Source organism: Acinetobacter sp. TTH0-4 (genome assembly GCF_015602665.1).
GTDB lineage: Bacteria > Pseudomonadota > Gammaproteobacteria > Pseudomonadales > Moraxellaceae > Acinetobacter > Acinetobacter albensis.
Window position 1 is genome coordinate 1901586 of sequence record NZ_CP059079.1, and the last position, 57671, is coordinate 1959256.

General features: G+C 38.8%; 42 protein-coding genes, 8 tRNA genes and 4 pseudogenes (2 of these 54 cut by a window edge). 28 read left to right on the forward strand and 26 right to left on the reverse strand.

Annotated features, from left to right (window positions below; translation table 11 throughout):
- The 7 genes and pseudogenes from H0S58_RS08910 to H0S58_RS08935 form a co-directional block, all read left to right on the forward strand.
- Positions 1–292, forward strand: the 3' portion of a protein-coding gene (locus H0S58_RS08910; protein WP_195726320.1) for a superoxide dismutase. It extends 335 nt beyond the left edge of the window; the window shows 292 of its 627 coding nt (coding positions 336–627); its start codon lies beyond the left edge, outside the window; it ends in the stop codon at positions 290–292.
- 158 nt (positions 293–450) lie between these two features.
- Positions 451–526: transfer RNA gene (locus tag H0S58_RS08915), tRNA-Asn, on the forward strand.
- A gap of 5 nt (positions 527–531) precedes the next feature.
- Positions 532–607: transfer RNA gene (locus tag H0S58_RS08920), tRNA-Asn, on the forward strand.
- Between the two features lie 216 nt (positions 608–823).
- Positions 824–899 (forward strand) — tRNA-Asn (locus tag H0S58_RS08925).
- A 372-nt stretch (positions 900–1271) separates the two neighbouring features.
- Positions 1272–1389: pseudogene (locus H0S58_RS14020) on the forward strand (hypothetical protein); the annotation flags it as partial.
- Position 1390: 1 nt separating this feature from the next.
- A pseudogene (locus H0S58_RS08930) lies at positions 1391–1822 on the forward strand (amino acid permease); the annotation flags it as partial.
- Between the two features lie 127 nt (positions 1823–1949).
- On the forward strand, positions 1950–3281 hold the full coding sequence (locus H0S58_RS08935; protein WP_195726321.1) for a PepSY-associated TM helix domain-containing protein: 1332 nt from the start codon (positions 1950–1952) through the stop codon (positions 3279–3281).
- Positions 3282–3647: 366 nt separating this feature from the next.
- Here the strand turns inward: H0S58_RS08935 and H0S58_RS08940 are convergent, their stop codons facing one another.
- The 5 genes from H0S58_RS08940 to glnA form a co-directional block, all read right to left on the reverse strand.
- Complete coding sequence (locus tag H0S58_RS08940) at positions 3648–4838, reverse strand: alpha/beta hydrolase (protein WP_195726322.1); 1191 nt, start codon at positions 4836–4838, stop codon at positions 3648–3650.
- 116 nt (positions 4839–4954) lie between these two features.
- On the reverse strand, positions 4955–5833 hold the full coding sequence (ubiA, locus tag H0S58_RS08945; protein WP_053579931.1) for a 4-hydroxybenzoate octaprenyltransferase: 879 nt from the start codon (positions 5831–5833) through the stop codon (positions 4955–4957).
- A gap of 23 nt (positions 5834–5856) precedes the next feature.
- Positions 5857–6357, reverse strand: a complete 501-nt coding sequence (locus H0S58_RS08950) for a chorismate--pyruvate lyase family protein (RefSeq protein WP_195726323.1) — start codon at positions 6355–6357, stop codon at positions 5857–5859.
- 315 nt (positions 6358–6672) lie between these two features.
- Positions 6673–8124 (reverse strand): NAD-dependent succinate-semialdehyde dehydrogenase, encoded by a 1452-nt coding sequence (locus H0S58_RS08955; protein ID WP_195726324.1) that lies wholly within the window; start codon positions 8122–8124, stop codon positions 6673–6675.
- A 314-nt stretch (positions 8125–8438) separates the two neighbouring features.
- Positions 8439–9854 carry a type I glutamate--ammonia ligase gene (glnA, locus tag H0S58_RS08960; RefSeq protein WP_171250328.1) on the reverse strand — a complete coding sequence of 472 codons (1416 nt, stop codon included), beginning with the start codon at positions 9852–9854 and terminating at the stop codon, positions 8439–8441.
- 931 nt (positions 9855–10785) lie between these two features.
- Here glnA and H0S58_RS08965 point away from each other — a divergent pair.
- The 6 genes from H0S58_RS08965 to H0S58_RS08990 all read left to right on the forward strand — a co-directional run bounded on the left by H0S58_RS08965 (position 10786) and on the right by H0S58_RS08990 (position 15401).
- Positions 10786–11373 (forward strand): anthranilate synthase component II, encoded by a 588-nt coding sequence (locus tag H0S58_RS08965; RefSeq protein WP_195726325.1) that lies wholly within the window; start codon positions 10786–10788, stop codon positions 11371–11373.
- A gap of 14 nt (positions 11374–11387) precedes the next feature.
- Complete coding sequence (gene trpD / locus H0S58_RS08970; protein WP_193892834.1) at positions 11388–12434, forward strand: anthranilate phosphoribosyltransferase; 1047 nt, start codon at positions 11388–11390, stop codon at positions 12432–12434.
- Between the two features lie 21 nt (positions 12435–12455).
- Positions 12456–13262, forward strand: coding sequence for an indole-3-glycerol phosphate synthase TrpC (gene trpC / locus H0S58_RS08975; protein WP_193892837.1), 807 nt, complete (start codon positions 12456–12458; stop codon positions 13260–13262).
- Between the two features lie 12 nt (positions 13263–13274).
- Positions 13275–13958 (forward strand): Smr/MutS family protein, encoded by a 684-nt coding sequence (locus H0S58_RS08980; RefSeq protein ID WP_053579923.1) that lies wholly within the window; start codon positions 13275–13277, stop codon positions 13956–13958.
- A 97-nt stretch (positions 13959–14055) separates the two neighbouring features.
- Positions 14056–14604, forward strand: a complete 549-nt coding sequence (gene folE, locus H0S58_RS08985; RefSeq protein WP_171250387.1) for a GTP cyclohydrolase I FolE — start codon at positions 14056–14058, stop codon at positions 14602–14604.
- 359 nt (positions 14605–14963) lie between these two features.
- A complete protein-coding gene (locus H0S58_RS08990) occupies positions 14964–15401 on the forward strand; it encodes a hypothetical protein (protein ID WP_195726326.1) in 438 nt (145 codons plus the stop codon).
- Between the two features lie 180 nt (positions 15402–15581).
- Here the strand turns inward: H0S58_RS08990 and H0S58_RS08995 are convergent, their stop codons facing one another.
- The 4 genes from H0S58_RS08995 to hemE form a co-directional block, all read right to left on the reverse strand.
- Positions 15582–17468 (reverse strand): DUF4105 domain-containing protein, encoded by a 1887-nt coding sequence (locus tag H0S58_RS08995; RefSeq protein ID WP_195726327.1) that lies wholly within the window; start codon positions 17466–17468, stop codon positions 15582–15584.
- Positions 17469–17540: 72 nt separating this feature from the next.
- Positions 17541–18011, reverse strand: coding sequence for a DUF3015 family protein (locus H0S58_RS09000; RefSeq protein ID WP_195726328.1), 471 nt, complete (start codon positions 18009–18011; stop codon positions 17541–17543).
- Between the two features lie 136 nt (positions 18012–18147).
- Positions 18148–18960, reverse strand: coding sequence for a DUF817 domain-containing protein (locus tag H0S58_RS09005; protein ID WP_227592275.1), 813 nt, complete (start codon positions 18958–18960; stop codon positions 18148–18150).
- Between the two features lie 38 nt (positions 18961–18998).
- Entirely contained in the window at positions 18999–20069 is a 1071-nt protein-coding gene (gene hemE, locus H0S58_RS09010; RefSeq protein WP_053579917.1) for a uroporphyrinogen decarboxylase, read from the reverse strand.
- Between the two features lie 202 nt (positions 20070–20271).
- Between hemE and H0S58_RS09015 the strand changes: the two genes are divergently transcribed.
- The 3 genes and pseudogenes from H0S58_RS09015 to antA all read left to right on the forward strand — a co-directional run.
- Entirely contained in the window at positions 20272–21516 is a 1245-nt protein-coding gene (locus H0S58_RS09015) for a L,D-transpeptidase family protein (protein WP_195726330.1), read from the forward strand.
- Positions 21517–21701: 185 nt separating this feature from the next.
- Positions 21702–22394: a pirin family protein gene (locus H0S58_RS09020; protein WP_195726331.1), complete on the forward strand. Its 693-nt coding sequence runs from the start codon at positions 21702–21704 to the stop codon at positions 22392–22394.
- 253 nt (positions 22395–22647) lie between these two features.
- Positions 22648–24051 (forward strand): annotated as a pseudogene (gene antA / locus H0S58_RS09025) (anthranilate 1,2-dioxygenase large subunit); the annotation flags it as partial.
- A 45-nt stretch (positions 24052–24096) separates the two neighbouring features.
- Here the strand turns inward: antA and H0S58_RS09030 are convergent.
- The 8 genes and pseudogenes from H0S58_RS09030 to lldP all read right to left on the reverse strand — a co-directional run bounded on the left by H0S58_RS09030 (position 24097) and on the right by lldP (position 33608).
- Positions 24097–25037 (reverse strand): annotated as a pseudogene (locus H0S58_RS09030) (IS5 family transposase).
- Complete coding sequence (locus tag H0S58_RS09035) at positions 25034–25528, reverse strand: hypothetical protein (RefSeq protein ID WP_193894353.1); 495 nt, start codon at positions 25526–25528, stop codon at positions 25034–25036. Before H0S58_RS09035 ends, H0S58_RS09030 begins: the two are co-directional and overlap by 4 nt.
- A gap of 104 nt (positions 25529–25632) precedes the next feature.
- Positions 25633–25722 (reverse strand) — tRNA-Ser (locus H0S58_RS09040).
- 87 nt (positions 25723–25809) lie between these two features.
- Positions 25810–27843, reverse strand: a complete 2034-nt coding sequence (locus H0S58_RS09045) for an NADPH-dependent 2,4-dienoyl-CoA reductase (protein ID WP_195726332.1) — start codon at positions 27841–27843, stop codon at positions 25810–25812.
- Between the two features lie 179 nt (positions 27844–28022).
- Positions 28023–29726: a D-lactate dehydrogenase gene (gene dld, locus H0S58_RS09050; protein WP_195726333.1), complete on the reverse strand. Its 1704-nt coding sequence runs from the start codon at positions 29724–29726 to the stop codon at positions 28023–28025.
- Positions 29727–30012: 286 nt separating this feature from the next.
- Complete coding sequence (gene lldD / locus H0S58_RS09055; protein ID WP_195726334.1) at positions 30013–31167, reverse strand: FMN-dependent L-lactate dehydrogenase LldD; 1155 nt, start codon at positions 31165–31167, stop codon at positions 30013–30015.
- Between the two features lie 5 nt (positions 31168–31172).
- Entirely contained in the window at positions 31173–31916 is a 744-nt protein-coding gene (gene lldR, locus H0S58_RS09060; protein ID WP_193890051.1) for a transcriptional regulator LldR, read from the reverse strand.
- Between the two features lie 21 nt (positions 31917–31937).
- Positions 31938–33608 (reverse strand): L-lactate permease, encoded by a 1671-nt coding sequence (gene lldP, locus H0S58_RS09065; RefSeq protein ID WP_171256845.1) that lies wholly within the window; start codon positions 33606–33608, stop codon positions 31938–31940.
- 720 nt (positions 33609–34328) lie between these two features.
- Between lldP and argG the strand changes: the two genes are divergently transcribed.
- Positions 34329–35672 (forward strand): argininosuccinate synthase, encoded by a 1344-nt coding sequence (gene argG, locus H0S58_RS09070; protein ID WP_195726335.1) that lies wholly within the window; start codon positions 34329–34331, stop codon positions 35670–35672.
- Positions 35673–35727: 55 nt separating this feature from the next.
- Here the strand turns inward: argG and H0S58_RS09075 are convergent, their stop codons facing one another.
- Entirely contained in the window at positions 35728–36987 is a 1260-nt protein-coding gene (locus tag H0S58_RS09075) for a GGDEF domain-containing protein (protein ID WP_195726336.1), read from the reverse strand.
- A gap of 151 nt (positions 36988–37138) precedes the next feature.
- Between H0S58_RS09075 and pyrC the strand changes: the two genes are divergently transcribed.
- The 8 genes from pyrC to H0S58_RS09115 all read left to right on the forward strand — a co-directional run bounded on the left by pyrC (position 37139) and on the right by H0S58_RS09115 (position 42165).
- Positions 37139–38173: a dihydroorotase gene (pyrC, locus tag H0S58_RS09080; RefSeq protein ID WP_195726337.1), complete on the forward strand. Its 1035-nt coding sequence runs from the start codon at positions 37139–37141 to the stop codon at positions 38171–38173.
- Complete coding sequence (gene rnt, locus H0S58_RS09085; protein ID WP_053579905.1) at positions 38158–38817, forward strand: ribonuclease T; 660 nt, start codon at positions 38158–38160, stop codon at positions 38815–38817. Before pyrC ends, rnt begins: the two co-directional genes overlap by 16 nt.
- Before the next feature lie 19 nt (positions 38818–38836).
- Positions 38837–38912, forward strand: a tRNA-Glu gene (locus tag H0S58_RS09090).
- Between the two features lie 384 nt (positions 38913–39296).
- Positions 39297–39372, forward strand: a tRNA-Glu gene (locus H0S58_RS09095).
- A gap of 109 nt (positions 39373–39481) precedes the next feature.
- Positions 39482–40900 (forward strand): amino acid permease, encoded by a 1419-nt coding sequence (locus tag H0S58_RS09100; protein ID WP_193890054.1) that lies wholly within the window; start codon positions 39482–39484, stop codon positions 40898–40900.
- A gap of 81 nt (positions 40901–40981) precedes the next feature.
- Positions 40982–41875 carry a hypothetical protein gene (locus H0S58_RS09105; protein WP_195726338.1) on the forward strand — a complete coding sequence of 298 codons (894 nt, stop codon included), beginning with the start codon at positions 40982–40984 and terminating at the stop codon, positions 41873–41875.
- Between the two features lie 127 nt (positions 41876–42002).
- Positions 42003–42078, forward strand: a tRNA-Glu gene (locus H0S58_RS09110).
- Between the two features lie 11 nt (positions 42079–42089).
- Positions 42090–42165, forward strand: a tRNA-Glu gene (locus H0S58_RS09115).
- A gap of 222 nt (positions 42166–42387) precedes the next feature.
- Here the strand turns inward: H0S58_RS09115 and H0S58_RS09120 are convergent.
- The 6 genes from H0S58_RS09120 to H0S58_RS09145 all read right to left on the reverse strand — a co-directional run bounded on the left by H0S58_RS09120 (position 42388) and on the right by H0S58_RS09145 (position 52515).
- Positions 42388–43632 carry an NADH:flavin oxidoreductase/NADH oxidase family protein gene (locus H0S58_RS09120; RefSeq protein WP_195726339.1) on the reverse strand — a complete coding sequence of 415 codons (1245 nt, stop codon included), beginning with the start codon at positions 43630–43632 and terminating at the stop codon, positions 42388–42390.
- A 94-nt stretch (positions 43633–43726) separates the two neighbouring features.
- Positions 43727–45316: an ABC transporter ATP-binding protein gene (locus tag H0S58_RS09125; protein WP_195726340.1), complete on the reverse strand. Its 1590-nt coding sequence runs from the start codon at positions 45314–45316 to the stop codon at positions 43727–43729.
- Positions 45291–46304, reverse strand: coding sequence for an ABC transporter permease (locus H0S58_RS09130; protein ID WP_195726341.1), 1014 nt, complete (start codon positions 46302–46304; stop codon positions 45291–45293). The genes H0S58_RS09125 and H0S58_RS09130 overlap by 26 nt, the downstream gene beginning before the upstream one ends.
- The gene (locus H0S58_RS09135) at positions 46304–47368 is read right to left on the reverse strand and encodes a microcin C ABC transporter permease YejB (protein WP_193890064.1); all 1065 of its coding nucleotides are present in this window, start codon (positions 47366–47368) and stop codon (positions 46304–46306) included. Before H0S58_RS09135 ends, H0S58_RS09130 begins: the two co-directional genes overlap by 1 nt.
- A gap of 32 nt (positions 47369–47400) precedes the next feature.
- On the reverse strand, positions 47401–49239 hold the full coding sequence (locus H0S58_RS09140; RefSeq protein ID WP_195726342.1) for an extracellular solute-binding protein: 1839 nt from the start codon (positions 49237–49239) through the stop codon (positions 47401–47403).
- Positions 49240–49266: 27 nt separating this feature from the next.
- A complete protein-coding gene (locus H0S58_RS09145; RefSeq protein WP_195726343.1) occupies positions 49267–52515 on the reverse strand; it encodes a LysM peptidoglycan-binding domain-containing protein in 3249 nt (1082 codons plus the stop codon).
- A 223-nt stretch (positions 52516–52738) separates the two neighbouring features.
- Between H0S58_RS09145 and dnaQ the strand changes: the two genes are divergently transcribed.
- From dnaQ to nudC, 3 genes are all read left to right on the forward strand, one after another.
- On the forward strand, positions 52739–54139 hold the full coding sequence (gene dnaQ, locus H0S58_RS09150; RefSeq protein WP_195726344.1) for a DNA polymerase III subunit epsilon: 1401 nt from the start codon (positions 52739–52741) through the stop codon (positions 54137–54139).
- A gap of 126 nt (positions 54140–54265) precedes the next feature.
- Complete coding sequence (locus H0S58_RS09155) at positions 54266–55912, forward strand: chemotaxis protein (RefSeq protein WP_195726345.1); 1647 nt, start codon at positions 54266–54268, stop codon at positions 55910–55912.
- Positions 55912–56685, forward strand: coding sequence for an NAD(+) diphosphatase (gene nudC / locus H0S58_RS09160; protein WP_092717685.1), 774 nt, complete (start codon positions 55912–55914; stop codon positions 56683–56685). Before H0S58_RS09155 ends, nudC begins: the two co-directional genes overlap by 1 nt.
- A 1-nt stretch (position 56686) precedes the next feature.
- Here the strand turns inward: nudC and H0S58_RS09165 are convergent, their stop codons facing one another.
- Both H0S58_RS09165 and H0S58_RS09170 read right to left on the reverse strand, forming a co-directional pair.
- Entirely contained in the window at positions 56687–57574 is an 888-nt protein-coding gene (locus tag H0S58_RS09165) for an alpha/beta hydrolase (RefSeq protein WP_193890076.1), read from the reverse strand.
- Positions 57564–57671, reverse strand: partial view of a BON domain-containing protein gene (locus H0S58_RS09170; protein ID WP_053579892.1) — the final stretch only. It continues 576 nt past the right edge of the window; the window shows 108 of its 684 coding nt (coding positions 577–684); its start codon lies beyond the right edge, outside the window — the gene reads right to left on this strand; it ends in the stop codon at positions 57564–57566. Before H0S58_RS09170 ends, H0S58_RS09165 begins: the two co-directional genes overlap by 11 nt.

A 57671-nucleotide genomic window follows, 5' to 3' on the forward strand; every position in this document is an offset into this window, starting at 1 on the left:
ATTTGCTGAAGAATTTGCTGCTGCTGCCACCACTCAATTCGGTTCAGGTTGGGCTTGGTTAGTCGCTGATGAAGTAAACGGTAACTTGTCTATTCTTAAAACTGCAAATGCTGATACTCCAATGGCACATGGTAAAGTTGCAGTATTGACAATTGACGTTTGGGAACATGCTTATTACATCGACTTCCGTAATGCACGTCCTAAATACATCTCTACTTTCCTAGAAAGCTTAGTGAACTGGGATTATGCGAATGCAAAATATGCTGGCCAAGAAGCTGGCGTTGAAAAATAAGATTTAAAATAAATTTTATTTTTGTGTAAAAAAGCCACCTTTTTGGGGTGGTTTTTTCATTTTTCAGCCTGATCTGCATAATTATAAGGCAAATGATTCATTTCTTTAGCTTTACATGTTGACGAGCTAGGTTTTCATCCCTAGAATGCGCTTCAGATTCTCCAATAGCTCAGTCGGTAGAGCGACGGACTGTTAATCCGCAGGTCCCTGGTTCGAGCCCAGGTTGGAGAGCCATCTATTCTTCCATAGCTCAGTTGGTAGAGCGACGGACTGTTAATCCGCAGGTCCCTGGTTCGAGCCCAGGTGGAAGAGCCAAGATTCTAAAAAGCCTACTTCATTCAATGAGTAGGCTTTTTTTCATTCTTTTTTTAAAAACAGCCTACTAGTTTTTAAATCAAACATTGAAACTAAAATATCGCGCCTCATCTGATTCAAAATGCCGATTTTAGAAACAGTTAAACTCAGTTTTAGCAATTTTTATAGAAAGAGACTTGACCAAAACCTTTTAGGTCAATAGAATCCGTTTCAGATTCTCCAATAGCTCAGTCGGTAGAGCGACGGACTGTTAATCCGCAGGTCCCTGGTTCGAGCCCAGGTTGGAGAGCCAAATTTTAAAAACCCACTTTATTTAAGTGGGTTTTTTCTTATCTGTGGTTTTATTCTAGTTTTTCTCTTTTCCACGATCTCAATATTATTAACAACTCAGTACTACTGATTATCGATGTATCGCAGATCTCAAAAATCATCTTTTTTATCTAAACACATCCTAAGTATGTGCAGTGCACATCTAAATAACTATACGCTTAAAAGCTATATTAGATTAATTTAAAGCACTCACCTCAATCACTTTTAGAACATCAATTCATTTTCATTCTTTTAAAAATTAAATTGATCTGAATGCACAAATATATGCAAATACTAAAAAAACATCCAAATTAATGTTACGATATATCATAACAATTAATTTTTAGTTCTTTTTATGTCTATACCTTCACAACGCTTACAAGCAATTGATGCCTTAAGAGGACTCGTCATTTTAATTATGATGGTCGATCATGTCAGAGAAACATTTTATCTGCATCATCAGGTTCCTGATCGAGCTGGACACTTTTTGCCACAGAAATCCCATTTCTCGCTGCAAAAAATAAAGCATTTCCTCAGATTTTTTTGAAAACCAATCAAAATAATGTCCCCATTGCATCATTGTGGTTAACATCAATTGTGGTTCAAATTTCATTGATTGCAGTATGCTTTTTCGACAAAAATTATACTCAATTATTGTTAATTTCTTCTGTTATGATTTTATTGCCTTATTTTCTAGTTTCAGCTTTTTATTTAAAAGAATCATGGAAAAATAAACGCGCTAAACATATCTCGATTGCTCTGGTTGCTGTGATTTATGCCTCTTGGTTACTCTATGCTGCTGGCCTTTCACTCTTAGTACTCTCAGGCTGTTTATATGTAATAGGCTTAGTGATTTTTTTCTATAGTCGATATAGCAATAAAATAAAGGTTCATCATCCTCTATAAAGTATGTAAAGAGTCTGAGTAGTGCCCTTTCACTTTGAAATTTATTCAACTTTATTCAACTGAGATGGCTGTATTTCTCTTTACATTCACTGAGTTTATTTAACTAAACATGGCGTTGCATTAAAAAATGAACTTTAAATTCTGGCAAACATTCTTCCGTTTATTACATGTATATGCGGGAATTTTTATTGCTCCTTTTATTTTTATTGCTGCCCTCACCGGGCTTTTTTATGCAGCCACGCCTCAAATAGAACAATTCATTTATCGTGATGTCTTATACACTCAGGAAAGCCATTCAAACATACGACCTCTCAGCCAACAAATTGAAACAGCTAAACACGCCCTATCATCAAGTGCACGAATTACTGAAATTCGTCCAGCACCCGCACCTAATCAGACCACACGCGTTATTTTCTCCGATCCATATCTAGAGCAACAAAATGAAGCTCTCTTTATTGATCCATATACACTTGAGATTAAGGGTCAATTAGCTGTCTATGGAACCAGTGGCTTATTACCATTTCGAACAACACTCGATCATCTACATCGTGATTTATTGCTAGGCAGTTGGGGACGTTTTTATAGTGAATTAGCAGCAAGTTGGTTGGCTGTTTTAATTTTTACGGGTGTTTATCAATGGTATAAACGTCGTAAAATAGCCAAAAACATTTATAACAAACCCATTCAAAAACATAGCAGCATTGGCTTAGTGCTGTTTCCACTCTTACTTTTTATTTCAATTACGGGTTTAACCTGGTCAGAATGGGCAGGCAAAAATATCGGTATACTTCGACAAACGCTGAGTTGGCAAACGCCCGTTTTAGAGACATCTCTTAAAGAAAGAATAGCATCAGCTGAGATAATGCATCATGAAGATCATACAGTAATTCAGCACCAGCATGTCACGCCAACCTCTTCTCACGATTTTGATATTGCTTTAGGTCTCGCTCGAGAACATGGTCTAGATGCAGCTCAAATACAAATCAAACCACCGTCAGAAAAGTATCAAGCTTGGAGTGTTTCTGAAATTCAACGTCATTGGCCAACACAAGCTGACAGCATTGCAATAGATGTTCAAAATCACCAAGTCATTGATCAAATTTACTTTAAAGATTACCCACTCATTGCAAAATTGACCCGATGGGGAGTCGATGCACATATCGGTATTTTATTTGGCTGGATCAATCAACTGATTCTCATCATCTACTCAATTGCACTCTGTATCATGATTTTTTATGCATATTTTTCCATGTACAAAAGGACAAATTTAAAACAAACAATTCTACAATTTGCGGATCAAACAATCATAATTTGGACTCAAAATGGTATTTCACAGCGAATTACGCTCGTGACGGTTATGATTGTGATAGGAATATTGCTTCCTGTATTCGGATTCAGCCTATTAATTGCTTTAATTGCGATTCTTTTTCGCAATATTACTGCGAAATATAAACGTTAATCGAATTAGGTAATATTCAGTTTTCTATACAAAAGATCGGCGACTCTCCCTTTAACTTATTGCTCACATTCAAAATCTAAAACAGTGTCAAACAGATAGCCTTTCAATACTAATTCCTACCCTTAGATGAGATGAACACGTGTATAAATAAATTTAGAATATAAATTTATATAGCCTTTTTTGAATTTTTAACCATATCCACTCTGCAAGGGATATTTTTTTAAATAAAGTGATATCAGGTATATTTAGAAACTCCATGCTGCATGAAGTAGATCATTGCATACTGAATTACCCTGTAATTTCTTCCATTCTAAAATTGCACAAAGATATTTATTCAAAAAGGGAGCCTTGATGGCTCCCTCTATTTTATTCTTTCATTAACATATCGACAGTATTGGCCAATTCAGAAATATTCTTAGAAACGACTGAACTATGTGTTTGGTCTTCTTTGAGAATTAACTCAACATCTGTATTTACACTTAACATTTTACCGACGAGCTTCTCAGTAATTGGGTAAGGAACCGTGGTATCTGCTTTACCTTGATAAATATAAACAGGTTGATCCAGTTTAGTCTGCGCAGGAATATTATTATTTAAATACTTGGCAATATCTGGATCAGTTTTAAAATTTGCCTGTAAAGCTTTGTAATCACTATATCTCCCACCATCAGTTATAGTGGTTTGGATGTCATTCCCAAATACTTGTCCTAATTCAGGTGAACATAAGGTTTCTGCTTGTTGCGCAATTGGAACTTTTTTATCTAAAAATGCCTGATTATAATTAAAACTGGTTTTTTCTGCTTTTATACCAGAACTGACAATAGCCGCATAGCTATATAAAGTTGCACCAATTGATATTGCTTTAGGCACATCTCCATCAGTCGCTGTTTGATTTGCAACAGCCATACCTAAATCTAAAGTATCAGCCAAATAGGAAGCAGGTGCAATCGCGACAGTGCCTTTAAAGTTATAACCCACTAATGCCTTGTTAAATTCTGCTGCTGCCAATGCCGCATGGCCACCTTGAGACCAACCAATCACACTCCAGTCTTTGGATAAGTTGTCATACTTTTTATTGACTTCTAATACAGCAAATAAAATAGATTGCGCTGCACTGGTCAAGTTTAAGTAAGGATGAGCAACATTGTTATTTCCCAGACCTTCATAATCTGGTGCGACGATAGCATACCCTTTTTGAATTAAAGCCAAAATCAAACCTTTTTCCAAACCATCTAAAGCATTTCTAGACGGCGCACATTGGTCGGCAGCACCCGTTGTTCCATGTGCCCAAACCACCACTGGCCATCCTCCTACTGGCGCTGTACCTTTTGGGGTAAAGACCAAAGTTGTCGCTTGAATATCCCGATTATTCACACTTGGCATGGTATAGGTAAATACATCATGTACATTCACCAGACTTTTAACGTCCGCATCTACATTGAAGGTTTTTTTATCCGAGCTAAAAATCGAGTCACCATCACCACTACCACATGCCGTTAAAAACAACATAGATGAACATAAGATGGTGAGAGCCGTTTTATTAAATTTCTGCTTCATAGTCCTTTCCTTTTTTATTTTCTATCATGTCAAAATGATGACATTTTAATTAAACATAAAAAAAAGCATCTGACTAGGATGCTTTTAAATATTTGACCTAAAGGTCAAATTTATGATTAAAGGAATGCCAAAAAAATACCGATAAAAATGATCAATCCTACCCAGCGATTATGGCGAAATGCCCAAAAGCAGCGTTCTGGATTTCTATCTTTGGTTTTTGTCCATTGATAGATAAAATCAGCAATGACCAGTAATAAGGCAATTAAACCAAAAGGAAGAAGTAAATTTTCACGGTATAAGGCACTTCCAATCAGCAATACACTGATCGCCTGTAATAAGGATATGATTTCAATATCATATTTTCCAAACAGAATCGCTGTCGATTTTACCCCAATTTTTAAATCATACTCACGGTCAGTAATCGCATATTGCGTATCATAAGCCACTGTCCAAGCCAAATTACCAAAATAAAGCATCCAACATGTCCAATCTAACGGTTTACCGACAGCAGTAAATGACATCGGAATTCCCCAAGAAAATGCCATTCCTAATACTACCTGTGGTAAATGCGTATAACGTTTCATAAATGGATAAACGAAAGCCAGTAGCAAACCCACCAGAGCGCAATAAAATGTTTCAATAGGTAGAAAAAGCAAGGTACAAGCACTTGCTGCAATTAATGTAATAAATACCCAAACCGCCTCTTTGGCGGAAATCACCCCCGTTGCCAAGGGTCGATTTTTGGTTCTTTCTACTTGCCCGTCTACTTTACGATCAGCAAAATCATTAATCGCACAACCAGCAGCACGCATAAAGATGGTCCCCAATACTATCGCCATCAGTATGGTAAAATTTGGAACACCTTCAGCTGCAATCCACAAAGCCCACATCGTGGGCCAAAAGACTAATTCTGTTCCAATCGGTTTATCAAAACGACATAAATAATAATAGGCTTCTAAACGCTCACGCCATGTAGTTTGTTGCGCTGTATGCATGATGATCCTTGACCAAATAACACTTAAATATTTTCTTGAGCTTTTTTTCGCTGAATAAATTGCTCAAATGCAGGTAAAAATGTTTCCTGAACGATAAATTTACAGCCATGCCAAGTATAACAACTTTGTCGTGTCCAACCCTCTTCAAGCAAAATCACACGACGCTGGCAATTTGGATTGGTTCGATGAAATAAAAACCATCCAATTGGTTTTTTACCAATATGTTGAAATATACGTGCACGAGACTGCAAACTTAAAATAGGAAAAATACTTTTGGCTTTGACCCAAGGTTGTTCATCACAACCATATAAATAGCTTTCACGTACCCAAGACGTATGCTGTGGCGGCATGTTCATCCACTGACTGTCTATAAAATGAAGTCTTTGGAAATGCTCTTGTGTCGGCAGGACTTTAAAGCTGCCTTTGGCCAAATCGGTAAGTTGTTGTGTAAGTGAACCCGATGCATATAACCATGTCTTAAGCTCAGGATTTATTTCTGGCTTTAACATTGGTTTTACCTGCATAGTAACATTCTCTTTTTATAGTCAAATTTCATCAGCAGTTTAACTGAAATCAATCATTATTTTTAGCCTAAAGCACTTTATATTGACTAAATTACAGATAAAGCAGTTAGAAAAATACGAACAAAGTATTTTAAAAATTAATTTTGAATGTATATTTTCTTATGTCACCCATAGATTATTCTTTTTAAATGTACTTTTGAAATGTTTCATCATTGAATCGATATATCAAATACCGATTCAATGTGGTTTAAATGCTAATGATCCTGTAATGATAAGATCATTAATATAAGACGCATTTAAAAAACGAAGATAAAACTATACGGCAAGACATAAATATTTAATGGTCATAAACTCTTCTAAACCATATTTAGACCCTTCACGCCCAATACCCGATTGCTTCACACCACCAAAAGGGACCACTTCATTTGAAATTGCAGTGGAGTTCATGCCCACCATGCCATATTCAAGCTGTTCAGAAACTTTGAAAATCCGTGAAATATTTTCCGTATAGATATAAGCCGCCAAACCAAAAATAGTATTATTGGCTTGCGCAATCACCTCTTCATCTGTTTCAAAGCTAATCAGAGGTGCAACTGGACCAAAAATTTCCTCATGAACAATCTCCATTGATTGGTCAACATGCGTTAAAACGGTCGGTTCAAAAAAATTGTATCCTAATTCATGCTGTTTACCGCCATAAGCGACTTTTGCACCTTTAGTACAAGCATCATCAATCAGTTTTTGTGCTTTAACTACGGCTTTTTCATTAATTAATGGACCAATTTTTGTGTCTTCATTTAAACCATCACCGACTTTTAGTGTTTTAACAGCAGCGATAAATTTTTCACTGAATGCTTGGTAAATATTCTGATGCACATAAATGCGATTGGCACATACACAGGTCTGACCAGCATTGCGATATTTTGCCAATATCGCGCCCTCTACAGCTTTATCTAAATCAGCATCTTCAAAGATAATCAGAGGTGCATTTCCACCGAGTTCAAGCGCAAGCTTTTTAATCGTTGGTGCGCATTGCTCCATCAACAAACGCCCCACAGGTGTTGAACCAGTAAAGGTGAGTTTTTTTACTTTTTCATGCGAGCTAAAGACCGAACCAATATCTGCAGAGTGACCTGTAACAATATTAATCACACCTTTAGGAAGGCCTGCTTGCTCAGCAAGTTTTGCAAGTGCCAATGCACAATAGGGGGTTTCATTCGCAGGTTTAATCACAATCGTACAACCTGCTGCAAGTGCAGGTGCAGCTTTACGTGTAATCATAGCCAACGGGAAATTCCATGGAGTAATTGCAGCGACCACCCCCACTGGTTCTTTAATCACCAAGAAGCGCTGGCCTGCATTAGTAGTTGGAATAACATCCCCATAAATACGTTTTCCCTCTTCTGCAAACCATTGAATAAATGAAGCTGCATATTTGACTTCACCCAACGCTTCAGCCAGAGGTTTACCTTGTTCAATGGTCATCAAACGTGCTAAATCATCAGCATTTTCTAAAATTAAACCATACCAAGCCAAGAGCAAATCTGCACGTACTTGGGCCGTTAACGCTTTCCAAGACTGTAATGATTCAGAAGCACTTTCAACAGCTTGTTCTGCCTCTGCTTTGCCCATATTTGGAACTGAACCAATCACTTGTGCATTTGCAGGATTGATTACCTCTATACGGTTTTGATCTTGGGCATCAAGCCAAATTCCATTAATAAACGCATTTTGTTGAAATAAATCGCTGTTTTTCAAGCCTAGCATTTGAATGTCCTCATTTTACCTAGAGCGTATCAGTCGAAACGACTTGTTTTAACTTTGATGAATGACTTTATTAGTAAAATAATTGTGACAATGTTGCAATGTACTTTAGGTATCTAGCAGTAATGTTTATAAAAGAATGAAAATTAATATGTATGGATTGATTGGCTCTAACCATTAAGAGTACTAATCTTTAAAACCTATTGAGATATCAGCCGCAGTATGACGAATGTATATGTAAGCTCAGAGATTACAACGAGGCATAAAAAAACCCGCGACATGCGCGGGTTTTTTGATCACTTAAATTCGAGAACGAATTACAAGCTGTAGTACATATCAAATTCAACTGGGTGAGTAGTCGTATTCAAACGACGAACTTCTTCAGTTTTAAGTTCGATATAAGCATCTAGCATATCTTTAGTGAACACACCACCTTTTAACAAGTAGTCATGATCAGCTTCAAGCGCTTCAAGTGCCATATCTAAGCTATGCGCAACTGTAGGAATTTTCGCTTCTTCTTCTGGCGGAAGATCATACAAGTTTTTATCAGCTGCTTCACCTGGATGAATCTTGTTTTGAATACCATCAATACCCGCCATTAACAATGCCGCAAAACCTAAGTACGGGTTCATCATCGGATCTGGGAAGCGTGCTTCAATACGCTTACCTTTCGGGCTAGATACGTATGGAATACGGATAGAAGCAGAACGGTTACGAGCTGAGTAAGCCAACATAATTGGTGCTTCGTAATGTGGCACTAAACGCTTGTACGAGTTTGTAGATGGATTGGTAATTGCATTCAATGAACGAGCATGTTTGATCACACCGCCAATGAAGTAAAGCGCCATTTCTGACAAGCCTGCATATTCATCACCCGCAAACAAGTTCTTGCCATCTTTAGAGATCGACATATGAACGTGCATACCAGAACCGTTATCACCCACCATTGGTTTAGGCATAAAGGTTGCAGTTTTCGCGTATTGGTGTGCAACATTCCAAACAGCATATTTGAACTGTTGAACTTCGTCCGCCTTACGAACCATGGTGTTGAAACTCACACCGATTTCTAACTGGCAAGATGCAACTTCGTGGTGATGTACTTCTACACGACCTGGACCCATGATGCTTTCAATTTTTGCACACATTTCTGCACGCATATCTTGTGAAGAATCTACTGGTGGAACTGGGAAATAACCACCTTTCACACGTGGACGATGGCCTGAATTACCAGCTTCATAGTCTTTACCTGTAGACCAAGCAGCTTCTTCAGCGATCAATGTATGGCGTGCGCCAGACATATCGATATCCCATTTTACTTCGTCAAATACGAAGAACTCTGGTTCAGGACCAAAGAATGCAGTATCACCTATTCCTGTAGACTTTAAATATTCTTCTGCACGGCGAGCAATTGAACGTGGATCACGTTCATATCCTTGACCTGTAGATGGTTCAATCACATCACAAGTTACAACGATAGTTGCTTCAGCAAAAAATGGGTCAAGGAAACAGGTGTCTGCATCTGGACGTAAAATCATGTCCGACGCTTCAATGCCTTTCCAACCTGCAATTGAAGAACCATCAAACATTTTACCGTCTTCAAATGTATCTTCGTCAATCGTATCTGCTGGGTAAGTTACGTGTTGTTCTTTACCCTTAGTATCAGTAAAGCGAAAATCGACCCATTTTGCGCCACTTTCTTGGATGAGTTGAAGGACCTTGTTCGCCATGCTCATTTTGCTCCGATGATTTTTTGTTGCACCTGTGAAGTGCGTGTTAGTAGTTGGTATCTATTAAGCAATTCTCGTACCAACTTTAAAAAACAAAGATAAAATATTGAATTCTTAATCAGAATTGAAGATTTAAGCGCTTTGCTTTGAGGCTATTATACTGTCTGAAAATGTAAATGCACCATATTCAAACACTCTTGATTACTTTTACTTTAAAAGCATTCATTAATGTACCAAAATAGTGCGAAATTTGTTTTCAAAAGATGAAAACTATTATTCTGAATGACTTACTTTATCTCTCTTTGATAGGCTTTTAATGACGCTATAAAAACAAAAAAACTTTATATTTAGCTATGATTTTGTTCATAAATATACAATAAACACAACTCAGTTAAACCAAAAATTTCTTTAAATATTTTTTAATTTTTGACTGATTTTAAATATCAATTTATTATGCTTTTGCATAGATCAAAACAAAGTACTCTGCCTCATTAGTGATCATTTTAAATTTTAATTTTCAACTGCATTATTTTACTTCAAACTCATATCAAATTTTCAAACATAAAAAACTAACTTATCTTTAATTTATAATGTATTCCAAAATTAAACAGAAAACTTATTTTCTCAATTCATTAAAAGCCCTGTATTTTTTAAAGTTATTTCTTTCTTCAAATTCCATCCTTTATTTTCATGTAAACAATTCAAAATAGACTCTAAATCAATCGGTTTATGCTTTAAGCAATATTCTTTTAAGATCTTTATCATAGAAATAGTTCAGCAGAAAATGCTGATTTTTTGCTATGATTATGACCACTCTATATTTTGAAATGTTTTAAGCATATTCTTTAACGAAAAAAATGCTGAGAACTTTAAAATAATGGATATTCTTGAACAATTCAAAGCACATATATGTGCATAATTTTCAATAGGTTAGCTCATGCTTCTAATGATCGACAATTATGATTCTTTTACTTATAACATCGTCCAATATTTTGGCGAGTTAAATCAAGAGGTAAAAGTAGTCCGTAATGATGCCGTGACTTTGGAAGAAATTGAACGATGGCAACCTCAATATTTGGTGATTGGTCCTGGTCCTTGTTCACCAAGTGAAGCTGGTATATCTATTCCAACCATTCAACATTTCGCAGGCAAAATTCCATTGCTGGGCGTATGTTTAGGGCATCAAGCGATTGGACAAGCATTCGGTGGGGATATTATTCGTGCAAAAACCGTGATGCACGGTCGTTTATCGGATATGTATCACAGCAATACTGGCATCTTCAGCAACTTACCTTCTCCTTTTTCGGCTACGCGCTATCATTCACTGGTGATTGATCAAGCGACTGTACCCGACTGCCTAGAAGTCACCTGCTGGACCAATCAAACTGATGGAAAGATGGAAGAAATTATGGGTGTGAAGCATAAGACATTAGCTGTCGAAGGCGTGCAGTTTCATCCAGAATCTATTTTGAGCCAACATGGTCATCAAATTTTCCGGAACTTCCTTGAAATTTATGCAGAATGAGCGTAACGAAAATAATGAATATTCAACAAGCTTTAAATAATATTACCAAACAAATTCATTTGACTCAGACACAAATGGAAGATGTCATGCGTGCAATCATGTCAGGGGAAGCTACCGATGCTCAAATCGGTGCACTGATGATGGGCTTACGCTTAAAAGGTGAAAGCATTGATGAAATAACCGCTGCCGCACGAGTGATGCGTGAATTTGCGATCAAAATTGATGTCAGTGATATTCCTCATTTGGTTGATATTGTTGGTACAGGCGGTGACGGTCAAAATCTATTTAATGTTTCCACAGCCTCTTCTTTTGTTATTGCTGCAGCGGGTGCAACCATTGCCAAACATGGCAATCGTGGTGTTTCTTCGAAATCAGGTTCATCGGATTTACTTGAAAAAGCAGGTATTAATCTTGATTTAAATATGCAACAAACTGAACGCTGTATTCGTGAAGTCGGTATTGGTTTTCTATTTGCTCCAAATCATCACAAAGCGATGAAATATGCGGTAGGCCCACGTAAAGAGTTGGGTATTCGTAGCATTTTTAATTTACTTGGCCCGCTTACGAATCCGGCTGGTGTAAATCGTTTTGTCTTAGGTGTATTTTCAAATGAACTCTGTCGTCCTATTGCAGAAGTCATGAAACAGCTCGGGGCTGAGCACGTCATGGTGGTGCATTCCAAAGATGGTTTAGATGAAATTAGCCTTGCTTCTTCAACCTATGTGGCCGAGTTAAAACAGGGTGAAATCACAGAGTGGATGATTAATCCTGAAGAGGTTGATATTGAGTCTCAAACATTGACAGGTTTAATGGTTGAGGATTCTGCTGAAAGTTTAGCGCTTATTAAAGATGCTTTGGGTCGAAAAAAATCAGCAAAAGGTGAAAAAGCCGCCAATATGATTGCTTTAAATGCAGGTGCTGGTATTTATGTCTCGGGCTTAACCACAAGCTATAAACAGGGTGTAGCGCTCGCACACGACATTATTTATGGCGGACAAGCTTTGGAAAAAATGGCTATTTTGTCTGAATTTACCAAAACCTTAAAAGAATATGAAGCTTAAAGCTCTACAGGAAATAATGTCATGTTAGATATATCAAATACCATTTTAGGTAAAATTGTTGACCGTAAACAGATAGAATTTGCTGCACGTTTAAAACAACACAGCTTAAAAGATGTAGAAGAATTGGCGCAAGCTGCGACACCTGTGCGTGGCTTCACAAAAAGCTTGCTCGGCAAAAAACCCGGTGTGATTGCTGAAATTAAAAAGGCTTCACCCTCAAAAGGGATTATTCGTGAAAACTTTAATCCTGCTGAAATTGCACAACAATATGAACAAGCAGGTGCTGCATGTTTATCAGTACTGACGGATATCGATTTTTTCCAAGGTGCAGATGAAAATATTGCTCTTGCACGAAATCACTGCGACCTACCCGCGTTACGTAAGGATTTTTTAATTGACCCATATGGGGTGATTGAAGCACGTGCGTTACATGCCGATTGTATTCTTTTAATTGTGGCTTGTTTATCAGATCAGCAATTAGAAGAAATGTCGAAAACTGCTTTTGAGTATAATTTGGATGTACTGGTTGAAGTGCATGATGAAAATGAACTTGAACGTGCATTAAGACTTTCAGAGCGTTGCTTATTGGGTGTAAATAACCGTAATTTAAAAACCTTTGATGTCGATTTAAATACATCTATTCGTTTAAAAAAATTACTTGAGCCTTCACGCTTACTGATCACTGAAAGTGGTATAGCGACACCAACTGATGTCGATATGATGCAAGCAAATGATATTCACGCTTTCCTTGTGGGTGAAAGTTTTATGAAACAGCCTCGACCAGATCATGCATTTACTGCATTATTTGGACAGCCAAAAACGGTTTAAATAATTAAGATTATGAGTAAACACGATTCTTCGCTCTCTAAAGCTCAGTTTGATTTACTGAACGCATTTAAAAAGCAAATCACCTCTCCGCATTCAACTGCGATTGCCAAACAACCTGAGCATAAAGTTCAGGTTGAACCAGCACCAGAAGATGATGAGGCATTGTTCAAAAAATCTATGCACGGTGTCAAAAAAATGGACACCAGTAATATTGCAAAGATTGAAAAAGACAAGAAAAAAAAATTGGACAGCCAAACGCTGGCTAAGCGTGCATCCGCAATAGGTCCAATGCAAACGGACAATGCAGAACTTTCAGATACTCAAGCCATGCTGAATCCAGTGGCCAGTCAAGCGACTTTAAGCTATCGGATTGCTACACTGCAACACAAAGTGTTTGAAGATTTAAAAGCAGGCAACTTACGTTGGTTTGAAGCAGTAGATCTACATGGGTGTACAGTTGAAGACGCACGAATGGCTGTTTTACAAATTATTCAAATGGCAAAAGATGAAAATCAAAATGTGATTAAAATTGTGCATGGTAAGGGACCAGAAGCCATTTTAAAAACCTATGTCAATGGTTGGCTTCGTCAACACCGAGATGTTTTAGCATTTGTCAGTGCACCAGAAAAACAAGGTGGTACAGGTGCAGTTTTAGTTTTACTCAAACGAAGTGAAAAGAATCCTAAATTTAAATAGTGATTGGTTTTTTTCACCAAAACAGGGCATTGTAATGGTTTTCTGATACAATGCCGTCCTTGTTCAATATCAGTGTAAGTGAACACGTCTTATGTCTATGCAGCAATCCTACACCAACATTTTAACTGCCGTTGGTGAAGATCTTAATCGTCCTGGTCTAAAAGATACGCCAATGCGTGCTGCTAAAGCTTTTTCCTATCTAACGTCTGGATATAGCAAGACTTTGGAAGAAGTGACCAATAATGCAGTCTTCCCTTCTGATAACCGTGAAATGGTTTTGGTCAAAAATATTGAATTTTATTCATTATGCGAACACCATTTATTGCCTTTTTATGGTCGTGTACATATCGGTTATTTGCCTGAAGGCAATGTATTGGGTTTGTCAAAATTTGCCCGTATTACAGAAATGTTTGCGCGTCGTTTGCAAATTCAAGAAAATCTAACCCAACAAATTGCTGAAGCTGTGGCTGAAGTCACCCAAGCACGTGGTGTTGCCGTGATGATTGATTCTGCGCATATGTGCATGATGATGCGTGGTGTGGGTAAACAAGAATCAACCACTCGTACAGTGTCATTTATTGGTGATTTTAAAACCAATAAAGAAGAACGCCGTGAATTTTTAAGTGCTTTGCCTGAAAATTTCTAATCGGATGAATCCTTAAATTCACATGTTAACAGCTCCGAATATTCGGAGCTTTTTTTGTCCTTCTACCTTTTCTATTTTCTTATTGTTCTCTCTACATGTGGCTTAATGACCGTATTGAAGGTCTCTTAAAGCTTCAAATTCTGCTGAAGTTAAGTAAGAGCTTTGTGATAGCATGTAATCTTTATTATTTAACTATTTTATAAATACAATAATATCAAAAATTTAGATACTTAAACTTTACATTGAAAGAATTAGAAACACAGGATTCAAAAATTTTAGTGTTTAAGCCTATACAGTAACTAGTCTAGATTTAATCAATCGCTTGATTCTTACATTAAAGTATATAAGGAATTTCACCCATGGCAACTACAAAGAAAAAAGATGCAGCAGCAGCAACTCCAGATAAAGAACTAAAGTCCAAAACTTCAGTTAAAAAAACCAATGCTCAGGACACTAAAAGCTCAAAAGCGGAATCTAAAAGTAAGAATGCCAAAGGCAAAGACACTCAGTCTAAAACGAAAACTCAATCTAAAACCAAGACCAAAGACTCAAAAGCGAAAGACACAAAGAGTAAAGATTTAACGTCCAAGGCTAAAGACACTCAAGCCAAGGATTTAAAAACTAAAGATAAAGACACTAAAACGAAAAGTGCCAAGACCAAGGATCAGAAGGATAAGCAGAGTAAAACCAAAGACTCTACTTCAAAGTCTAGTTCTTCGTCTTCTAAATCCAAAGATTCCAAATCAAAGGATAAACCAAGCAAAGAGAAATCAAAAAAAACGGCATCTAAGAAATAAAACTGAAGGATGGTGTTCTTTAAGCCCTGATTTAAGATCAGGGCTTAATTTTATTTAAATGAAAAATACAGTGAGTTCTATCATTCTCACTATTTTCAAAAAAACTAAACGACTAAAATAGCCAATCAATAAAACCTATGATTTTTAAATTCCTTATTTTCTATCATCATACCGTTCAAACTAAAAAAAGTGTACATAGCCTAAACTGGTTTTAGTCCAGTCTTTATGTGCTTGTTGCTGGAATTGCCAATTTAAACGGATTGCATTTTGATTATTCAATACATACTGTATTTGAGTATTCAATTTAAATTGCCATTGATGGCTGTCATGCCAATAAGGCAGTTCCACTTGTACCAAACTATTGATTTGATCTGTCCAAATATTTTGGCAACCGAAGGTCGGCCCTAAACCCATTCGCCAACCTTTATCTAGCACTTTACCCATTTGTAGATGATTCTGTATTTGGGCATAACATACATGTTCACGCTGTTGATCAGCAGCGCTATAGCCCATTTGTAGATTTAAATTGGCAACCCCATGTTGCTCATCTTCACTAAATTGTCCATTTTGGTTTAAAGCTTCTTGCTGCCAGCCAAAATTAAAGCCCCAACTCAGTGGCGTTTTAAAGGGTGTGATGGGATTGTAAGAGTTAACTGCAAGAAAATCGAAATGCTCTAATTTAAATTCGTCTTCACGATATTGAATTGCACCCTCCCAAAATAATAATTGTGTTCCTGTACGAAAGCCACCCTGTGGATCAAGCAAGTCATGATAAGCCTGACGATGCTCTATTTCGATCATTTTTCGACCTTGCACTTCTCCCATATTTACAGAAAAATGGCGTGCATCATGCGCTTGGGTTGGATCTACTTTCGGTTGAATTGGCGGTTGGCGTTGTTTTTCCAGCTCAATTTGACTGCGTAAACTCAGTAATTGCCGTAAACGAGGTTGTGCAACACTGGCTTCAACGTGACGTCCTGTGAATTGTAAATACAAATCGTCATAGGCCATTTCTAAAATTTTAGCTCGATCTAATTCCGAATATTTTTGCAATAGAATAGGCATCTGATCTACGTCAACAAAAACCAAGGTATGCGCCACTTTTGCCAAAGAGCGACCATGTTGTCTTGCTTGTGACAACAATTGAGTTTCCAAAGCAGGTCGATACACTGTTTCTTTAACTAAACCTTCCTGTTCAATCGCTTTAATGGTTTCTACAGGAATTGCAGCAACTTTAAATTGTTTTTTTAAATTGAGCGTAGGACGGACCAAATCAATTAATCCCAATAAGCGGTAAGCACAATTATCACTAACGAAATAATAAGGAAAATTTACATGTTTCATTTCCCAGATATGTTCAACCAAAAATCGGGTTTCTTTTGGACTTAAATTTAATTCATATTCCCATAAATCGCGACTTTCTAAATCTCCATATTCTTTGACTTTACGATAGTATGGCATGAGTGAATATTCACCTGGGTACTGTCCTGTTAAACCATTCCACGCAAAAGACCAACCGTCCGCCTCTGTTACGGTTGCTGCATAATTTACTGCATAAGAGACTAGATTCAGTTGTTTTTGGTCTTTAGGATCTAGGCGCAATAACGTATGCCCAAACATAGAGCTTGGATTTCCCATAAAGTCTGTTGCATAAATCAGGGTCGCTTTATAGGGTTTAATTTGCCCCATCCAATCATCCAATTCTGGGCAGTCCACCTGAGCCAGTGCCTGTTTTGGAATATTCAGCTGCTGCATTAACCATTGACTTCGAGCTGGAAAACGACAACGGACGGATTGATTTGGCACCGCTGTTTCAAACAAAGCTTGAATATTGGCTTGTAATTCTTGTTTTAAATTGGTTTTTCCTTCAGGTGCAATAAAATAGCCTGAATATGTCACTTCACTGTGATTTTTTTCGTCGGCATACATCAGCCTTTGCCAAGTCACATCTTGATCTAGTTTATGCTGTTCAGCACGTTCTAAATAAAATTGAGCACTTTGTGCGGGAGTTGCTGAATAGGCAACAGTGGAAGAAATTAAAGCAAAAAATAACGCGATTAGTTTCATGTAAATCTTATATTTATCATGCAGAAAAAGTGAGAAAAACCCCATCAATGTGACAGGGTTTTTAATAAAAAATTATACGTAGGCTTTAAGCACAGCATCTTGTGCCATGACCGCTTGTAAAGAGGCTAAAACTTGTAAAGAGTCTTGGTGATCTGCTGAATAAATTTCAGAGAAATTTTGTTTAGATACCGCAAAGAATCGTGCTTTATCTTCAGATTTAATGTTCAGTAATTCAGCCAAAACATTGAGGCTTTCACCTTGACCCACCGCCATGTCACGTGCCAAAGATTCAGCATTTTCATTGGTAAATGTCACGGCTTGAGCCGTAACAGTACCGGTGCCGCTACAGCCAAGTGTACCAAACGTAATACCGAATAATTGATTTGCAAAAAGTCCATTGGTGGTCGCAGCAAGAATTTTAGGCACTTTACCAGACTGACCTGCCCACACTTGAGAACCAATACCACAGCCAACATCTCGATCTGCAAATGCAGCGCTAGAACCGAGTGCGACGACTGCAACTAAAGCTAATTTTTTTAACATGGCTATACTCCAGAGTTTATTATCCGTGTGTTTTTTAATTATTCACTATTGTGTAATTTTTATTACACTGCTTAAAGATAACGACATCTGGTGCATAACGCAAAACAATTTATATTAAAGTTATCTAGGCCTTATTTTATGATTTCAAATCATTATTTTTTAGCGTCCAGTTTCCATTTTGAGTTCGATTGCCTAAAATTTTCAACACCAATACTAAGCTTAAAATAAGGAGTAAATACCACGAACCCAGTTTTCCCCAACCCACCATATGCCAAGCATCCACTTGACTGGGGTAAAGCCAAATCTGATAAAATGTACTGATATTTTCTGCAATCCAAATGATAAATGCCAAAATACCCAATATTGGTAAAACAGGGAGTTTGATGTCATGCTGTTGTAATCTAAAGTAAATTTTAGTTTTCCAAAAAATAATAATGCTCCATACAAACAGCAAAACACGCACATCTGGAATAAAAAATTTACTCATAAAATTAAGATAGGAGAATACAGCCAAACATATCATATTTAAAAAACTGGGTAATTTTTCAAATGAAACCTGATAAAGCTTTAAGGATCGTGCAAAAAAACTTCCCACCGCTGAATACATAAATCCTGCAAATAAGGGCACAGTCATGATTTTTAATACAGCAGGTTGTGGATATTGCCATGAAGCAATGTTCGGATGAGTCAGAAAAATTTCCATCACCATCGCCATAATATGAAACAAAGCGATGACCTTGGCTTCAGCCCAAGACTCCAATTTTAAATAAATAAGACAAACTTGAATGCTAAGCGCGTAAAACAATAAATAGTCATAACGAAAAAAGCCGTAAAATTCTTGCCCCCCCATAGGTGCAGTTAGTGCAAAAGCGATGAGCAGTAAAATTCCAAATAAGGCAGCCGAAGCTGCCTTAAATGAAAATTCAAAACATGATTTAAAAATGTTAATCACGGTGTAGCCCTAAAGATGAATTGATACACACATTCTTAAAAATATTTGGCACTATATTCGTGCACAGTATCAATAAACGCTTTAGGATTTGCAGGATCGACCCACTGGGTAATTCCATGCCCCAAGTTAGCGATATATCCTGTTTTCTCACCATTGGCATAGGCATCATCCAGCATGGCTTTGGTGGCTTTAGCAATGGAGGCAGGTGTTCCATACAAAGTGGCAGGATCTAAATTACCTTGAATTGCCGCCCGACCATTTACGGTTTGACGTGCAACATTAAGCGGTGTAGTCCAGTCTAAACCAAAGGCATCCGCACCCGTCGCAATCATCGGTTCTAACCACTGCCCGCCACCTTTGGTAAATAAAATAACGGGAACTTTGCGACCTTCATGTTCACGTTTTAAACCAGCAACAATTTTCTGCATATAATTGAGGGAAAATTCGATGTATTCACGGTGGGCAAGTGCTCCTCCCCAACTGTCAAAAATCTGTACTGCTTGTGCGCCCGCTTCAATTTGTGCATTTAAATAATCAATAACTGCTATAGCTAAACGATCAAGCAAAGCATGTAAAACTTCAGGCTGCGCATACATCATATTTTTAGTGTAGCGAAAATCTTTACTCGAACCACCCTCAATCATATAAGTAGCCAGTGTCCAAGGACTACCAGAAAATCCAATCAACGGAACCTGTCCACCCAAGGCCGAACGAATAGTCGTCACGGCATTCATGACATAATCTAAATCAGATTTCGCATTAAAATTAGGTAAATTGACGACATCGTGTTCTGTACGAATGGTCTTATGAAATTTGGGGCCTTCTCCAGCTTCAAAATATAAACCTAAGCCCAAAGCATCAGGAATGGTTAAAATATCTGAAAATAGAATGGCAGCATCTAGATCATAACGGCGTAAAGGTTGCAGAGTAACTTCACAAGCAAAATCATTATTTTTACATAAAGACAGAAAATCCCCTGCTTGGGCTCGCATTGCACGATATTCTGGCAAATAACGTCCTGCTTGACGCATCATCCAAACTGGTGTGGTATCTACTGGCTCGCGTAATAAGGCCCGTAGAAAACGATCATTTTTTAGCGCCGTCATTTACTTCCCATCTCATTTTAAATCTCTGGCCCATCATAGCAAAAAGGCTGCATATTTAATAACTTCTCGCGTATTTAAAACGTTATACAGTTCCTTCTAAAATCAGTTTTAAACAAAACAACTACTGCATCTCCTCATTTTTTCTGCAATACTTATGTTGTTTTATCACCATGTTAATGAATAATTCTTAAGGTTGAATCACATGTTCGTTCGCACATTACTCGCTATGAGTTTAAGTTGTATTTTTGCGGGTACAGCATTTGCCGCATCCACTGCTGAACAACCCTTGAATCTTACTAAGATTACAGATACTGCAGTGCAAGATCCTATTGATCCACTTGCCACTGAAGCAGCCTCAAGTGCTAAAACCACGGGTGAAAGCCAAATTACACAACAAGAACAGCAAGACTTGAATAAGGCCTCAAAAACTTTACAAGATTTTGAGAACGCTGAAGACAATAGTGCGGCTATTGGCACAGCTTCAACATCAGCGACACCAACCACTACAGCAGTAAAAAGCACAAATACTGGTGCGGCTAAAGCCGCATGGACGCTTGATGGCATCAACAATGCTGAATGGTATGAAGACATTGGAAAAGGGCAATTTCCAGCTTATGCACGTGCGCATGTCATGTTAAATAATGCCCATGCTTCTCCAGGTGCGATTGATGGTTCAAGCGGTAAAAATACGCTTAAGGCAATTGCTTCATTCCAACAAATGAACGGTTTAAAACCAACAGGTACATTAACCCAAGAAACTTGGGATGCACTTCTTGCTAAGCAAGGATCTAAACCAGCATTTGTTGAATATACGATCACTGAAGCAGATCTGAAAGGCCCGTATGCTGCCTCTATTCCACACGATTACGCGTTACAGGCTAAAATGAAAGGCTTGTATTACACACGTGTGACTGAGATGCTCAGTGAAAAGTTCCACATGGATGAAGACTTTTTGAAAAAGTTAAATCCAAAAGCAACGTTCAAAAAAGCCGGTGAGAAACTGGTCGTAGCCAATATTCGTAATGAAGTTCCTGAAGATATTCATCTCATTGTGGCGCACAAAGGTGCAAAACAACTGTATTTGTTTAACAGTCGCAACCAAATGATTGGCTCATTCCCTGCCACTATTGGTAGTTCTGACACGCCCTCTCCAACAGGAACCTATAAGGTAACGGGTGTCGCGCCAAACCCATGGTATAGCTATTCTCCAAGTAATTTTGTTCAAGGTAAAAATACTAAACCATTGTCTTTACCACCTGGCCCGAATGGCCCTGTAGGTAATATCTGGATTGGATTAAGCAAAAAATCATTTGGTATTCATGGTACGCCAAATCCTTCAGCCATTTCTAAAACAGCATCGCATGGTTGTATTCGTTTAACCAACTGGGATGCCAACGATTTAGGCAAAAAAGTTAAATCAGGCGTGACCGTCAAGTTCTTGGAATAATCTGAACTGAGTACTTTAAGCCTAGTAAAACAGCCTGCATAAATGCAGGCTGTTTTACTTTTAACAATGAACATGGTTCTTTGATACGTTGCATTAATAGAATGATTTGTTGCTTTTAATCTATTTTTAAATAAAAACAACAATCTTAAAATGGCTCTATAGTGAAATAAATATAAGGAATCTCCATGAACGCTTTTATCCATCGCAGTGAAAAACGAGGTCATGTCAATATCGACTGGCTTGACTCAAAACATAGCTTTTCATTTGGTAGTTGGTATGATCCTAATTATATGGGCGTGAGTGTACTTCGGGTCATTAATGACGATCGGATTGCAGCCCAAAATGGCTTTGGCACACATGCGCACGATAATATGGAAATTTTGACCTGTGTATTAGACGGAACGATTTCACATCGCGATAGCATGGGCAATGAAGGTCATATTCCTGCAGGTGAATGGCAATTAATGAGTGCCGGAACAGGCGTAAAACACAGTGAAATCAATAATAGTGATGTTCCTGTTCATTTATTGCAAATCTGGATTCATCCCGATGTACGTAATGCTGAACCCAATTATCAGCAAGTCAAATGTGATCCTCAGGAACAACCCAATCAATGGCATGTAATTGCAGGACCCAATCCCAATGCGCTGATGCATATTCGTCAACAAGCTGAAGTTAAAAGTGCAGTGATTGAGAAAGGACAGGCTTTAGCTGTAGAAATGACTCAAGCGCTTAATTATGTGCATTTGATCTCAGGTTCAATCCAGATTGCAGAACATATCTTGTCGGCTGGTGATGCAATTGCTTTTGAAGATGCTGCTCAAATTGAAGCACTTGAAGACAGTCAAATGATTTGGTTTGATTTACCCAAAGCTTAAGATAAATTCGACAAGAATTCACTCTGTTGATTAAGCCTCATTTTCAAATGAGGCTTTTTTGTTTTAACAGAACGAAAATGATTAGATTATTTATTTTTATCAATTTTTAATAAAAGTACAAATCTGATATTCACCCTGCTCTAAAAAATTAATTCACTAAAAAATGGATAAAGATTAGGAGAATTCGGATAGCTACTCAAGCTGAATTTCGGTTCAATGGGGGAATACCCTAATGGACTAGAGGATTAAAACCATGACCTCACGCAGCATTACTGAATGGCAAGATTTTATTAAAAATTGTATCGATTTTCGTCCACATGACGGTGTTTATCGTATTGCCCGTGACATGTTCACTGAAACTGAATTATTTGATTTAGAGATGGAACAAATTTTCGAAAAAGTCTGGATTTATGCTTGTCACGAAAGTGAAATTCCGAAAAACAATGATTTTGTCACTGTTCAAATTGGCCGTCAACCAATCATCGTAAGCCGTGATAATAATGGCAAACTTCATGCGATGGTCAATGCCTGTGAGCACCGTGGTGCAACCTTAACGCGTGTTAGCAAAGGGAATCAAGCCACATTCACCTGCCCGTTCCATGCATGGACCTATAAATCTGATGGCCGTCTGATCAAAGTCAAAGCACCAGGTGAATATTGTGAACACTTTGATAAAACGACGCGTGGTCTTAAACAAGGTCGTATCGCCAGCTACCGTGGTTTCGTGTTTGTAAGCTTAGATAGTCAAGCTACAGATTCTTTAGAAGATTTCTTGGGCGATGCAAAAGTCTTCCTTGATTTGATGGTTGATCAGTCTCCAACAGGTGAACTTGAAGTATTACAAGGTAAATCTGCTTATACCTTTGCAGGAAACTGGAAACTCCAAAACGAAAATGGTTTAGACGGTTACCACGTGAGCACAGTGCACTATAACTACGTGTCTACGGTTCAGCATCGTCATCAAGTCAATATCGACAAAGGCGCAGACCTTGACACACTAGATTACAGTAAATTAGGTGCTGGCGATTCCGCAACAGATGATGGCTGGTTCAGCTTTAAAAATGGTCATAGTGTTTTATTCAGTGATATGCCAAACCCAACGGTTCGTCCGGGTTATAGCACGGTCATGCCCTACCTTTTAGAAAAATACGGGGAAAAACGTGCGGAATGGGCCATGCACCGTTTAAGAAACTTGAACTTATACCCTAGTCTGTTTTTTATGGATCAAATTAGCTCGCAATTACGTATTATCCGTCCCGTTGCTTGGAATAAAACAGAAGTGATTAGCCAGTGTATTGGGGTAAAAGGCGAATCTGCAGAAGCACGTCGTAATCGTATTCGTCAGTTCGAAGATTTCTTTAATGTATCGGGCTTAGGTACACCAGATGATTTGGTTGAATTCCGTGAGCAACAGAAAGGTTTCCAAGCACGTCTTGAACGTTGGAGCGATATTTCACGAGGTCATCATACTTGGGAATATGGAAGCACTAAAAATGCCCAGAATTTAGATATTAAACCTGTGATTACTGGACGTGAATTTACCCATGAAGGCTTATATGTCAATCAACATGGTCAATGGCAACGTTTAATGCTGAATGGCTTAAGCAAAAAAGCCTTAAAAATGCAAGATGTGACTTTCGAGCAACACACGGCTTTGTTGCACAAAGATTTGAAATGCAAAGCGCCCCTAATTGAGCCAAATTTAAGGCGTAACTTGGGTAAGTGGTCGACCTAATTCCGTAAATCTGTTAAGGACTGCTACACGTGCATGGATCTCATTCACTTGGCTATCAAAACTCCTTGCACTGAGTTTATCTCCTAATAATTTGATGCAATGCATCTTAGTTTCAACCAAACTTCGCCGATGATAGCCTGACCATTTTTTCCATAGTGTCCTGCCTAAACGTTTAATTGTTCGAAGTAATTCATTTCGCTCTAGCGAGCTACTCTTTGTATCTTTCCATGGTTTCGCATTTTTTCTAGGTGGAATCACCGCATGCGCTTGCCGATCTGCAATGACCTGACGGCATTGCTTGGTGTCATAAGCTCCATCGGTATAAACAGAGTTAATCCGCTCATCTTGTGGAATCTGATTAAGTAAATCACCAAGCACCTGTGAATCACTGACATTATTGGTTGTAAGCTGAACTGCTCGTATTTGCAGGGTTTTAGCATCTATACCAATATGAAGTTTACGCCATTGGCGACGATATTCAGGTCCATGTTTCTTGCGTTTCCATTCGCCCTCACCTAGAAACTTCATGCCTGTAGAGTCTATGAGTAGATGCAGCCCATCGCTACTTTTTTGGTAGCTGATTGCAATATCAATATGCTTTTGTCTTCTACAAAGCGTACTGTACGAATATCACTGATATTCGGGGCTGCTCAGCCACGAAGTTTAATCAGACTTTGCACAAAGCCAGTGACCATACGTAAAGACAGACGGAATAAGGATTTAATCATTAAGCAGCATTGGATGGCTGCGTCGGAGTATGTTTGATTTCGCCCTTGTTTGCCTTTTGATGGAGCATACCATTGCGTAGCAGGATCAAACCAAATGGCAATATTTCCGCGACTCATGAGTGCTCGGTTATATGCGGGCCAATTGGTTGTGCGGTAGATTTTGTGTGTAGGCTTCTTCATTTGAAAATTATATCGCTGAAAAACCCTTTACAGATAGGTTTGTGCAACAAAGCCGATACGTGCCCATAAGAATCAAAGACCTTTCCGATAGTAGGTCGCAACTCCCATTGCTTACTATTATCTTCCTGCCATAAATGACTGTAATAAGATGGATATCTAATCTTTTTTAATTCATTCGTAAAAATTTTTATTTTATGAAAACTAAATTCATCACCTTTATTCTGCTTAAATCTTTGTCTTAATGCTTGATCTAAATTATAAAAATGAGTAACCCCATAAGTTGTATGCGTCATATCAAAGTAATGTCGATATTCGTGGATGGCTGCAGAATAAAGCTTTAAAGACTCCTCAAAATCACTTAATTCTGCATCATTCTTTAAGTGTCGCAAAAAACTTTTATCATCTACATTTAAAAATACAGAATAGTCTTCAAACCCAAAACTTCCTAATAAATCCGAGTCTGCAAGAATATAGTTACTATTTAACCCCAAAACCGTTCTCCAAAATATTATTTTATTTAGCTTACTACAGGCTTACGTTGCATAAACCCCAAAAACAACAAAGCCCCGATAATCGGGGCTAAGTCGTTGATATTTGGCGGAAGCGGTGAGATTCGAACTCACGGAGGGGGTAAACCCTCGTCGGTTTTCAAGACCGGTGCATTAAACCGCTCTGCCACGCTTCCATGTCGGCAAGAATACAGAGCTTTTCAATTTCTGACAAGAAAAAATTAGGTCTATCTGCTTTGACTGAATATTGTTTCACCAACTCTTTATAATTTAGCTGCTAATTCGGCCCCTTCACGAATAGCACGTTTGGCATCAAGTTCTGCTGCCAATTTTGCACCACCAATAATATGGTAATTGGCTAAAGTATTTTCACCTTCATTTGGCATAATATCTTTCACTGATTCTTGACCAGCACAAACCACAACAGTATCTACCCGTAAAAGTTGATCATAGCCATTGGTTTCAACCCACAAACCTTCATCTGTAACCGCTTTATACTGGACACCTCGTAACATTTTGACTGCATGTTTTTTTAATTGAGCACGATGCACCCAACCCGAAGTTTTACCTAGTCCTATCCCAAGAGCTGTCGTTTTACGTTGTAATAAATAAATTTCACGAACAGGATGCTCAACTTGTGCAGGTTGTAACCCACCTTCCGAAACATAATTTGGATTTGGATCAATTCCCCATTCGCGTTGCCAGTCATCCAATGGTTGTGGCTGCGGTTGATGTACAGGTTTCAATAAAAACTCAGATACATCAAAACCAATTCCACCCGCCCCAATCACTGCGACACGATTTCCAACGAAAGCTCCTCGTAAAACTTCTGCATAAGATAAAACTTGAGGTGCCTGACTACCTTCAATTTTTAAAGCACGCGGTACAACTCCTGTTGCAACAATCACCTCATCAAAACCTTCACGTTCAAGCTGTTCACGATTGACGCGGGTATTTAAGCGCAGCTCTACTCCTGTTTTTTCAATCTGAACCTTAAAATAGCGAATGGTTTCATGAAACTCCTCTTTACCTGGAACCACTTTGGCCAAGTTAAACTGCCCTCCAACCTCTCGAGCAGCTTCAAATAAAGTCACTTGATGACCACGGCTTGCAGCGACTGTTGCAGCTGACATACCCGCAACACCGCCGCCCACCACTGCAATTTTTTTCGGTGTTTTGGTTTTTATGTATACCAATTCAGTTTCGTAAGCTGCACGTGGATTGACCAAACATGTGGCACGTTGATTTTTAAAGGTATGATCTAAACAGGCTTGGTTACATGCTATACAGGTATTAATTTCATCCACACGATTGGTGGCTGTTTTGTTGACCCAAAATGCATCCGCCAAGAATGGACGTGCCATTTGCACCATATCTGCTTTACCCGCAGCTAAAATGGCTTCCGCAGTTTCTGGCATATTAATACGGTTTGAGGCAATGACCGGAATAGTGACATGCTTTTTCACTTCTGCTGTGTAATCTGCAAATGCGGCACGTGGTACAGAGGTTACAATAGTGGGAATACGTGCTTCATGCCAACCAATTCCTGTATTTAGCAAAGTAACACCCGCTTTCTCAAGGGCTTGTGCAATAGTGACAACCTCATCCATAGTGTTGCCATCATGGACCAAGTCAAGCATCGATAAACGGAAGCAAATAATAAATTTTTCACCGACTTTTTCACGAATTGCTTTGACAATGTCTACAGCAAAACGCATTCGATTTTGAATATCTCCACCCCATTGGTCATCACGTTGGTTCACATGACGGCTTAAAAACTGATTCAGTAAATAGCCTTCAGATCCCATAATTTCTACACCATCATAACCTGCCTTTTTCGCAATGCTGGCAGTGTTGGCATAATCTTCAATGGTCGAAACAATCTGTTTCTCACTCATCTGACGGGGTTTAAAAGGTGAAATCGGTGATTTAATGGGACTAGATGACACCACAAAAGGTTGATAACCATAACGACCTGCATGCAGAATTTGCATCAAGATTTTTGCGCCATGCTTATGTACGGCATGTGTCACTAAACGATGTGGTGCAACATCAGCGATATTACTCATGGTGCCGCCAGCAGGAAGCAACCAACCAGAACGGTTCGGTGAAATACCGCCAGTAATGATCAATCCAACTCCACCTTTTGCACGTTCCCCAAAATATGCCGCGAGTTTAGGATAATTATAAAAACGATCTTCTAAACCTGTGTGCATAGACCCCATCACAACACGGTTTTTAATGGTGGTAAAACCCAAATGAAGGGGTTTTAAAAGATTTGCATATGGAGTTGTCATGATAAATCCTTATTTCGTCGGCTTTGCAACTTGTTGCATACTACTCTACCGACTTTTTATATTTTGTTTATGGCTTTTTAAGCAATTTGTCAGCAAAGAATTGTCAATTTGACCCAAAAAAAAGTGTAGTTCTTTAAACTACACTTAAAATATGACATCTCATTGTTGTCCAGTTTAAATTATGATGATTTCCAGTTTTTTAATTTTGTTGTATGACCAATTCCAACGTTAAAACTGTTGGTCGGATCAAGTTTTTGATAATGATTTTTTAAAGCAGGTTTCGCAATATACAAATGCCCTACGTTATGTTCAGCTGGATATTCAGCACCTCGATGATCCAATAAGTGCCACATTTGATGCTCAATTTCGAGTGGATCAACGCCTTTTTTGACAATATAATCTTGATGAAAAACGTGACATAAGAAATGACCATAATAAAGTTTATGAATAATCAGCTTATCCATTGCTTTGGGCAGGGTTTCAACCCATTCATGGTCATTACGGCGTAAGGCAATATCCAGTGCCACAATGTCTTCTACTTCACTGCGATGTGTATCACGATAACGTATCGCAGCCCCCGCAACCGCGAAACGATGCAAAAAAGCTTTACGGCCTTCATCTTCATCACATAAAAAATAAGACCCTGTAGTATTTGCAGCAAAATATTGTGCCAGAAAATGTTGAACGCGTTCCACGTCCTGATTTTCAATGCGCAAAATCAAATGATGTTCATATAAATCACGAAATTCAGTCATCCGCTTAGGCAAATGATGGGGCAAAAATCGAGTCATCAGTTGTAAAAATTTATCTGACCAGCCTTTCATGTGTATTTTTTCTAAATAGCCATCGACTTTATCTTTCATAGCAAACGCAGCAGGCACTCTGGCCGTACCGAATTTTTCAATGAACATAAATGTATCTTTGCCGTATTCGGCACCAATGTCATACGCTACGCGATGAATATATTCACCCGCAATCGGTAAGCGTGGTAAATCCTTGAGTAAAAACCGCCGAATTGCGGTTAAGTCTTGTTGTGTGTTGGTTCCCACATAAAAAACTTGGCTTGGAATTTTCTCAAAGGTATCCAGTCGTACTGCAAATACACATATTTTACCTGCTGAGCCTGATGCTTCAAACAAACGTGAAGGATCAGCATTAAATCGTGCAGGACTATTTTCATCGATCTGTTTTACATCATGTGCATAACGTTGGTCAGAAGCACAACAACTTGAATTATTTTCAATATCAGACAGTTGATAATGCCTATTTTCAAGTTTAGATAAAATTTCTTCAGGTGTCCTGCCTAAATTCACCCCCAAATGATTTACCAATTCGAGTTGACCTACTTCATTTACTCGCGCATAGAGCGCCAGTTCAGTATATGCAGGCCCACGACGAACCAAAGCCCCACCCGAGTTATTGCAAATACCTCCTAAAACCGAGGCACCAATACAGGAAGAACCAATCACTGAATGAGGCTCACGATTAAAGACCGCCAGTTCTTTTTCCAATCTGTCTAAAGTCGCACCGGGCAAACAAATGACTTGCTGACCTTCGTTAATCACTTGAATACCTGCCAACCGACGTGTACTTAGTACCAATACAGGACGATCATAATCATCACCAAATGGTGTGGAACCTCCAGTTAAACCTGTATTGGCTGCTTGCATAATCACAATACAGTCTGCTTCGACTGCTGTTTGTAAAACTTGCCATTGTTCAAGCAAAGACCCTGGGACAACCACGGCTAAAACGCGTCCAGAACCGTAACGGCGCCCCTGACGATATAAACGTGTGTCATTCTCATCGGTCAGGACATGTGCTTTACCCACAATATTGATGAGTTTATCAATGGTTTGTTGTAAATCTGAGTGAGCTTGCATTTGATACCCTGCATATTTAGATTTTCTAGCTTTTTAATAAAATCTAATAACTAAAATAAGAAACCAACTTTCAAAATAAGAATGATTTGTCCAAATATCAGCTATCGCGATTAGCGGCATGGATGCCGCTGTTGAGCAGAGGAACAAGGACGTTCCTTCTGCTCAACAAAGGATTTTGTTACCTTGCGCAGTGCACTGCTCATCCTTCAAAAGTAAGACATTACCTACGCCAGAACATTAAATTCAAACCAACACCTTTGGTTGTAACAATTTATGAATAAATAAATTAGTCAGCTAACTCTCGATCCAATTTCACCAAACAATCAGAGTTAATATCCGAAATGGTTTTTGCACCTGTTAATGTCATCGCTACTCGCATTTCTTTTTCAATTAAATCCAAAAGATTGGATACACCCGCTCCACCTGCGGCACCTAAAGCATAAATAAATGCACGGCCCAGCATACAAGTATCTGCCCCCAGTGCCAGCATGCGCACCACATCTAGACCATTACGAATACCTGAATCTGCCAGAATTTTAATATCGCCTTTAACGGCCTCTGCAATTGGAGGTAACGCTCGGGCACTGGATAACACACCATCGAGCTGACGCCCACCATGGTTTGAAACGACAATACCATCGGCACCAAAACGTACTGCATCTTTGGCATCTTCAGGATCTAAAATCCCTTTGATCACCATTGGGCCATCCCAAAATTCACGAATCCACTCTAGATCTTTCCAAGAAATAGACGGATCAAAATTATTGCTTAACCATCCAATATAATCTTCTAAACCTGTCGGCTTACCCAAATATTTTGAAATATTGCCCAAATCATGTGGACGGCCATGTAAACCGACATCCCATGCCCATTGTGGATGCATCATCGATTGCAAATAACGACGCATAGCGGCATTGGGACCACTCATGCCGGAATGTGCATCACGATAACGCGCCCCAGGTACAGGCATATCCACAGTAAAAACCAACGTCGAGCAACCCGCAGCTTTCGCACGTTCTAAAGCATTTTTCATAAAGCCACGGTCGCGCAGCACATACAGTTGAAACCACATTGGGCGGTTGATTACAGGTGCAACTTCTTCGATTGGACAGACTGAGACAGTCGATAACGTAAAAGGAATACCTTTTTGATCTGCTGCGACAGCTGCTTGTACTTCGCCACGACGTGCATACATGCCCGTTAATCCGACTGGTGCTAAAGCAACTGGCATTGACAAAGTTTCATTAAAAAGCTGAGTTTCTAGACTTAAAGACGACATATCATTTAACACACGTTGTCTTAAAGCAATTTTGGATAAGTCTTCCACATTACGTTTAAGCGTATGTTCTGCATAAGCTCCTCCGTCAATGTAATGAAATAAAAACGGGGGTAAGCGACGCTTGGCAGCTTCACGATAATCATTCGCAGAAGAAATAATCATAATAGTTATATCCTGTTTAATCGACTCGCACGCTGACGACGGGCTTCTTCCTCATCAATCGAGCGTACTTGTTGCACTACAAACTCAATATGTCCACAGACTGCTTTTTGTGCAGCTTCTGGATCTCGGCGTTCAATTGCGGCCATCACCTGAAAGTGTTGATCATGCAGTTGATCAAAACGATGTGATTCTGAATAAACTTTTCGACGGCCTAGAACTACGTTAAATTGCAATAAATCAAAGAGACTACGCATCATCTGAATCAGCACCAAATTATGCGAAGCTTCAGCAATCGCAAGATGAAATTTAGCATCAGCCCTTGCTGCCTGATCGTCATCACCCAGTCCCTGAAAATAGGCAATTTGATCATAGCATTCACGAATATTTTTTAAGTCTTCTGACGTAGCACGCTCTGCCGCATACCAAGCCGTTCCACCTTCTAAAATTGTTCGTGCTTCCTGTACATCAAAACGATAAGCAGGATCTTGATCAATCAATAGACTGAGTGGCTGCACAATTTGATCTTGTGACCAATTGTTAGGAAGTTGCTGTAAAAAAGTACCTGCTCCGACTTTACTGAGCAAAATTCCCATACTGATCAGTTGCTGAATGGCTTCACGTAACGATGAACGCGAAACACCCAATTGTTCACATAATTTACGTTCGGCAGGCAAACGATCTCCAACCTGCATATTGTCTTGCTCAATCAATATGCGTAAGTTTTGTACTACTTTGTCAGAGACTTTCATGTGCCGAACCTCAATTGCGTGTTATGGAATCATCCATGGGAACACATATGCTTGTAAGGTAATGATGATACCCATCATTATGGTGAAAACGATACTGTGTTTCACAGTAAATCGAAATAAATCAGACTCTTTACCCACAAGTCCTACTGCTGCACAGGCAATTGCAATAGATTGTGGAGAAATCATTTTTCCTGTCACACCACCACTGGTATTAGCGGCCACCAATAACACTTCAGGTACACCGATTTGCTGTGCTGTAGTGGCTTGTAATGCAGCAAATAAAGCATTTGCAGAGGTATCAGAACCAGTCAGAAATACGCCAATCCAACCTAAAAATGGTGAGAAGAATGTAAAAGCTTGTCCAGTATGTGCCAGTGCCAAAGCCAACGTGGCAGACATGCCCGAATAATTGGCAATAAAGGCAAAAGCCAAGACCATTCCAATTGAATAAATGGGTACTTTTAATTCATTGATGGTTTCACCAAATGTCGTAACTGCGTCTTTTGGTTTCATTTTCAAGAAAATGATGGTAATCACTGCGGCGATAAAAATGGCTGTTCCCGTTGCAGAAAACCAATCAAATTTAAAAATTGCATCATAATCTTTAATTTCAGGTACTACAGGTGGCATTTTTTGTACCAACTGATGTAAATAAGGCACTTTGATTGAAATCACCAAATCGTGTAATGCGCCATCTTTAGTGAATAAATCTTTAAAAGGTTTCACACTCCAAATGGTCACCATGGCAGTTAAAATCATGAATGGAGACCAAGCTTTGGCAATTTGAGCAAGACTATATGTCTGTTGCTGACTGGCAACTAAACTTGCATCATCTTGGCCATCTTCCTGACTAAAACGGAAAATATGTTTGGGTTTCCAATATTTAAGCAAGATGGTTAAACTGACCAATGCTGCAATCGCAGCAGTAATATCTGGAAGTTCTGGACCCACGAAGTTAGACGTTAAATATTGTGCGATGGCAAAAGAACCACCACCCACCAAAATAGCCGGCCACGTTTCCTTAACCCCACGCCAACCATCCATAATGGCCATTATCCAAATTAAAACCACGGGCACCATAAACGGTAACTGACGACCCACCATCTGACTGATTTCCATGGTATCGACACCAGAAACCTGCCCTGCCACAATAATTGGAATGCCCATCGCCCCAAAAGCAACAGGTGCAGTATTCACAATTAAGCATAGGCCTGCAGCATATAAAGGTTTAAAGCCTAAACCCACCAATAACGCAGCAGTAATGGCAACAGGAGCACCGAAACCTGCGGCACCTTCAAGAAAGGTTCCAAAAGCAAAACCGACCAATAACATCTGTAAACGCTGATCTTCTGTAATGGATAAAATCGAAGAACGGATAACATTAAACTGTCCCGTTTTTACTGAAATTTTATATAAAAATACTGCACCAATAATGATCCACGCAATCGGCCATAAACCATATAGAAACCCATAGACCAAGGAAGCAAATGCCATGGTCGCTGGCATTTGATACGCAAATAGTGAAACCAAAAGTGCCAAAATAACGGTAATCGTTCCTGCCACGCTACCTTTAAGACGAAAGATAGCCAATGCAAGGAAGAAAAAAACAATCGGGATCATCGCAATTGCACTAGAAATCCAGATATTTCCCATAGGGTCATAAATTTGTTGCCAAGATTGAAGCATTGTCATCTCCTTGAAATGCTTATTTGTCCGCTACCAGCGGTCTGATGAATTATAGATTTTATTAAAATTGGTATGACCAATAAAACCTAAAATAATTAAAAACCTGCAAAAATACGATTAAATAATAAAATCAAGTGAATTAAAGATCAACAACTATCTAATTTAATTAAAATTGGTATGACCAATATTAAGGTCATTAAATAATGATTTCAGTCGTATTGGTTGAATGGAAAAATTCGTTGTTATTGTTTTTTAGCCAATTTTTAATAAAAAAAGACGTAAACACATTAGCTCTACAACTTTAGTCCAATCTCTCATTTTGGGTTCTTTTCTTTTTGATTTGCATTGCTTCATATAGCTTTTCCATCTTGCAATAATTTTATAGCGCAATCGATTGAAGATTGAAGATTGAAGATTGAAGATTGAAGATTGAAGATTGAAAAAAATACAGTCTGTAGAGTCTAAAAATCATTCAGTAGTTTTATTCTCCTATTCAGTTTCAGACAGCATTTTTAAATTACATTTCAGGCTATTTAAAACCGCTCAAAAAAGCCTTTTCATCTGATGTACGGCAGCGATCCATTCCCTTTAAAATTAAACATATTTTTTTGTTTGTCTATTTTTACGAAAAAAAATCTGACTAAAAGTGCTATCATTGAAGCAACTATAGATTCTCCTTGGCTACCCATTTATCGTGGTGCCTATTTTATATCGTTAGGACTAACAATGACTGATAATGCAACGATCTTGCAGAATGTACCCGTAGGTAAAAAAGTTGGGATTGCCTTTTCTGGTGGCCTCGATACTTCAGCGGCGCTATTGTGGATGAAACAAAAAGGGGCTGAGCCTTATGCGTACACCGCAAATTTAGGTCAGCCAGATGAAGATGATTATGATGCTATTCCAAAAAAAGCTGAAGCTTATGGCGCAGTAAAAGCACGCTTGGTCGATTGCCGTTTACAGCTTGCATTAGAAGGTATTGCTGCGATTCAATGTGGCGCATTCCACATTAGTACTGGCGGTGTGCCTTATTTCAATACGACGCCACTGGGTCGTGCAGTAACAGGAACTATGCTTGTTACCGCGATGAAAGAAGATGACGTTAACATTTGGGGTGACGGTTCAACCTATAAAGGAAACGATATTGAACGTTTCTACCGTTATGGTTTATTAACCAATCCCAACTTAAAAATTTATAAGCCATGGTTAGATCAAACTTTTATTGATGAGTTAGGCGGCCGTGCTGAAATGTCGCAATTCCTCATCGACAATGGCTTTGACTATAAAATGTCAAAAGAAAAAGCGTATTCAACTGACTCGAATATGTTGGGTGCTACACATGAAGCCAAAGATCTTGAATACTTAAATGCTGGAATTAAAATTGTTGATCCCATCATGGGCGTGGCATTTTGGAAAGATGATGTTGAAGTAAAAGCTGAGGAAGTAACAGTCACTTTTGAAGAAGGTATGCCTGTTGCACTGAACGGACAACGTATTGAAGATCCTGTTGAGTTGATTCTTGAAGCGAATCGTATTGGTGGTCGTCATGGTCTAGGCATGTCGGATCAAATCGAAAACCGTATTATCGAAGCGAAATCTCGCGGTATTTACGAAGCTCCAGGTATGGCTCTGCTCCATATTGCTTATGAACGCCTTGTTACAGGTATTCACAACGAAGATACCATTGAACAGTACCGCATTAACGGTTTACGTTTAGGTCGTTTGTTATATCAAGGTCGTTGGTTCGATTCTCAAGCACTTATGTTACGTGAAACTGCTCAACGTTGGGTTGCGAAAGCTGTAACAGGCACTGTGACTTTAGAACTTCGTCGCGGTAACGATTACACCATTATGAACACCGAATCAGAAAACCTAACCTATGAAGCTGAACGCTTAACCATGGAAAAAGGTGATTCAATGTTCTCTCCAATGGATCGTATTGGTCAGTTAACCATGCGTAATCTTGATATTACCGATACTCGTGCCAAGTTAGGTCTTTATACCAACGTAGGGCTACTTGCAGTCGGTACAGGTTCAACTGTTCCTCAACTCAAAGACAAAAATAAATAATTTTTGCTCGCAAAAAAACCGCCTGATTAGGCGGTTTTTTTTATCATTTTTACAGTTAGATCGTTTGAATCGTACGTATCGATTGGTAATAAATTTGATTACGGCCTAACTCTTTCGCTCGGTACAAAGCTTGATCCGCAACCACCAATAATTCATCTTTATTAATTTCAGTTTCACCCTGATAAACGGTAATTCCCAAACTAATCGTAATGTAATCGGATACCGAAGATTTCTCATGTGAAATTTCTAAACGCTCAATCGCTTTATAGATATTTGAAGCCACTGCATATGCGCCATGTGCATTGGTTTCTGGCAATAAAACCACAAACTCTTCTCCGCCATAGCGAGCAACAAAGTCCATATAACGTATGGCATTTTTTATCGATTTTGCGATTGCAGAGATGACATTGTCACCTTTTTGATGACCATAAAAATCGTTATATTTTTTAAAAAAATCTACATCAATGAATAAAATAGACAAAGAGGTTTCATTTTCACGCGCCTGTTGAAAAAGCGTATTCAAGGTTTCATCAAAGGTTCGACGATTAGAGATTTTAGTTAGCTCATCATGCTGGCTTAAATGTAATAATTCTGAATTATAAATACGATGAATATTCTCACTCATTTTAGCGCGTAATGCATATAAATAGATCATTCGTTCGCGTGCAAAAATCATGTGGCTAATAACAAAACCCAATAAACAACTTCCGAATAAAATTCGTGCAAGTGCAATCGTATTAAAATGAATATTAAATGTAGCAAACAAAATAATTGTCGCCAGCGCTGCCAATAGACCCGTGAATAGCAAGTAAATAGGCTTTACCCCAGTCAAAATATAGCTAAGAATATAAATTATACCCACAATCGCCATAGCTTGATGTTGGAGTTCAATGGTTTTTGCTGTCATGGTGAGCCATGAAGTTGAAACAATAGCCCAAAACATCAGAAAAATACTGGCGTAAGTAAAATAAGGACGCAATTTAGAAAAATAAGCAAAGAAAAATAAAATCAGTAAACACAGACCTACATTAGTCAAACTGATCAGAGAACGAAAAAAATCATCCAAGAAATATTGTTGGTCAATGATGAAATAATCTGTTGGCACCATGACCACGATAAAAATAAAATAAACGAGAACTCCACTCCATACATATTTTTCGACATGTTTGCGTGCACGTTCTAAATTTTTCGCCCAAAACTCATGCTCCATTTCTTTCGGAAAAACGTGGCCGATACGGCGACTTTGATGTGCAATTAGTCGTTCTATTTTTTCTTTATCGTCTTGTAGTTTTGCTAAATTATACTTGTCGTTCATATGCAAGCATGATGTCATTTTTATTAATATTTAAAATAACATAGTTTTTGGCTTCAGAATGGTATATCTCTCGCCATTTGTCCTGAATTGGCGTTACCATTTTAAACCTATATAGATTATCATTTGTTTTATTTCTTTGATTGAAATGACCTTGAATACGATCACTCTTCTCCAGCCAGACGATTGGCATGCGCATCTTCGTGATGGACTTGCTTTAAAACGAACAGTGCCTGACTTAGCCAATCAGTTTGCGCGCGCAATTTGTATGCCAAACACTGTTCCTCCTGTAAAAACAGTAGAAGAAGCGATCGCTTATCGTGAACGTATATTAGCGCATGTACCTGATGGGGTAGATTTCGACCCACGTATGGTGCTTTATTTTACCGATCACACTGAGCCGAGTGAAGTTAAAAAAATAAAAGACTCGGAATTTGTGAATGCCATCAAGTTATATCCTGCTGGTGCAACGACAAATTCAGACAACGGTGTCAGTGATATTCGTAAAGTTTATGCTGTAATTGAACAACTTGAAGAACATCAAGTTCCGTTACTGCTTCATGGTGAAGTCACTCATCAGCATGTCGATATTTTTGATCGTGAAAAACGCTTCATTGATGAAGTGCTCGCTCCCTTACTGAAACAATTTCCAAAACTTAAATTAGTTCTTGAACATATCACGACCAGTGAAGCTGCCAATTTTGTACTTGAACAAGACCGTAATGTTGCTGCGACCATTACGCCTCAGCATTTATTGTTTAATCGTAATGACATGCTTGTTGGCGGTATAAAACCACACTTTTATTGTTTGCCTATTTTAAAACGTCAAACTCATCAACAAACTTTGTTAGAAGTAGCTACTAGTGCGAATCCTAAGTTTTTCTTGGGTACTGATAGTGCGCCCCACTCAAAAGATGCTAAAGAAAATGCATGTGGTTGTGCGGGTTGTTATAGTGCACCGACGGCCATTGAATTATATGCTCAGGCTTTTGATCAAGTGGGTAAAATTGAACGCTTAGAAGGTTTCGCCAGCCATTTTGGTGCAGATTTTTATGGTCTACCGCGTAATACCAATACAATTACCCTAGTCAAAGAAGATCAAGTGGTTCCGACAAGTTTAGATTACTTGGATGGTGAACAGATTATCCCGCTTTATGCAGGTAAAACCATTCCATGGAGAAAAGTGTGACAGATGTAACCCTACCCATTATGGGTCAGCGTTTTCGCGGCTTTTTACCTGTCGTGGTCGATGTTGAGACAGCAGGTTTCAATTCACAAACCGATGCTTTACTCGAAATTGCAGCCATTCCCATTGTTTATAATGAACAAGGGGAATTTGTTCCAGGTCAAGCATACCATGCGCATATCAATCCATTTGAAGGTGCGCATTTAGATCGTCGTTCACTTGAATTCATCGGGATTGACCCTTCAAATCCTATGCGAATCGCAATGGCTGAAGATGAAAAAACCGCAATGAAGCGTATTTTTAAAGCAGTCAATGAGGTTCGTCGCCAGCAAAATTGTACCCATGCTGTTTTAGTTGGACATAATGCACATTTTGATCTTGGTTTTTTACAAGCAGCTATTACCCGCACAGGCACTAAAAATCAGAGCCCTTTTCATAGTTTTTCTGTGTTTGATACCGTGACTTTAAGTGCAGTCATGTTTGGACAAACAGTGTTGGCAAAATCATGTATTCAAGCTGGAATTGAGTTTGATGGCAAAGAAGCCCACTCTGCCTTATACGACACACAGAAAACAGCTGAACTGTTTTGCTATATTTTGAACAAACTTGCACCTCACTTACTTGACACACTGGTGGCGGATCAATAAGATACCGCCATCCTCATACGTCCCTATCGTCTAGAGGCCTAGGACATCGCCCTTTCACGGCGGTAACCGGGGTTCGAATCCCCGTAGGGACGCCATATATTTCTTAATCCTGCTATTTCAATCGACTCATTATTAAAAAGATTATTCAAAATACTTTTTCCTCTGCCCTCTAGTTAAGATAATTTTAATTTTTCATCTGACTGTTTATTTTAAAAATTTCAATTTACTATTTAGACATGATTAATATTTATCATTTTTCCAATGAATTTATTCTTACTTAATCTTCGTCCTCATCTGCACCTAGATTTTTTATAAAATAATCACTTTGATTATAAATGAGCTTGAATTTAAATTAAGAAAACTTACTTTCTAAAGTAAGAGTGTTAATTTTTATCCACTTAATTCAATATTTCAAAAAAACAGCTACACAAGTTTGACAGGTTCGGGAAAAATCCATACTATACCCATCACCTCAATACGACCCTATCGTCTAGAGGCCTAGGACATCGCCCTTTCACGGCGGTAACCGGGGTTCGAATCCCCGTAGGGTCGCCATATATCGTGCCATACGATCATTCAAGCTTCATTATTCACTATTATTACATTGCAGATTTGTAGTTTTTCACTACAATAGCTCGCTTCCTTTCTCTCTTTCTTTTCTCTTATGCAGTCATCTCATACTCCGAATGATGCTTCGCATCAGGGCAATTCTGCGCCATTAAAACGCGCTATGAGTACTCGACACTTAGTCATGATTTCGCTGGGTGGCGCAATCGGAACAGGGTTATTTTTAGGTTCGGGTGAAGTCATTGCACAAACGGGGCCTGTAGGTGCCATTCTTGCGTACATTTTAGGTGGTTTAATTGCCTATGCTGTAATGCTGTGTTTAGGTGAACTTGCTGTACATATGCCTGAATCTGGCTCATTTGGAACGTACGCGCAAAAATATATTGGCCCAGGCACGGGCTATATGATCACTTGGTTATATTGGTTAACTTGGACTGCAACTTTAGGCACTGAGTTTACTGCAGCAGCTTTGCTGATGCAGGAATGGTTTCCTCAAATTTCAGTTTGGATTTGGACATTAACTTTTGCAGCAATTATTTTTGGACTCAATATGAGCTCTACGAAATGGTTTGCAGAATCTGAGTTTTGGCTGTCTTTGGTCAAAGTCATCACAGTGATCAGTTTTATTATTTTAGGTTTATTGACCATTTTTGGTGTTCTTTCATTCCACGGTCACACCTCTGCCCCTTTATTTAGCAACTTGACTGCTGAGGGTTGGTTTCCGCAAGGTCTGTTCCCTATTTTTGCTACCATGTTGATTGTTAATTTTGCATTTTCAGGAACAGAATTAATTGGCGTAGCTGCGGGTGAAACCCAAGATCCTGCCAAAAATGTTCCTAAAGCAATCAATGCTGCGATTTGGCGTCTCCTGATTTTCTTTGTGGGTACCATTGTGGTGATTAGTGCACTGCTACCACATCAGTTGGCAGGTTTGGATGCGCACGGGGTGAGTAGTAGTCCATTCGTGACTGTATTTACTTATATTGGTATTCCTTATGCGGAAGACATTATTCGCTTTGTCATTATTACCGCCCTGCTCTCTGCCGCCAATTCTGGTTTATATGCGGCATCACGAATGATGTGGTCTTTGTCTGACAAAAAACAACTGCCTGCGGTGTTCTCTAAATTAAATCATCGTGGTATTCCTTTTGTTGCGATTATTGTCACCATGTTTGGCGCAATTCCAGGTTTATTATCTGAACAATTTGCACCTGAAACTATTTTTAAAAATCTCTTGGGTATTGCTGCTTTTACTATGGTCATTGTTTGGATGAGCATTTGCTTGAGTCAATTCAATTTCCGTCGACAATGGTATAAACAAGGCCGTACAGCGAAAGAATTGGGCTTTGCTGCACCTTTATTCCCAATAGTGCCTATTTTAGGTTTCGTGTTCTGCTTTATTACTGGCATTAGTATGGCAACCGATCCAGAAATGCTGCCAGGCTTTATTGGATGTTTGCTTTTTATTGCAGGCTGTTACCTGAGTTATTATCTTTTCTACCGAAAAGTAAATTAATGCTATAAAAGAGTGGTCAAAACCCACTCTTTTTTTTATGCTGAATACAGACAATAGTATTTATAAAAAAATAGACGCTGTATGAAAATTATTTTTATTCATGGAATGAATCAACAAAACTATAATGAAGCAACATTAAAACATTATTGGTTAAACATATTCCAAATCGGTTTAAATAATGCACAACAAAATTTTGATATCACATCGTTAGATATCAATATGCCTTTTTACGGAGATTTATTGAGTAAGTATCACTTATATAATACGCTAGATTTAGCCACCTTATTTCCTCAGTCTTGGACCCATTTACATCTGCCTTTTCATTTAAGAAATAACACCACATTTGTACAAGAGCAAAAACCTAGAATTACCGTCCTTCCGACGTTCAACCCCAGTCAATCCAAGTCACTCACGCAGCGCTTATCTCTTATTTCAGCGTTAACCAAAGATCATGCGTTTAAAGAACTAAGTTTATTCTTAAATCATTATCCAAAATTACATGACACTGTAATCCATAAATTTTTAATCGAAACCTATCTCTATTTATCCAATCCAGATTTTATGCATGAAGTACATCAAAGAATTATGTATCACATTCATTCCGATAAAGATCATATTATTGTGGCACACTCATTGGGAACTGTGATTGCCTATAATTTGCTTCATCAATTTACGAATTTTAAAATTCAACGCTTCATTACTTTAGGCTCTCCCTTGGCCTTTAAAGTCATTCAAGAAAAATTAGCTTTGCCCATTGCTCGCCCTCCACAACTTCGAGGTGACTGGTTTAATTTTTATTCACCTGACGATTTTTTAACAGCCTTTCCACTCTCGACAGACCCTTTTAATTTTAAACCAGCAATCATTAATCAAGCGATTACCACGCTTATTCATAATCCACATAGCATCGCAGGTTATTTACAACATCCAGCCGTGATTCAAAGTATTTTAGATGGTTTAAAAGACGAAAAATAACGTGTTTTTAGACAAACCCTCAGTATTTGTTTTATTTTTATTCAGTTGATTGTTTTTTTAAGGATTATCTTGGAAAAAGGTTTGACAGCTTTTCATATCCACCCTATTATACGCCCACCTCTGAAACGTCCCCATCGTCTAGAGGCCTAGGACATCGCCCTTTCACGGCGGTAACCGGGGTTCGAATCCCCGTGGGGACGCCAATTTTTTAGATGACCCTATCGTCTAGAGGCCTAGGACATCGCCCTTTCACGGCGGTAACCGGGGTTCGAATCCCCGTAGGGTCGCCATATTCGAGATTAAAATCTCAACAAAAAGCCTGATCATGATGAATCAGGCTTTTTTATTTCATTTTACTTTTCCTTAAAAATTTCTCAAATACCAAGCCAATATTTGTTTTTCAGAATAAATATTGACTTGGCGAAAATGCATTCATGACTTAAAACAGACCAGTCTTTTTAATGTCAATCTGATTAAGACAAAACGATTTTTTATTTTGATCTTTTAAAGATTTAAGCGCTTCGACGTGAGTTAACTCGACCTTTGATCATCGCACTAATATTACCTTTGGCATATTTAAAGAAAACTTTGAGTGGTGATAATTTAGGATTTGGGCTTTTGCCTTGAGCAATATCTTTAAACTGTGCGGCATACCAAATGATTTCCATAATCGCCATTTTATCAATCATCGGAATACCTGTTTTAATTTTATCGACCGCATAACGTACATCTTGGCCTGCAATCAAACCTTGGGTTAAATCAGGTTCTACTGCTAATGGGCGTGCAATTCCAATAAACTCACAGGCTCCGCTATCCAAAGCCGCATTCATACCTTCAACGGTACGAAATCCGCCTGTTACCATTAAATGACAATTCACTTGTTTACGAATTTTTTCTGCAAAATCGAGAAAATAAGCTTCACGCGCAATCGAACTTTCCTTACGCTTTTCTGACTTAACCCCAGCCATGGCAGGTGCTTCATAAGACCCACCCGAAATTTCAATTAAATCAATTCCAGCAGCATCTATGGTTTTAAATACATAAATAACTTCTTCTTCAGTAATGCCACCACGCTGAAAATCAGCAGAATTGAGTTTAACTGAAATAATAAACTGTGCTGAAGTGACTGCACGTACAGCCTGATAGATTTCCAATAAAAAACGCATTCGGTTTTCAATCGAACCACCCCATTGATCTTGGCGTTTATTGGTCAGTGGTGATAGAAATTGGCTAATCAGATACCCATGCGCACCATGAAGCTGTATGCCTTCAAAACCTGCTTGTTCACATACCTGTGCAGCTTTTGCAAAACGTTGGATAATATCCTGAATCTCATCTTCACGTAATTCTCGAGGTGTACCAAAAGTGGTCGCCAACATGGGACTAAAAGGCACAGCAGAAGGTGCCACCGTTTCTTTATTGAGACCTTTCGGACACTGACGCCCAGGATGTGACAGTTGAATGAGTTGCACCATGCCATGTTGCTTACCCACTTCTGCCCATTTTTTCAGTTCAGCCAAATCACGTTCTGATTCAATCACCACTACGCCCGGTTCATTTTTCGCCCGGAAATCAACCATAACATTGCCTGTAATTGCACAACCCAAACCGCCTTTTGCCCATGCTTCATATAAACCTAAATGCAATTGATTAGGTTGTCCTGCATGATTTGCCAAGGCTTCACTCATCGCACCTTTAATAATGCGATTTTTAAATGGGATATTGCGAATTGTAGCGACTTCAGCAAGATGACTCATAGTTATATTCCAAGTGGTTTTGTATTTATATTCAGTCTAAACTTATTCTTTAATTCAATCATGTTCAATCTGACAATATGACTTGTCAGTAAATTCAAACATACTGACTTGCCGCAATCAATTGCTGAGTATATTCAGTTTTTGGGTTTGAAAATAATGCTGTTGTACTTTGAAACTCTACGACCTGTGCATGACGCAAAACCAAAATTTTTTGACACAGTGCTTTCACCACATGTAAATCATGACTAATAAACAAGTAACTAATCTGATGCTCCTGCTGTAAACGTCTGAGTAATTGAACAATAGCACGCTGAGTAGTACGGTCTAATGCTGAAGTTGGCTCATCCAAAATCAGCAGTTTTGGTTTCAATACCAAAGCTCTTGCCAGTACTACACGCTGACGTTGACCACCCGATAATTCATGTGGATAACGCATTCTAAAAGAATGCGGCAATTCGACCTTTTCTAAAGCTTCATCAATTCGTTGAGATATTTCAAGACCAGAAAGTGAATGCAAACCTAAACCCTCACCGATGGTTTGCTCTACATTGAGCCGTGGATTTAAGCTGCTAAATGGATCTTGAAAGACCATCTGAAATTCGGCACGTAATGGGCGTAATTGCTTTTCAGTGCATTGGTTTAAGTCAGTGGACAATAATACAATCTTACCGTCACTTTTGATTAAACGTGAAATGGCCAAAGCCAGTGAAGTTTTACCTGAACCACTTTCCCCCACAATTCCGATCGATTCGCCATGCGCCAATTCTAAATTTAAAGGCTCAACGGCAACAAAATAGTCTTTCACCCGATTTAACCATCCTTCTTTAATCGGGAACTTAACGCCTACTTGATGTAGCGTCAGCAAATTTGACTGCTCTGCAATCTGTATAGCTTCGCCAAAATCATGATTGAGTAAATTTCGGGTATAGGCCTGTTTGGGTGCTGTAAAAATATCATGAACTTTACCCTGTTCTTCAACTTTTCCTTGCTTCATCACCACCACTTGATCTGCATAGCGATGAACTAAATTCAAATCATGGCTAATCAGAATAATCGCCATATTTCGGCTGCGTTGTAATGATTTTAATAACTCTAAAATTTGTGCTTGTAAGGTTACATCGAGTGCCGTTGTCGGTTCATCTGCGATCAAAATATCGGGATCAAGTGCCAACGCCATCGCAATCATGACACGCTGCCGTTGCCCACCCGAAAGCTCATGCGGATAACGACGTAATTTATCTTGCGGCTCTGCGATTCCAACATCCTTGAGCAGTTCTATAACGCGTGCTTGGGTCTTTTTTTTAGACCAACCTTGCAGCAATAAAGTTTCACCAATCATCTTTTCAACCCGATGTAATGGATTTAAAGCAGTCATCGGTTCTTGAAAAATCATGGCAATTTTATGACCGCGAATTTGTCTCAGTTGCTCAGGTTGAAGTCGCAATACATCTTGTTGCCCCAAGTAAACTTGACCATCAACCTCTAAATTTTTCGGTAAAAGCCCAAGTAAAGCCAAACTACTAATTGACTTTCCAGAGCCGCTCTCACCTACAATTGCAATGGTTTCCCCTGAATGTAAGTCAAAACTAAGATCTTCAACCAATTCCTGTTGTTGATGCCGAATTTTTAAATGTTTGACCGACAATACGATGTCTGAATTACTGACGTCTTGGATCGAATGCATCGCGTGTCGCCTCCCCAATATAAATCAATAAAGATAAAACAATGGCCAAGCTAAAAAAGCCTGAGAGTGCTAACCATGGTGCATTTAAATTGGATTTCCCTTGAAGCAAAAGTTCACCCAGTGATGCAGCATCAGGAGGTAAGCCATAGCCCAAAAAGTCCAATGCCGTCAGTGCAGTGATATTGGCGGTCAGCATAAAAGGGAGTTGCGATAAACTCGAGCTCATCGCATTGGGTAGAATATGACGAAACATAATGGTGCGATCTGTCACTCCTAAACTACGTGCTGCACGTACATAATCCAGATTTCGTGCCTTCAAAAATTCGGCACGTACCAGTCCAACTAAGGTGGTCCAGCCAAAAAATAGCATAATCAAAAATAACCAGTACACACTTGGAGTAAACATGCTAACCAGAATCATGACCATAAATAAGGTTGGCAAACCTCCCCACACTTCCAATATGCGCTGACCAATTAGGTCGACCCAACCACCGTAATAGCCCTGTATTGCTCCGACGATAATCCCCAAAAGAGCGGAAGCAAAAGTTAAAGCAAAACCAAAAAGCAGCGAGACCCGTAAACCATAAAGAATACGTGCTAACACGTCACGACCTTGATCATCTGTGCCAAGCCAATTTTGTGCAGTCGGCGCAGAAGGTACAGGAACTGCCAATTCTAAATTTGGAGTTTGATAAGAATATGGAATCAACGGCCAAACAGCCCAACCTTTATCATTAATCAGCTGTTGTACGACAGGATCTTTATAGTCTGCTTCAGTTTCAAATATTCCACCGAACGCAGTTTCTGGATAAGATTTAAAAACAGGAACATATAATGTATTTTCATATTTAACCAACAGCGGTTTATCGTTCGCAATCAGCTCAGATGCCAGTGATAATATTAAAATGATGCTAAATAAAATAAGACAACCAAAGCCAAATTTATTGTCTTTAAATCGTTGTAGACGCGCATGTATTAAAGGTGACATTATTCAGCACCTCTTGAATCAAAATTAATACGCGGATCAATCACTTGATATAAAACATCACTGATTAAGCGTAAGATTAAGCCCATCAAGGTAAATAAAAACAATGTACCAAAAATGACCGGATAATCTCGTTGTTGAATCGCTTCAAAACCCAGCAAACCCAAACCATCTAAATTAAAGATGATTTCAATAAACAAGTTTCCGACAAAGAAAATACCAATCAAAGCCTCAGGCAATCCTGCAATCACAATCAACATGGCATTACGAAACACATGTCCATATAACACACGCGATTCCGTTAAACCTTTGGAACGAGCCGCCAAAACATATTGCTTACTCAGCTCTTCCATAAAAGAATATTTGGTCAAATAGGTCAGTCCCGCAAATCCACCAATCACCATTGCAATTAAGGGGAGAGTCATATGCCAAAAATAATCTTTAATTTTATCTAACCAACTTAAACTCTGAAAGTTGTCCGAGACCAGACCTTGCAGTGGAAACCACTGGAAATAGGAACCACCAGCAAAAAATACAATCAATAAAACTGCAAAAATAAAAGCTGGAACGGCATATCCTATTGCCAATAACATTGAAGTTGATTTATCAAAAAACATGCCATGTTGACGTGCTTTTTTAATCCCCAAAGGAATAGACACCAAATAAATCAGCAGAGTACTCCAGAGGCCTAAAGACAAGGAAACGGGCATTTTTTCCCAAAGCAATTGTGTAACAGGTTTGTCTTTAAAAAAACTGGTACCAAAATCAAAACTCGCATAGCTTTTCAGCATATTCCAAAAACGTGTCGGTGCAGGTTCATCAAAGCCATATTGCGCTTTAATTTTTGCCACCATTTCTTCACTTAAACCTTTGGCGCCCTCATAATGACTTTGAGTCGACGCAGTTTCACCACCTGTTGCCCCAATACCCTGAAAAGCTTCGGCTTGTTGAATGGCTTGTTCGACTGGACCACCGGGTGCAATTTGAACCACGATAAAGTTAATCAATAAAATGAAAAACAGCGTCGGAATAATCAGCAGTAGTCTTTTTAATATATATAGGCCCATCGAAACAATATTCCTTGTGTCTGGGTAATTGCTTATTGTTTTCTTAAATATTGGTTTACTTTTTTGGCTTGTGCGGCATCGCTCCACCAGTAATCAATTCCCGCTGAGAGCTTGGGTTTCACTTTCGGTTGATGATACATATTCCAATATGCAAACCAGTTTTCACCTTTACCATAAGTTGGAATTTGATAATAGCCTGCACGTAATAAACGATCGAGAACTTGTGTTCGCAATACCAGTTGCTCCCGATTAGGTGCTTGAATAATTTGCTCAATCAGCGTATCAATGACAGGATTTTTTATCCCTGAATAATTATAATTTCCAGGTTGATCTGCCGATGCACTGCCCCAAAATTGCGCTTGTTCATTGCCCGGATTCAAGGATTGCGGCATCACACTAGTCGTCATATCGAAATCTTTACTTCGCATTCGTTCAATATATTGGGGTACATCAACATGACGAATACTCACTTGTACACCTAAGCGTTTCATATTGCGTATAAACGGCATGAGTGTACGTTGCAATCCATCTTGATGAATCAAAAATTCAATACGAATCGGTTTGCCTTTAGTATCCAGTAATTGACCATTTTTAACCCGATAGCCTGCTTGAAGCAACTGCTGCCGTGCCATGAGTAAATGTGCTCGATTAAAACCACTGGCATCCGAAACAGAATATTGCCATTTTTTCAATACACCTTGACGTTGAATGGGGCTTAATCGGGTCAAATGTGGTTTCAAAATCGCCATTTCAGCCTGACTTGGAATTCCTTTCGCTTCTAGTTCACTGTTCGAAAAATAGCTTTGTAAGCGTTGATATTGCCCATAAAAAAGGGCTTTATTTTGCCATTCAAAGTCATAGGCATTACTAATGGCCTGACGAAATTGAATGTCATCAAAAGGGGCACGCCGAGTATTAAATACAAAACTTTGTGTTGGAATGGGATTTTGATGCTGAAACTTATATTTCACCACCATTCCTGCTTTTACCGCAGGAAAATCATATTCGGTCACCCATTTACGTGCAGTAAATTCTTCATGCAGCGTATATTGCCCAGATTTGAACCCTTCAAATGCAATATCGAGATTACGATAGTAAACATACTTCAAGCGTTCAAAATTATAACGCCCTTTATTCACAGGTAAATCTTTGCCCCAATAATTTGGATTACGTTTATAGGTAATACTTCGACCTGCATCAATCCGATCAATTAAATATGGACCAGAACCTAAAATAGGTTGCATGGTGACACGAGTAAAATCTTTGCCTTGCCAATCTTTAGCGGAATAAATAGGCAAAGATGACAAAATCAGTGGCATTTCCGCGTTATTTTCCGACTTGAAACTCATTTTGACTGCATATTTGGACAGTACTTCAGTTGTATCCAAGTCTGCCAAATACATTTGTAAACCCGGATTGGATTTGGTTTGATAAGCATCAAAACTAAATTTTACATCTTGTGCAGTGACTGCACTTCCATCACTAAAACGTGCTTTCGGATTTAAATGAAAAATGACATAACGTGTTTTATCAGGATCGAAGGTTGCCTTCTCTGCCAGTAATGGATACATCACACCGGGTTCATCCAGCGAATTGGCCATCAGTGAATCAAATAGATGATCAATTCCTTCAGTTGAACTCCCTTTACCATTCATGCTATTTAAATTGTCAAAAGTGCCATTGCTAGCTTGACTTAAATAACCGCCTTTAGGCGCATGAATATTGGCATAAGGCATGACCGATAAAGCAGCATATTTAGGCTGACTATGGATCGCAATATAAGGTGTCGTTTGCACAGCAGCATTGAGCGCTTGGCTTAAAAAAACCAGCCCACCTATAAATGCGCGCCCTTTTAAGATAGCAAACGACATTCTTCCCTACTCCCTGTCTTTACAGCGTTATAAATTTGGGACTTTAATGATTGCACCAATACGCAATTGAGTATTCGGCTGCATCGCATTCATTTCAGCCAATTTGGCCGTATCCAAACCATAACGGTTTGCCAACCCAATAAGAGTATCACCACGTTGAATTTTGTATTCAGTCACCACTTTTGGAATCGTAATCTGTTGTCCCACTCGCAGTCCTGAACGTGCATTTAGATCGTTGAGTTCGGCCAATTCTGCCACCGATATTCCTACTCGATTGGCAATCACATTGAGAGACTCACCCGATTTCACAGTATAAGAATCTGTATTTTTCGAATTTTTTGAGGTTTTGGCCGTTTTTACTTCTGACTTGGTCTCTGCTTGATCCGCTTCACCTTCAACTTTTAAACGCTGTCCAACACGTACATTTGCAGTGCGAGATAAATCATTTAACTCGGCAAGATAATTCAACTGTAAATGATATTTTTTGGCAATACTGCTGAGTGTTTCACCCGATTTAACCAAATGAATATCACTATTTTTTTGTGTATTGGATTTTTCAACATTAGCATCTGTACGAGTTGATGCTGTTTCTTCCCCTGTCAGTTTGAGACGTTGCCCTACCCGTAAACCTGTAGTACGACTGATACCATTCAGATTCGCAATATAGTCCATACCCACATTATATTTAGCAGATATAACAGATAGACTGTCTCCTGACTGGACTGTATACGTCTCTGGAACAGTTGATCCTGCTGGAATTTTAATCACCTGCCCCAAACGTAAACCACCAGTATTCGAAATTTTATTTAACTCAGCCAACTCCGTTAACGAAATTTTTGATTGCAAGGCGATACTGGTTAACGTATCACCCCGCTGTACTTGATAATTTTCAACTTTATAAGTCGGTTCAACACTCACATTGTCTATTTTAGAGCTAATTTTTTCATTGGACTGATTGTCCGATTTAGACTCGATAGCTTGAAGAGGAACATTAATTTTTTGTCCCATTAGAAGGCTACTGCTCGAAGTTAAACCTGTGGTTAAATCGGCCAACTCTTGATTTGACAAAGCATAACGCTCCGCAATCAATTTTAAATACTCACCACGTTTTACTACATACGGTTTAGTCTTGATTTTAGACACAGCATTAGAACGCGCCACTTGCGTGTCTGAGTTACTAGGTGAAGTTTGAACAGTTTCCTTTAAATTGAGTTTTTGCCCTAAACGTAAACCACTGTTGAGCGATAAATTATTGTAATCGGCCAATTGTTTCACCGAAAGCCCAAACTGACTTGCCACCCCTGTCAAGTTATCATTTGCCTGCACCACATAGCTTTCAGCTTTTGATTTTACAGGAGTAGATGCCTCTGTATTTTGCGGTTTTGCGTCATATAAATAAATACTGGTTCCCACAAACAAAGGAGATTTCGGATCAATCTGATTCCACTTTGCTACATCACGCCAGTTCAAACCATTCTTCATTGCAATCACGGCTAAAGTATCACCCGGTAACACTGTATAGGTACTGCGTTTACCTTTAGGAGGACTGACCACGACTTCTGAATCAGTTCTAACGTAATTTTTACCTTGGTTCCGTTTGGCTTCTTCAGAATCGGCACGGGTATTTTCAGCTACTCCTTTTGGATATGCAAATCCTCTGGTTAACTCTTTACCTTGTTGTTCTGCAATCGACTGACTGGTCTGAATAGCAGTTAATTTAATTTTACCGTCAAATGGATCAACAATTTCTGTACCTTGAGGTGCTAGTGCTTTTAGCTCCTCCACCACCTTTTCTTGTTCTGCTTTACTGGCGACGGGCTGTAAAACTTGTTCTACCGTTTTATTTTCGCCTTCCGCTTTTACAGCAGCCAAAATTTGTTCCCGTTCAGCCGCAGACAATGCAGGTTCTACCGATATAGGTTTCACATTTGCAACTTGATTCACGGCAACAGGAATACGTGGCGCACTAGGAATATCACTATTCGCAGCAAAAGAAGCTAAAGCTGCCGAACCTTGAGGGGTTGATTTAGATTTTGATGCTGCTGCAAGTACTGGATTAGACGCTATAGGTGTCTTTGAAGCAGTTGTAACTACAGTAGTATTTGACTGCAATGCAGGGGGAGCTGTTTTAGCAGGTGTAATCTGTTGTGTATTTAAAGTGGGAGGATTAGATTTTTCAGGCGTAAATGGTTTAGCTGTGTTGGCCCATAAACCGCCAGAATTTGGTGATAATTTTTTAATTCGTGCATCGATTGATGGACTTAAATCGGCAGGAATAATAATCCGCATTGGGCTTTGGCTATCAATTTGATCTCCTCGATGTCCCGGATTCAACTGATACAATTCAGCGCGACTTAAACCCGTGATTGAAGCAATTTCATTTAAATTGACTGGTCCAACAGCAATTTCTCTAAAATGTGGACGATTGGCAATCGGGGGTAGTGACACACCATAAGCATTTGGATTTTTAATAATTTGTGCAACTGCTAAAAAACGTGGTACATAATTCATCGTTTCTTGAGGCAGTTTAAGTGACCAGTAATCCGTCGGTAAACCCGCTGCTTTGTTGCGGTTAATCGCCTGTTGAATACGTCCTGGACCCGCATTATAGGCAGCCAATGCCAATTCCCATGAACCAAACTGATTGTATAAACTTCCTAAAAACTCATAGGCGGCACGCGTTGATTCCACTACATCACGACGACCATCATACAAACTGGTTTGCTTTAAACCATAGATACGTCCTGTACTTGGAATAAACTGCCACATCCCTGCTGCGGCAGCGCTACTGGTCGCGGCAGGATCGTAAGAGCTTTCAATAATGGGTAACAATGCCAGTTCAGTCGGTAAACCACGACGTTCTGCCTCTTTAACGGTGTGATAAAGATAGCGAGACGCACGAGCACTTAAACGATCTAAATAGGGTTGACGCGAAATAAACCAACCACGCTGCGCTTCAATACGCGAATCCCAATGGGTTTGATCCATTTTAAAACCCACCGTCATGCGTTTCCACACATCACCGTGTTTTAAAATTAATAGACGATCACCCTCTACCGCACGCATATCTGTTGCGGAAAGTAAATCTTCCAATGAGTCCAAACTATTCGCATCTAAATAGCCTGAACCAACCATGTTCGATTTTGAACTTTGGGTTGCACTTTGGCTCGAAGAACAGCCAGTCAGACCCAAAGCAGCAAGCGCTGACCCCAAGACAGTTATTTTAAAAAAATGAGGAAATGAAGGCTGCAACAAAATCGCGGTTGGTTTATACATAAAAGATATCCAAACAACTCGTATAAAATTTATTTTTTAGAACTGACATTGTAGTGAAGCATGTGACAGACACAAGGCAATAATTTAATGCTATTTCAGTATATATGTTACAAGAAATTAAAAAATAATCAGGTTATGCAATACGACAGTGTAATTGCGTTATACAATACAGTCTTTAGTACATTCAAATTAATTCTCTTTTTACTGCTTCGGATTTGGTTTTATGGCTCAAACAATCACTCTTTATGTCGATGGCGCTTGTCGGGGGAATCCTGGTTTAGGCGGTTGGGGTGCTTATATTATTACTGAATCGGAAGAGCATAAAATTTTTGGTGGTGAACCTGATACCACCAACAATCGGATGGAACTCACTGCTGCGATTGAAGGCGTTAAGTTTTGCCCAACCGATGCCAAACTTATTATCTGGACAGATTCTAATTATGTTAAACAAGGGATAACTGAATGGATTCATGGCTGGAAAAAGAAAAATTGGAAAGATGTTAAAAACCCCGATCTTTGGAAACTGTTGGATGCAACCTGCCAAGGTCGTGAAATTGAATGGAACTGGATTAAAGGACATGCAGGTCATGCAGGCAATGAAATGGCCGATCAACTGGCCAACCTTGGTGCAGACCAAACTTTAGCCTCAATGAAAAATCTCGCATTGAAAGCAGAAAAAAGTTTAGATGATAAAAAAAAAGATGAAAAAGATTGGCTTCTCGATGACCCATTCGGCTTCGACTTAATGGAATCTAATGAACAGGATGAAAGTGAAGTTTTAGATGGAATGGAGTCAGCACGTATTGAAAATGAAAATTTCTCCACTGAAACGAATAATCAAGCCAGCACCTTAGCCCCTGTTGCTGTGCCTGAATCAAGCACAACACACCCACACATTGTGATCACCCCTCGAACAAAACAGGTTTATGGACCAAGACAACTTATTCTAGATACTGAAACCACAGGTTTTTATTTTCAGGACAGCGATCGGATTGTCGAAGTTGGCGCCATTGAAATGGTGAATCGTAAACTTACTGGTAGCTCGATTCATATTTATGTTAATCCACAAAAACCAGTGGGTGACTCTGAAAATATTCATGGTATTTCAGATGCTTTTTTAAAAGATAAACCCGTATATGCAGAAATTGCGGAGGTTCTTTTTGAGTATTTAAAGGGTGCCGAGATTATTGCGCATAATGCCACCTTCGACATGAACTTTTTAAACATGGAATTTAAGCGCGCTGGATTTTCGCGCTTATCAGAGGTCTGCGAAGTGACCGACACCTTGGCCATGGCAAAAAATAAGCATCCAGGGCAAAAAAACTCGCTTGATGCCTTAGTGCGTCGCTATGAAATTCCTCAACGAGATCGTACCTTCCATGGTGCCTTACTCGATGCTGAAATTTTAGCTGATGTTTATTTAGCCATGACAGGTGGTCAAGTTTCATTCGATATGGATAGCTTGAGTGAAAGTGAGCAACGTGACGCTCAAAATGCACGTGAAAACCTGCCTATTTTAAAGCTTCCTGTTATTTATCCTTCTGAACAAGAACTTGAAGAACATGAGATGTGGGTCAAACAATTTGAAGAAAAACATGGAACAGCTTGTCTTTTTACAAAATAAAATCTACATTTTTAGAGGTTTTTTGTATTTAAACATTTAGCAGTTACGCTATAGTTAGACATAAAGAAATTTCGCCCTTAATTGGCTGCTCATAATCAGATAAAACACTAGGAAAGGTGCAGATCAATGTCTTACCAAACCTCTATTCATTTTGACCCGACTGCATTGCTGATAATAAAAAATGAGGTTGATAACTCAATTAAATTAGTCGAATCAGCGGTAAGTAGCTTAGCAGAAGACCAAGTTTTACCTTTTGGTATTGATGATGCACTCAATCAGTTTGAGCAATGCGCACATGTTCTTGCCCTGATTGATATGCCGAATTTGGCTAAAATCGCTGAGTATTCTGCCGAGTTAATGCGTAAAATCATGCAACACCCGACGCAAATCAATACTCAAGAAGTGGTTGCCTTAAGTGAAGGTACCACTATGCTAAAGCGTTATATTGAGTTTATTTGTCTACGCGAAGTACAAATTCCACAATTCTTACTTGATACACTCAATCGTCTAGAAATGGCTTTGGATAAACCGCTTACCTCAGAAGGTCAGCATATTGAAGCCTTACTAGATTTTCTAAGCCCTGATTTTCAATTACCTGTAGCACCCACATTAGAAAAATCTGAGTATGTTCATCGTTTATATAAATTATCTTTGAATAAATTGCTCAAACAACAAGAAACTGAATTTGATATTCAAGCAATTAAACTGGTCGGTGCATATTTAGCAGGTTTGTCTAACACTACAATCAGCAAGCAATATTGGGGACTGGTTCATGTTGCATTCAATCAAATTGATCAATTACTGCTAAATGATCCACGTTTACGTACACTGATTAGTATTGAAAGAAATATGGCACACTATTTCAATGCACCTGAGCGTTTTAATGCCACGATGAGCGATTTGGCCAACATTTTAAGTTTATGTATCAGTCAGGAAGATAACCTAGCTCAACAGATTCGCAGTCAACTTAATATCGCTGAAGATCACCTTACCGATACCCAATTACAAGTGTTTAGCCGTCATTTATATGGCCCAGACTTTGATACCATCCATACCATTAGTGAACTTGTAACCACAGAAATGCATCAAGTACGTAATGATATCGAATTTAACTATCAAAATATGTCGCCTGAAAAAACTCAAGAGCTACAAGATAAACTCACCAATCTAGCCAATATTTTCAAAGTGCTGAACCTAAATGAAGCACATCACGACTTATCGCGTCAGGCAAGCCTATTAAGTAATACTGAAGTACTTAAAAATGAAAATTTTGCACAACAATTAATGAATTGTATTTTATCTGCAATGAATTCAATTGGAATATTAGAGCGCCATTACACATCAAGCCGTTTACAACTGCGTGTAAATAACATGAATATTTCTTTAGATCGTTTGGATGAGGCACATGTTGCTTTACTCAACGAAACTAAAGCAGTGATTGAGCTTTGTAGCCAAAATTTAGTTCATTATTTACAAGATAAAGATTTAGCACTGTTGCAAAACACCCCAACTCAACTCTGTGAAATTGCAGGCGCAATAATATTCTTAAATGCAGAAACTGGGTATATTGCTATTCAGACAGCAGCTAAATTTATTCAGCAGCAATCTGAAAGCTCAACGAATATTGAACCTGAACAGATTAATCAAATACTCGATACATTAGCCAGTGCCGACATGATGATTGACAATTTAAAATACAAACAACCTGTATTACAAGCCATGTTTAATGTAGCATTGAAAAGTAGTGAAAACCTGAAAAAAATAGTGGCCTAATGTCTGAATTATCACTTGCTTATATTTTCCATCAACAACAACTTTTAGTGGATCACCATTTTCAACTACCTCGAGTTGAAAGTTTAGCAAGTGACCTTCAAATGAATACGGGTGATCGAGTGATTGCCCGTGATCTGCTCGAAGATGAGCCTATTCCTACAGGATTACAATTGGTTCCCATACGACAGCTATTAACGCTTTGGAACACGCAACAATTCGAACATGCCAGTCGTGCTATTCAGCTTTTAGAATGGCGTAAAAATCATAAATTCTGTAGTCATTGTGGACATCAAACCCATATTCATCCTTCTGAATATGCCATGATTTGCCCTAGCTGCCGTTATCATCAATATCCTCGTGTGCAACCTTGTGTGATTACTATTATTACTCGTGGCAATGATGAAATATTACTGGCTAAAAATGCAAAAAATAAAACCAACATGTATGGCTTGATTGCAGGTTTTGTCGAAGTGGGTGAAACGCTAGAAGAAGCTGTGCGCCGGGAAACTTTAGAAGAAGTGGGATTAAAAGTAAAAAATATTCAATATTTGGCCAGTCAACCGTGGCCTTTCCCGAGCAATTTAATGCTGGCTTTTCGTGCAGAGTATGCTTCTGGGGAAATTGAGCTTCAAGAAGAAGAAATTAGCGATGCAGAATTTTTTAAATTTGATCAACTGCCTGAAATTCCATTCAAAGGCAGTATCGCCTATGCCATGATTAAACATGTCATCGAAGGCACACCCGTCGCTGACGATACTCAAAAATGGTTATAAATTAATTATCTAGTGCTTCATTTAATACATGTAAAATCTGTTTTTTAGTTTGAAAGTAACGACTAAAAAGGCTTGAAACCGATCCTAGAATCGAAATATGCCCTGTTCTAGGAATGCTAATCATTTGACTATGATTGCCTTTTTTCTTCAAAATATGATCAAAATCAATTGCATTCGTTTTCGCTACAACCTGATCATTGGATGCTGTAAACAGATAGTGCTTGATCTTATTAGGTTCAACAAAATAATAAGGCATCACATGCTGATAAGAGACCGACTGATCAAATGCATCTCCACATAAAGGATCATCCTTATAATCAAAATGATAGGGCCCACATAAACCGACCACAGCACGGATTTTTTCACGGGATTTTAAACTGTAAGGCTGCGGATGATACAGCGCAGACATGATATTAAATGCCCCTGCGGAATGCCCCATCAAAATAATCTGTTCAGCCTGAATCTTTAATTTCAATTGATGCTGGGTTAAATAATTCAGTGCTAGACTCAAATCATCAATATAACTGGGAAAAATATATTCTGGTGCAAGATTATAATTGATAATCGCAACGTCATATCCTTCCTTGGCAAAAGCCTCACCAACAAAGCGATAGTCTTTTTTATCTCCATGTAGCCATGCACCGCCATGAACAAAGACGATCAATGGCCGTTGTGAGCGCGGCCTAGCGCTAAAAAAAATATCGAGACGTTGTCTGGCTTTTAAACCGTAAGCGATATTCTTGTGTAGCGTATATCCTGTGCGTGGAGTTAAACGGTTTAAGGCATAACTACCAAAATCGTAAAGGCGAAAATCCTGACAAGCTGACTTCGCCCTTACGATTTTTTGATTTAAACTATATTTTACAGATTGGGCCATCTTACTGAGCATTTATAGGCTCAACTTGATCAGGATCAATCGCCACTGGTGTTTGCTCAGTCGGTTGTGCGCTTACCAGTGGGCTACTAAAGCTTGACGTCAGGCTGCG

Bases quoted from the DNA above. Each gene is read 5' to 3' on its own strand.
- H0S58_RS09140 (WP_195726342.1), bottom strand. From the start codon at position 49,239: ATGTCGTTTGCTATCTTAAAAGGGCGCGCATTTATAGGTGGGCTGGTT.
- H0S58_RS08935 (WP_195726321.1), top strand. From the start codon at position 1,950: ATGAACTTTAAATTCTGGCAAACATTCTTCCGTTTATTACATGTATAT.
- H0S58_RS09045 (WP_195726332.1), bottom strand. From the start codon at position 27,843: ATGACAACTCCATATGCAAATCTTTTAAAACCCCTTCATTTGGGTTTT.
- H0S58_RS09015 (WP_195726330.1), top strand. From the start codon at position 20,272: ATGTTCGTTCGCACATTACTCGCTATGAGTTTAAGTTGTATTTTTGCG.
- H0S58_RS09120 (WP_195726339.1), bottom strand. From the start codon at position 43,632: ATGAGTCATCTTGCTGAAGTCGCTACAATTCGCAATATCCCATTTAAA.
- H0S58_RS09165 (WP_193890076.1), bottom strand. From the start codon at position 57,574: ATGCTCAGTAAGATGGCCCAATCTGTAAAATATAGTTTAAATCAAAAA.
- H0S58_RS09155 (WP_195726345.1), top strand. From the start codon at position 54,266: ATGTCTTACCAAACCTCTATTCATTTTGACCCGACTGCATTGCTGATA.
- H0S58_RS09135 (WP_193890064.1), bottom strand. From the start codon at position 47,368: ATGGGCCTATATATATTAAAAAGACTACTGCTGATTATTCCGACGCTG.
- H0S58_RS09105 (WP_195726338.1), top strand. From the start codon at position 40,982: ATGAAAATTATTTTTATTCATGGAATGAATCAACAAAACTATAATGAA.
- H0S58_RS09000 (WP_195726328.1), bottom strand. From the start codon at position 18,011: ATGTTAAAAAAATTAGCTTTAGTTGCAGTCGTCGCACTCGGTTCTAGC.
- H0S58_RS08995 (WP_195726327.1), bottom strand. From the start codon at position 17,468: ATGAAACTAATCGCGTTATTTTTTGCTTTAATTTCTTCCACTGTTGCC.
- hemE (WP_053579917.1), bottom strand. From the start codon at position 20,069: ATGACGGCGCTAAAAAATGATCGTTTTCTACGGGCCTTATTACGCGAG.
- H0S58_RS08940 (WP_195726322.1), bottom strand. From the start codon at position 4,838: ATGAAGCAGAAATTTAATAAAACGGCTCTCACCATCTTATGTTCATCT.
- H0S58_RS09130 (WP_195726341.1), bottom strand. From the start codon at position 46,304: ATGTCACCTTTAATACATGCGCGTCTACAACGATTTAAAGACAATAAA.
- dld (WP_195726333.1), bottom strand. From the start codon at position 29,726: ATGCAAGCTCACTCAGATTTACAACAAACCATTGATAAACTCATCAAT.
- rnt (WP_053579905.1), top strand. From the start codon at position 38,158: ATGGAGAAAAGTGTGACAGATGTAACCCTACCCATTATGGGTCAGCGT.
- H0S58_RS08980 (WP_053579923.1), top strand. From the start codon at position 13,275: ATGAGTAAACACGATTCTTCGCTCTCTAAAGCTCAGTTTGATTTACTG.
- H0S58_RS09075 (WP_195726336.1), bottom strand. From the start codon at position 36,987: ATGAACGACAAGTATAATTTAGCAAAACTACAAGACGATAAAGAAAAA.
- ubiA (WP_053579931.1), bottom strand. From the start codon at position 5,833: ATGCATACAGCGCAACAAACTACATGGCGTGAGCGTTTAGAAGCCTAT.
- H0S58_RS09100 (WP_193890054.1), top strand. From the start codon at position 39,482: ATGCAGTCATCTCATACTCCGAATGATGCTTCGCATCAGGGCAATTCT.
- H0S58_RS08950 (WP_195726323.1), bottom strand. From the start codon at position 6,357: ATGCAGGTAAAACCAATGTTAAAGCCAGAAATAAATCCTGAGCTTAAG.
- H0S58_RS08955 (WP_195726324.1), bottom strand. From the start codon at position 8,124: ATGCTAGGCTTGAAAAACAGCGATTTATTTCAACAAAATGCGTTTATT.
- lldR (WP_193890051.1), bottom strand. From the start codon at position 31,916: ATGAAAGTCTCTGACAAAGTAGTACAAAACTTACGCATATTGATTGAG.
- folE (WP_171250387.1), top strand. From the start codon at position 14,056: ATGCAGCAATCCTACACCAACATTTTAACTGCCGTTGGTGAAGATCTT.
- trpD (WP_193892834.1), top strand. From the start codon at position 11,388: ATGAATATTCAACAAGCTTTAAATAATATTACCAAACAAATTCATTTG.
- trpC (WP_193892837.1), top strand. From the start codon at position 12,456: ATGTTAGATATATCAAATACCATTTTAGGTAAAATTGTTGACCGTAAA.
- glnA (WP_171250328.1), bottom strand. From the start codon at position 9,854: ATGAGCATGGCGAACAAGGTCCTTCAACTCATCCAAGAAAGTGGCGCA.
- lldD (WP_195726334.1), bottom strand. From the start codon at position 31,167: ATGATTATTTCTTCTGCGAATGATTATCGTGAAGCTGCCAAGCGTCGC.
- H0S58_RS09020 (WP_195726331.1), top strand. From the start codon at position 21,702: ATGAACGCTTTTATCCATCGCAGTGAAAAACGAGGTCATGTCAATATC.
- H0S58_RS09145 (WP_195726343.1), bottom strand. From the start codon at position 52,515: ATGTATAAACCAACCGCGATTTTGTTGCAGCCTTCATTTCCTCATTTT.
- lldP (WP_171256845.1), bottom strand. From the start codon at position 33,608: ATGACAATGCTTCAATCTTGGCAACAAATTTATGACCCTATGGGAAAT.
- H0S58_RS08965 (WP_195726325.1), top strand. From the start codon at position 10,786: ATGCTTCTAATGATCGACAATTATGATTCTTTTACTTATAACATCGTC.
- dnaQ (WP_195726344.1), top strand. From the start codon at position 52,739: ATGGCTCAAACAATCACTCTTTATGTCGATGGCGCTTGTCGGGGGAAT.
- argG (WP_195726335.1), top strand. From the start codon at position 34,329: ATGACTGATAATGCAACGATCTTGCAGAATGTACCCGTAGGTAAAAAA.
- H0S58_RS08990 (WP_195726326.1), top strand. From the start codon at position 14,964: ATGGCAACTACAAAGAAAAAAGATGCAGCAGCAGCAACTCCAGATAAA.
- H0S58_RS09125 (WP_195726340.1), bottom strand. From the start codon at position 45,316: ATGCATTCGATCCAAGACGTCAGTAATTCAGACATCGTATTGTCGGTC.
- nudC (WP_092717685.1), top strand. From the start codon at position 55,912: ATGTCTGAATTATCACTTGCTTATATTTTCCATCAACAACAACTTTTA.